General features: G+C 63.8%; 51 protein-coding genes, 3 tRNA genes and 1 pseudogene. 32 read left to right on the top strand and 23 right to left on the bottom strand.

Features of this window, described 5'->3' with window-relative positions:
• From IF803_RS35155 to IF803_RS35200, 10 genes are all read left to right on the top strand, one after another.
• Window positions 1–425, top strand: a 425-nt coding sequence (locus tag IF803_RS35155; protein ID WP_461195374.1) for a hypothetical protein, incomplete at its 5' end; no start/stop codon positions are given.
• A gap of 77 nt (window positions 426–502) precedes the next feature.
• On the top strand, window positions 503–820 hold the full coding sequence (locus IF803_RS35160) for a hypothetical protein (protein WP_461195375.1): 318 nt from the start codon (window positions 503–505) through the stop codon (window positions 818–820).
• Between the two features lie 9 nt (window positions 821–829).
• Window positions 830–2,254 (top strand): TolC family protein, encoded by a 1,425-nt coding sequence (locus IF803_RS35165; protein ID WP_461195376.1) that lies wholly within the window; start codon window positions 830–832, stop codon window positions 2,252–2,254.
• 12 nt (window positions 2,255–2,266) lie between these two features.
• On the top strand, window positions 2,267–3,622 hold the full coding sequence (locus IF803_RS35170) for a multicopper oxidase family protein (protein ID WP_461195377.1): 1,356 nt from the start codon (window positions 2,267–2,269) through the stop codon (window positions 3,620–3,622).
• Window positions 3,623–3,664: 42 nt separating this feature from the next.
• Entirely contained in the window at window positions 3,665–4,138 is a 474-nt protein-coding gene (locus tag IF803_RS35175) for a cupredoxin domain-containing protein (protein WP_461195378.1), read from the top strand.
• 29 nt (window positions 4,139–4,167) lie between these two features.
• A complete protein-coding gene (locus IF803_RS35180; protein ID WP_028342652.1) occupies window positions 4,168–4,482 on the top strand; it encodes a copper-binding protein in 315 nt (104 codons plus the stop codon).
• A gap of 151 nt (window positions 4,483–4,633) precedes the next feature.
• The gene (locus IF803_RS35185; protein WP_461195379.1) at window positions 4,634–5,383 is read left to right on the top strand and encodes a cation transporter; all 750 of its coding nucleotides are present in this window, start codon (window positions 4,634–4,636) and stop codon (window positions 5,381–5,383) included.
• Between the two features lie 128 nt (window positions 5,384–5,511).
• A complete protein-coding gene (locus IF803_RS35190) occupies window positions 5,512–5,790 on the top strand; it encodes a hypothetical protein (RefSeq protein ID WP_137479897.1) in 279 nt (92 codons plus the stop codon).
• 121 nt (window positions 5,791–5,911) lie between these two features.
• A complete protein-coding gene (locus IF803_RS35195) occupies window positions 5,912–6,301 on the top strand; it encodes a hypothetical protein (RefSeq protein WP_461195380.1) in 390 nt (129 codons plus the stop codon).
• 68 nt (window positions 6,302–6,369) lie between these two features.
• Window positions 6,370–7,281, top strand: coding sequence for an NAD(P)-dependent oxidoreductase (locus tag IF803_RS35200; protein ID WP_461195381.1), 912 nt, complete (start codon window positions 6,370–6,372; stop codon window positions 7,279–7,281).
• A gap of 187 nt (window positions 7,282–7,468) precedes the next feature.
• Here IF803_RS35200 and IF803_RS35205 read toward each other — a convergent pair whose 3' ends face one another.
• Window positions 7,469–8,017 carry a tetratricopeptide repeat protein gene (locus IF803_RS35205; RefSeq protein WP_461195382.1) on the bottom strand — a complete coding sequence of 183 codons (549 nt, stop codon included), beginning with the start codon at window positions 8,015–8,017 and terminating at the stop codon, window positions 7,469–7,471.
• A 284-nt stretch (window positions 8,018–8,301) separates the two neighbouring features.
• Between IF803_RS35205 and IF803_RS35210 the strand changes: the two genes are divergently transcribed.
• The 4 genes from IF803_RS35210 (at window position 8,302) to IF803_RS35225 (ending at window position 10,899) form a co-directional block, all read left to right on the top strand.
• On the top strand, window positions 8,302–8,622 hold the full coding sequence (locus tag IF803_RS35210) for a His-rich protein BRANT (RefSeq protein ID WP_038383214.1): 321 nt from the start codon (window positions 8,302–8,304) through the stop codon (window positions 8,620–8,622).
• Between the two features lie 230 nt (window positions 8,623–8,852).
• Window positions 8,853–9,278 carry a hypothetical protein gene (locus tag IF803_RS35215; RefSeq protein WP_461195383.1) on the top strand — a complete coding sequence of 142 codons (426 nt, stop codon included), beginning with the start codon at window positions 8,853–8,855 and terminating at the stop codon, window positions 9,276–9,278.
• A gap of 358 nt (window positions 9,279–9,636) precedes the next feature.
• Window positions 9,637–10,353 (top strand): outer membrane protein, encoded by a 717-nt coding sequence (locus tag IF803_RS35220; protein WP_461195384.1) that lies wholly within the window; start codon window positions 9,637–9,639, stop codon window positions 10,351–10,353.
• 306 nt (window positions 10,354–10,659) lie between these two features.
• Window positions 10,660–10,899 (top strand): hypothetical protein, encoded by a 240-nt coding sequence (locus tag IF803_RS35225; protein ID WP_461195385.1) that lies wholly within the window; start codon window positions 10,660–10,662, stop codon window positions 10,897–10,899.
• A gap of 66 nt (window positions 10,900–10,965) precedes the next feature.
• On the opposite strand, the gene IF803_RS35230 is transcribed toward IF803_RS35225, so the two are convergent.
• Entirely contained in the window at window positions 10,966–11,217 is a 252-nt protein-coding gene (locus IF803_RS35230) for a hypothetical protein (RefSeq protein WP_028342643.1), read from the bottom strand.
• Window positions 11,218–11,711: 494 nt separating this feature from the next.
• Between IF803_RS35230 and IF803_RS35235 the strand changes: the two genes are divergently transcribed.
• From IF803_RS35235 to IF803_RS35245, 3 genes are all read left to right on the top strand, one after another.
• Window positions 11,712–12,080: a hypothetical protein gene (locus IF803_RS35235; RefSeq protein WP_461195386.1), complete on the top strand. Its 369-nt coding sequence runs from the start codon at window positions 11,712–11,714 to the stop codon at window positions 12,078–12,080.
• On the top strand, window positions 12,077–12,925 hold the full coding sequence (locus IF803_RS35240) for an alpha/beta fold hydrolase (RefSeq protein ID WP_461195387.1): 849 nt from the start codon (window positions 12,077–12,079) through the stop codon (window positions 12,923–12,925). The genes IF803_RS35235 and IF803_RS35240 overlap by 4 nt, the downstream gene beginning before the upstream one ends.
• Window positions 12,926–13,026: 101 nt before the next feature.
• Window positions 13,027–14,187, top strand: a complete 1,161-nt coding sequence (locus IF803_RS35245) for a DUF2652 domain-containing protein (protein WP_461195388.1) — start codon at window positions 13,027–13,029, stop codon at window positions 14,185–14,187.
• A gap of 42 nt (window positions 14,188–14,229) precedes the next feature.
• Here the strand turns inward: IF803_RS35245 and IF803_RS35250 are convergent, their stop codons facing one another.
• The 9 genes from IF803_RS35250 to IF803_RS35290 all read right to left on the bottom strand — a co-directional run bounded on the left by IF803_RS35250 (window position 14,230) and on the right by IF803_RS35290 (window position 17,786).
• Window positions 14,230–14,760, bottom strand: a complete 531-nt coding sequence (locus tag IF803_RS35250) for a hypothetical protein (protein WP_461195389.1) — start codon at window positions 14,758–14,760, stop codon at window positions 14,230–14,232.
• 142 nt (window positions 14,761–14,902) lie between these two features.
• Entirely contained in the window at window positions 14,903–15,121 is a 219-nt protein-coding gene (locus tag IF803_RS35255) for a hypothetical protein (RefSeq protein WP_411782144.1), read from the bottom strand.
• A 138-nt stretch (window positions 15,122–15,259) separates the two neighbouring features.
• Window positions 15,260–15,439 (bottom strand): hypothetical protein, encoded by a 180-nt coding sequence (locus IF803_RS35260; protein ID WP_461195390.1) that lies wholly within the window; start codon window positions 15,437–15,439, stop codon window positions 15,260–15,262.
• Between the two features lie 55 nt (window positions 15,440–15,494).
• Window positions 15,495–15,683 carry a hypothetical protein gene (locus tag IF803_RS35265; RefSeq protein WP_461195391.1) on the bottom strand — a complete coding sequence of 63 codons (189 nt, stop codon included), beginning with the start codon at window positions 15,681–15,683 and terminating at the stop codon, window positions 15,495–15,497.
• Window positions 15,684–15,857: 174 nt separating this feature from the next.
• On the bottom strand, window positions 15,858–16,103 hold the full coding sequence (locus IF803_RS35270; RefSeq protein ID WP_461195392.1) for a hypothetical protein: 246 nt from the start codon (window positions 16,101–16,103) through the stop codon (window positions 15,858–15,860).
• A gap of 136 nt (window positions 16,104–16,239) precedes the next feature.
• Window positions 16,240–16,497: a hypothetical protein gene (locus IF803_RS35275; RefSeq protein ID WP_461195393.1), complete on the bottom strand. Its 258-nt coding sequence runs from the start codon at window positions 16,495–16,497 to the stop codon at window positions 16,240–16,242.
• Between the two features lie 186 nt (window positions 16,498–16,683).
• Window positions 16,684–17,076: a hypothetical protein gene (locus tag IF803_RS35280; protein ID WP_461195394.1), complete on the bottom strand. Its 393-nt coding sequence runs from the start codon at window positions 17,074–17,076 to the stop codon at window positions 16,684–16,686.
• A 1-nt stretch (window position 17,077) separates the two neighbouring features.
• Window positions 17,078–17,152, bottom strand: a tRNA-Thr gene (locus IF803_RS35285).
• Between the two features lie 208 nt (window positions 17,153–17,360).
• Window positions 17,361–17,786 carry a hypothetical protein gene (locus IF803_RS35290; RefSeq protein WP_461195395.1) on the bottom strand — a complete coding sequence of 142 codons (426 nt, stop codon included), beginning with the start codon at window positions 17,784–17,786 and terminating at the stop codon, window positions 17,361–17,363.
• A 197-nt stretch (window positions 17,787–17,983) separates the two neighbouring features.
• Here IF803_RS35290 and IF803_RS35295 point away from each other — a divergent pair, with 197 nt between their 5' ends.
• The 3 genes from IF803_RS35295 (at window position 17,984) to IF803_RS35305 (ending at window position 19,923) form a co-directional block, all read left to right on the top strand.
• Window positions 17,984–18,715: a sulfite exporter TauE/SafE family protein gene (locus tag IF803_RS35295; protein WP_461195396.1), complete on the top strand. Its 732-nt coding sequence runs from the start codon at window positions 17,984–17,986 to the stop codon at window positions 18,713–18,715.
• Window positions 18,716–18,934: 219 nt separating this feature from the next.
• Complete coding sequence (locus IF803_RS35300) at window positions 18,935–19,408, top strand: hypothetical protein (RefSeq protein WP_461195397.1); 474 nt, start codon at window positions 18,935–18,937, stop codon at window positions 19,406–19,408.
• Between the two features lie 95 nt (window positions 19,409–19,503).
• Window positions 19,504–19,923, top strand: coding sequence for a hypothetical protein (locus IF803_RS35305; RefSeq protein WP_304557795.1), 420 nt, complete (start codon window positions 19,504–19,506; stop codon window positions 19,921–19,923).
• A 60-nt stretch (window positions 19,924–19,983) separates the two neighbouring features.
• Here the strand turns inward: IF803_RS35305 and rlmB are convergent, their stop codons facing one another.
• Window positions 19,984–20,808, bottom strand: coding sequence for a 23S rRNA (guanosine(2251)-2'-O)-methyltransferase RlmB (rlmB, locus tag IF803_RS35310; protein ID WP_461195398.1), 825 nt, complete (start codon window positions 20,806–20,808; stop codon window positions 19,984–19,986).
• A gap of 309 nt (window positions 20,809–21,117) precedes the next feature.
• Between rlmB and IF803_RS35315 the strand changes: the two genes are divergently transcribed.
• Window positions 21,118–21,203: transfer RNA gene (locus IF803_RS35315), tRNA-Tyr, on the top strand.
• Between the two features lie 873 nt (window positions 21,204–22,076).
• Here the strand turns inward: IF803_RS35315 and IF803_RS35320 are convergent.
• On the bottom strand, window positions 22,077–22,328 hold the full coding sequence (locus IF803_RS35320) for a hypothetical protein (protein ID WP_461195399.1): 252 nt from the start codon (window positions 22,326–22,328) through the stop codon (window positions 22,077–22,079).
• A 103-nt stretch (window positions 22,329–22,431) separates the two neighbouring features.
• Between IF803_RS35320 and IF803_RS35325 the strand changes: the two genes are divergently transcribed.
• On the top strand, window positions 22,432–23,667 hold the full coding sequence (locus IF803_RS35325; protein ID WP_461195400.1) for a glycosyltransferase family 87 protein: 1,236 nt from the start codon (window positions 22,432–22,434) through the stop codon (window positions 23,665–23,667).
• 30 nt (window positions 23,668–23,697) lie between these two features.
• Here the strand turns inward: IF803_RS35325 and IF803_RS35330 are convergent, their stop codons facing one another.
• Window positions 23,698–24,564: a sterol desaturase family protein gene (locus IF803_RS35330; RefSeq protein WP_461195401.1), complete on the bottom strand. Its 867-nt coding sequence runs from the start codon at window positions 24,562–24,564 to the stop codon at window positions 23,698–23,700.
• A 165-nt stretch (window positions 24,565–24,729) separates the two neighbouring features.
• On the bottom strand, window positions 24,730–25,656 hold the full coding sequence (locus tag IF803_RS35335; protein WP_461195402.1) for a LysR family transcriptional regulator: 927 nt from the start codon (window positions 25,654–25,656) through the stop codon (window positions 24,730–24,732).
• Between the two features lie 119 nt (window positions 25,657–25,775).
• On the opposite strand from IF803_RS35335, the gene IF803_RS35340 reads away from it, so the two are divergent.
• Window positions 25,776–27,131 carry an MFS transporter gene (locus tag IF803_RS35340; protein WP_461195403.1) on the top strand — a complete coding sequence of 452 codons (1,356 nt, stop codon included), beginning with the start codon at window positions 25,776–25,778 and terminating at the stop codon, window positions 27,129–27,131.
• A gap of 22 nt (window positions 27,132–27,153) precedes the next feature.
• Window positions 27,154–28,398, top strand: coding sequence for a metal-dependent hydrolase family protein (locus IF803_RS35345; RefSeq protein WP_461195404.1), 1,245 nt, complete (start codon window positions 27,154–27,156; stop codon window positions 28,396–28,398).
• A 133-nt stretch (window positions 28,399–28,531) separates the two neighbouring features.
• Here IF803_RS35345 and IF803_RS35350 read toward each other — a convergent pair whose 3' ends face one another.
• Window positions 28,532–31,693, bottom strand: coding sequence for an autotransporter outer membrane beta-barrel domain-containing protein (locus tag IF803_RS35350; protein WP_461195405.1), 3,162 nt, complete (start codon window positions 31,691–31,693; stop codon window positions 28,532–28,534).
• Window positions 31,694–32,229: 536 nt separating this feature from the next.
• Here IF803_RS35350 and IF803_RS35355 point away from each other — a divergent pair.
• Window positions 32,230–33,420, top strand: a complete 1,191-nt coding sequence (locus IF803_RS35355; RefSeq protein WP_461195406.1) for an adenylate/guanylate cyclase domain-containing protein — start codon at window positions 32,230–32,232, stop codon at window positions 33,418–33,420.
• A gap of 78 nt (window positions 33,421–33,498) precedes the next feature.
• Here the strand turns inward: IF803_RS35355 and IF803_RS35360 are convergent, their stop codons facing one another.
• From IF803_RS35360 to IF803_RS35370, 3 genes are all read right to left on the bottom strand, one after another.
• A complete protein-coding gene (locus IF803_RS35360; RefSeq protein ID WP_461195407.1) occupies window positions 33,499–33,699 on the bottom strand; it encodes a hypothetical protein in 201 nt (66 codons plus the stop codon).
• A gap of 341 nt (window positions 33,700–34,040) precedes the next feature.
• Complete coding sequence (locus IF803_RS35365; protein WP_461195408.1) at window positions 34,041–35,354, bottom strand: chloride channel protein; 1,314 nt, start codon at window positions 35,352–35,354, stop codon at window positions 34,041–34,043.
• A gap of 852 nt (window positions 35,355–36,206) precedes the next feature.
• Window positions 36,207–36,602, bottom strand: a complete 396-nt coding sequence (locus IF803_RS35370) for an NUDIX hydrolase (protein ID WP_028339396.1) — start codon at window positions 36,600–36,602, stop codon at window positions 36,207–36,209.
• 340 nt (window positions 36,603–36,942) lie between these two features.
• Between IF803_RS35370 and IF803_RS35375 the strand changes: the two genes are divergently transcribed.
• From IF803_RS35375 to IF803_RS35390, 4 genes are all read left to right on the top strand, one after another.
• Window positions 36,943–37,239, top strand: coding sequence for a hypothetical protein (locus IF803_RS35375; protein WP_028339395.1), 297 nt, complete (start codon window positions 36,943–36,945; stop codon window positions 37,237–37,239).
• 62 nt (window positions 37,240–37,301) lie between these two features.
• Entirely contained in the window at window positions 37,302–37,529 is a 228-nt protein-coding gene (locus IF803_RS35380) for a hypothetical protein (RefSeq protein ID WP_016843397.1), read from the top strand.
• A gap of 675 nt (window positions 37,530–38,204) precedes the next feature.
• A complete protein-coding gene (locus tag IF803_RS35385) occupies window positions 38,205–39,002 on the top strand; it encodes a lytic murein transglycosylase (RefSeq protein WP_028339393.1) in 798 nt (265 codons plus the stop codon).
• A 72-nt stretch (window positions 39,003–39,074) separates the two neighbouring features.
• The gene (locus IF803_RS35390) at window positions 39,075–39,497 is read left to right on the top strand and encodes a hypothetical protein (RefSeq protein WP_461195409.1); all 423 of its coding nucleotides are present in this window, start codon (window positions 39,075–39,077) and stop codon (window positions 39,495–39,497) included.
• A gap of 68 nt (window positions 39,498–39,565) precedes the next feature.
• Here the strand turns inward: IF803_RS35390 and IF803_RS35395 are convergent, their stop codons facing one another.
• Window positions 39,566–39,952, bottom strand: a complete 387-nt coding sequence (locus IF803_RS35395; RefSeq protein WP_028335390.1) for a YciI family protein — start codon at window positions 39,950–39,952, stop codon at window positions 39,566–39,568.
• A gap of 492 nt (window positions 39,953–40,444) precedes the next feature.
• On the opposite strand from IF803_RS35395, the gene IF803_RS35400 reads away from it, so the two are divergent.
• Together IF803_RS35400 and IF803_RS35405 are read left to right on the top strand one after the other, a co-directional pair.
• Window positions 40,445–40,518 (top strand) — tRNA-Gly (locus IF803_RS35400).
• A gap of 768 nt (window positions 40,519–41,286) precedes the next feature.
• Entirely contained in the window at window positions 41,287–41,457 is a 171-nt protein-coding gene (locus IF803_RS35405; protein ID WP_461195410.1) for a hypothetical protein, read from the top strand.
• Between the two features lie 13 nt (window positions 41,458–41,470).
• Here IF803_RS35405 and IF803_RS35410 read toward each other — a convergent pair whose 3' ends face one another.
• The 3 genes and pseudogenes from IF803_RS35410 to IF803_RS35420 form a co-directional block, all read right to left on the bottom strand.
• Window positions 41,471–42,559, bottom strand: coding sequence for a hypothetical protein (locus tag IF803_RS35410; RefSeq protein WP_461195411.1), 1,089 nt, complete (start codon window positions 42,557–42,559; stop codon window positions 41,471–41,473).
• 28 nt (window positions 42,560–42,587) lie between these two features.
• Window positions 42,588–43,445, bottom strand: a complete 858-nt coding sequence (locus tag IF803_RS35415; protein ID WP_461195412.1) for a DUF3800 domain-containing protein — start codon at window positions 43,443–43,445, stop codon at window positions 42,588–42,590.
• Between the two features lie 246 nt (window positions 43,446–43,691).
• Window positions 43,692–43,835: pseudogene (locus IF803_RS35420) on the bottom strand (dehydratase); the annotation flags it as partial.
• A 995-nt stretch (window positions 43,836–44,830) separates the two neighbouring features.
• On the opposite strand from IF803_RS35420, the gene IF803_RS35425 reads away from it, so the two are divergent.
• Window positions 44,831–45,915: immunoglobulin-like domain-containing protein (locus IF803_RS35425; protein ID WP_461195413.1), on the top strand; the 1,085-nt coding region annotated here is incomplete at its 3' end.

Here is a 45,915-nt window from a genome sequence, read left to right on the forward strand (position 1 = left end):
GACAGGGATGTTCCATCATCCTGGCCTATCTGTTTTGCGTGCTCGCGCCGTCCTTCGCGCTCGCATTCGGGGCGCCGTTTCCGTGCCTGACCGATGAGGTCCAGCCCGCCGCCGCGGCGCATGTGCACGCGGCGTCGATGCCGATGGCGCACGCCGAAGGCGTCGCGCACGATCATGCCGCCCACGATCACGGCGGCATGCAGATGCATCAAGCGGCCGATGATGCTGCGCTGCCTGCGGAGCACAGCCACGACGGCAAGACCGCGCCGGGGCCGTGCTGCGCGTTGATGTGCGTATCGGCGCTGCCGGCCGATCTTCCCTTCGTCGCAACTCCCCTGCACCCGATCGCCACGCGCCTTTGCGAGGCTCATCAGAGCCTGCGGAGCGAGGCGCCGGCGCGCCTCTATCGTCCCCCCATCGCCTGATCTTTCGCTGACATCGTGGCTGCGCCGCGCGCACGCGTGCGCATGCCGATTGCTCATCTGATGATCGGGACAGATCCATGTATTCGCATCTCCGGGCGAGGCTCGCCGCCGTGGCCACCAGGCTTGGCAACCGGCTTGGCCGGCGCGCGCCACCCACATTGCTGCCGCGGATGGCCGCCGCCATCCTCGCATCTGCGCCGCTCGCCGGCTGCATGGCCGACGGCCGGCCGGTTGCGGTCGCAGGCGATCCGGCGAACCCGGCGGCGGGGACGGCCGGCGTCGGCTATCGCCCGACGATCGCGCCCTACAGCAGCTTGCGTCCGGCGACGCCGCAGCCGTGGCGCGAGCGCAATGACGGCGTCACGCCGCCGGCCAGTTCGAAGTCGGATCGGTAGGAGGGCGCCATGCGATATCCGGCCATCGCGCCGATCCTGCTGCTGACATCCGCGCTCGCGGGATGCGCGTCGTTCTCGCCCGACAGCGGCATGGGCGTCGTCTCCGACGTGACCGAGCAGGCGATCGGCAAGGACGTCGCCTTCGTTCGCAGCGGAGAGGGGGCCGCGAGCGTCGACGCCGCGGTGAAACGGCTGCTCGCACGCAATTTGACGGCGGATGCCGCCGTGCAGGTCGCGCTCTTGAACAACAAGGGGCTGCAGGCCGCCTATAACGAGCTGGCGCTGGCGGAGACCGATTACGTCGCCGACAGCCTGCCGCCGAACCCGACCTTCTCGGTCTCCCGCATCACCGGAAACGGCGCCAGCGAGGTCGAGCGGCAGATTGTCGGCGACATCCTTGCGCTCGCGACCCTTCCGGCCCGCTCCGAGATCGCGCGCGAGCGCTTCCGCCAGGCGCAGCTCAAGGCCGCGCTCGCCACCTTGCGGCTCGCCGCCGAGGTGCGGCGTGCCCATGTCGCGGCAGTCGCGGCAAATGAGATGGTCGCGCTGCTGACGGATGCCAAGGCGACCGCGGAGTCGACCGCGCAGCTCGCCAGGAAGCTCGGCGAGACCGGCGGCATGAACAAGCTCGACCAGGCCCGTGAGCAGGTGTTCTACGCCGAGATCACCGCCGACCTCGCCAGCGCGCGGCAGAACGCGGCGAGTTCGCGCGAGCGGCTGGCGCGGCTGCTCGGATTGTGGGACGGCGATCTCGGCTTCCGGATTCCGGACCGGCTGCCGGTGCTGCCGAACCGGCCGCTGCAGCAGCCCTCGATCGAGATCGCCGCGGTCGGTCACCGCGTCGACCTGCAGATTGCACGGATGGAAATCGTCGCGCTCGCCAAGGCGCTCGATCTCACCGAGGCGACGCGCTTCGTCACGCTGCTCGACGTCGCCGGCGTCGACAAGCGGACGCACGATCCCGAAGCCCCGCCGTTCAGGGAGCGCGGCTTCGACGTCCAGTTCCAGATTCCGATCTTCGACGGCGGCGAGGTGCGCCTGCGCCAGGCGGCGGAGACCTACCGCCAGGCGATGAACCGCCTGACCGAGAAGGCGATCAACGTCCGCTCCGAGGCGCGCGACGCCTACCGCGTCTACCGCTCGACCTACGACATCGCGCGCCATTACCAGCGCGAGGTGCTGCCGCTGCGGCAGATCATCACCGAGGAGATGCAGCTGCGCTTCTCCAGCATGCAGGTCGACGTGTTCGCGCTTCTGACCGAAGCGCGGCAGCGGCTCGCCTCGCTGCGCGCGGCGATCGACGCCAAGCGCGACTTCCTGCTGGCGCAATCCGAACTGCAGACCGCGATCAACGGCGGCGGCTCGGCCGGCGCAGCATCGACACCGTCTTCCATCGCCTCGGCCGCGCAGCCCGCGGCCGGCGGCGGTCATTGAATGGAGCAGCACATGTTTTCACGACGAGGATTTCTGGGCAGCGCGGCGCTGGTCACGGCAAGCGCGGTCAGCGGCCGCGTCCAGGCCGCCGCCATTCCCGAAGCGCCGACCATGGACAAGGTGGTGATGCAGCCGCCGCTGCATCCCACCAGCGGGCCGGACTACCGGCCGGTCGTCACGCTCAACAGCTGGTCGCTGCCGTGGCGGATGAACGGCGACTGGAAGGAATTCCATCTCGTCGCCGAGCCCGTGGTGCGCGAATTCGCCGACGGCATGAAGGCCAATCTCTGGGGCTACAACGGCCAGGCGCCGGGGCCGACCATCGAGGCGGTCGAGGGCGACAAGGTCCGCATCTTCGTCACCAACAGACTGCCGGAGCACACCACGGTGCATTGGCACGGCATGATCGTGCCGTCAGGCATGGACGGCGTCGGCGGGCTCAACCAGCCGCACATCAAGCCCGGCAAGACCTTCGTCTACGAGTTCGAGATGAAGAACAGCGGGACCTTCATGTACCACCCGCATTCCGACGAGATGGTGCAGATGGCGATGGGCATGATGGGCATGTTCATCGTGCATCCGCGCGATCCGGCGTTCCGTCCCGTCGACCGCGACTTCGTCTTCATCATGAGCAGCTACCTCATCGACCCCGGCACCTATCTGCCGAAGGTCAATGAGATGACCGACTTCAACATGTGGACCTGGAACAGCCGCGTCTATCCCGGCATCGATCCGATGCCGATCCGGCTCGGCGACAGGATCCGCGTGCGGATCGGCAACCTGACCATGACCAACCATCCGATCCATGTGCACGGGCACAATTTCGCGGTGACCTGCACCGACGGCGGCTGGGTGCCGGTGTCAGCGCAATATCCGGAGACCACGACCGACGTGCCGGTCGGCGCGGTCAGGGCGTTCGACATGCTCGCCGACAATCCGGGCGACTGGGCGTTCCACTGCCACAAGTCGCACCACACCATGAACGCGATGGGCCACGACGTCAGAAACTTCATCGGCGTGTCGCGTCAGGATCTGGCGAAGGCGGTCGGCAAGCTCGCGCCCGACGCGATGGTGATGGGATCGACCGGCATGGCGATGGGCAACATGGAGATGCCCGCGCCCGACAACACGCTGCCGATGATGACCGGCACCGGACAATTCGGGCCGATCGAGATGGGCGGCATGTTCACGGTGATGAAGATCCGCGAGGGGCTCGGCCGCGACGATTACGCCGACCCCGGACCGTACAAATATCCGCCGGGCACGGTTGCCTATGAGGTCGAGGCGCCGGCCGCCGAGCCCGCGCGCCAACCGCCGGCGGCGCCGGGGCGAAAGGCCAAGCCATCGATGAAGGGAATGAAGATGTAGCGGACCCGGCTCACTCACCAACGACAAGCATCAAACACAGAAATGGAGAATCCAGTGAAGCAACTCACCAGCATCGGCGTCGCGCTGATCGCGCTGTCGGTCGCGGCAGTGCCGGCGCGCGGCCACGAAAAACATGGTCACGAATCCTATTCGGCCGGCGAGCCCGGCGATCCGAGCAAGCCGTCGCGCACGGTCGAGGTCGAGATGAAGGAGATGGAGTTCACGCCGTTCCGCATCGAGGTCAAGCGCGGCGAGCAGATTCGCTTCGTGATCCGCAACGCCGGCACCGAGGATCACGAATTCTTGCTCGCGACCACCGAAGAGAATTTGAAGCATGCCGAAGTGATGAAGAAGCATCCGCATATGGAGCATGACGATCCGAACGGCGTTCGCCTCGCACCGAAGAAGAGTGCGGAGATCGTCTGGAAATTCACCAAGGCCGGAACGTTCGAATATTCCTGCCTGATCCCGGATCACCGCGACTACGGGATGACCGGCCGCGTCATCGTGAAATGAACCCATCAACGAAAGAAAGGACAACAACCATGAACAGGATCATTCGGATCGCAGGCGCCGCCTCGCTTGCGTTGGCGTTGACATTGAGTGCGCCTTGGGGCGCTGTTTTCGCGCAGGGCGCTGATATCGATGGCGAGGTCAAGAAGATCGACGAGGGCGCCGGGAAGATCACGCTCAAGCACGGCCCGGCCAGGAGCCTCGGCATGGACGAGCCGATGACGATGGTCTACCGGGTCAAGGATCCGGCGCTGCTGAAGCAAGTCAAGGTCGGCGACAAGGTCCGGTTCGAGGCCAAGGAGGGCGACGGCGGCTACACCGTCACCGCGATCCAGAAGGCGAAGTGAGGCGACGGCCCGCATCAACAGGTTGGGCTGTCGGCTAAACCCAGCCGGCAGCCCTTGAAACCGCGACGTATGCTCCCCAGAGCCGTTCCAGACGGATCGGCTTGAATGGGTTGCGTGGCTGGCCTTATCCTGTCGTCTGGAAGGACGAGCAATGAACGATTGCTGCGAGCAGAAGACGACCGAATGCTGCGCACCACCGCCGCTGACGCTGCCGAGCAAGGCTCGCGTGCGGGCAGGGGACCGCGATCGCGCGGCCGATTCGTGCGGCTGCTCAGGCGGCGTTCCCGTCTTTGACGGTCTCGATCCGCGCTACAAGCGCGTGCTCTGGACGGTCATCGGCATCAATGGCGCGATGTTCCTGACCGAGATGATCGCGGGGCAGCTTGCCGGATCGCAGGCGCTCAAGGCCGATGCGCTCGACTTCCTTGCCGATACGGTCACCTATGGACTGAGCCTTGCGGTGATCGGCGCCAGCCTGCGTGTGCGCGCCTCCGCCGCGCTGCTGAAGGGCGCGTCGCTGAGCTTGATGGCGCTGTGGGTATTCGGCTCGACCGTCTACCAGACGTTCGTGCTCGGCGTGCCGAAAGCCGAGGTGATGGGCGCCATCGGCATGTTGGCACTCGCGGCCAATCTAGGCTCGGTTCTGCTTCTGCTGCCGTACAAGGACGGCGACGCCAATGTCCGCTCGGTCTGGCTCTGCTCGCGCAACGACGCGATCGGAAACCTCATCGTGATGGCGGCTGCTCTCGGCGTGTGGGGATCGGTCTCGGCCTGGCCTGATCTTGCCGTCGCCGCCGTGATGGCGATGATATTCCTCACCTCGTCGGTGCAAATCCTGCGGCAGGCATGGACCGAGTATCGCGAGGCGGCGCTACGCAGCCCGTCAGCGGCGCATGGCTGATGAGGCCGCAAGATAGGCCGCGCCAGGGCAGAAATTTGCCGCGCATTTACCTTAAATGATGGCTCCCGGGGAACGTCCGTGGCAGCGGCGCGTTGCTATGCATCATTCGAGTGCAGAAGGCCCCCTCAATGACAATCAACGCGGCAATACTGATGGCGGCATTGGTGCTGTCGGGAACCGTGTTGGCGCAGAGCTCCGGCCCTTCGGCCGGCTCGGCGGGGGCCGGGCAGGCCGCCAATGTGACCACCACCGGTCAGGCGCTGAACAGCGCCAAGAAGACCGGCGACAGCGGGCCGCCGGTGGAGAAGGCCGCGCGTCCGGCAAAGCCGGATGCCGGCGCTGCGGGCAACACGGTGGGGGCGAGCCGCCCGCCAAAGCCCGATCGTCGCCTCGAGCATTATCCGTAATCACCCTCGTAATCCTGGGGGACGTCACCGGGTCCGGGCCGGTTCGGGCGCCGTCAGTCATGATACCGTCATGCCGCATCGGCTAGCCAAGGCATTTGGCTGAAACGCGGTGGACAGGTTCATGGCGGGGAAGAACCGGGCCCAATTCCCGGGAATGGATCGGCAGACCGCCGGAGTGCTTCTTGTCCTTGCCGTGGCGCAAGTGTTCGGCTGGGGGACCCTCGGCCTGCCGGCCATCGCCGGTAACCGGATTGCGGCTGATCTCCACATCTCGCTCCCGATGGTGTTTGCCGGCACGTCCACCCTGTACGTGACGATGGGCCTGTGCGGGCCGTTGCTGGCGGAACCGTTCCGGCGCGTTGGCGCGCGGCGCGTCATGATGATCGGCAGCGTGATTGCCGCGCTCGGTTTCGTCGTGCTGGCCTGCGCGCATCAGGCAGCGGCGCGACGTCGTGAAACGCAACGCCTTTTCGGTCATGGCGCATGTGCCCGGCACACTTCTTGCCTTTGAATCTCTTGCCACCGAGCGCGATACAGCGATCGCAAGCGCGCGCTCAAAGCATGACGCGAGAGGTTGCCATGACCCAACGGCGTATCGGCTTCGTCGGCTTCGGCGAGGCCGCGCAATGCTTCGCGGCGCATCTCGCAGGCAGGCAGGAATCCGCGCCGCTGGTGTTTTGCGAGGGCAAGACCAATCGTCCGCCATATTCGGAAGCGTTCCGGAGCATCGCGTCTGCCCGCGGCGTTGAGCTTGTGGACAGCCTGTCCGCGTTGATGGCGCGCGCCGACATCGTGTTCTCCGCGGTCGTGGTCGCAACGGCCGTGCCGGTCGGGCAGGCCATCGCCGGCCTGGTTCGGCCCGGGATGCTGGTGATCGACGTCAACGCCTCCACGCCCAGAGCCAAGCGGCTGGTGGGCGATGCGGTGACAGCGAACGGTGGTGGCTTCGTCGATGCCAACCTGATGGGCGCGGTCAGCATCTACGGTGCGGCGGTGCCGCTGTACTGCTCCGGCGACGGCGCCGCACGCTTCGCCGAGCTGTTTGCGCCGTTGGGCTTCACGATCGAGCTCGCCGGCCTGGAGGCCGGCACGGCGGCGGCGGTGAAGATGCTGCGCAGCGTGGTGACCAAGGGCATGGAGGCGCTGATCGTGGAGGCGCTGACCGCCGCCTCGCTCGCGGGGGTGCGCAGCGAAGCGCTGCGCGGCATTTGCGAACCGATGGACGCGACGCGCTACAGCAAATTCGTCGACATGTGCGTGCGCACCGATGTGCTGCACGCCGAGCGCCGCGCCGTCGAGATGGATGGCGTCGCCGAGGGGCTGCGCGAGATCGGCCTGCAACCGATCATGACGGAAGCGACCGCCGCACGGCTCAGGACATCGGCGCGGCTCGGCCTGCGCGATGATTTCGCGGCGCGCCAGGCCTACAGCGCCGACGACGTGCTCGATGCGTATGCTGCGAGAATGGCTGATCTCGCTCGCGATCTGTAAATTCGTAGGATGGGTAGAGCGAAGCGAAACCCATCGACTTCGTGCCACGGTGACAGACGATGGGTTTCGCGGAGTTTATCGTCGGGCCGCGCTTTGCGCGGACCGTTGGCTCTACCCATCCTACAGCACAGCAAAAAGCCGGCGCAGTCGTCGCGACCACGCCGGCTCGATGCAGGAAGCGGTTGCCTCAGTAAACCAGGCCGGTGCCCGGGGGCTTCTCCAGCGCCGCGGCGAGCGAGCGATATTCGTCGCTGTTGGTGCCGGCGAGCTGGGCGATGCGGTTCAGATGGTATTGCGCCTGATCGCGGTTGCCCTGTTCGACCTGCCAGAGGCCGTAATACTGCCAGGTGCGCACATGGGCGGGATCGGCCTTCAGCGCGCGCTCGTACCAGATCTGCGAGACCTTGTAGTCGCCGAGCTTGCGATAGGAGTAGCCGATCAGGTTGGCGACGTCGGCACGATCATCCTGGCCGAGCGCCCTTAGCTGCTCGATCGCGGCGGTGTAGTCGTGCTTGTCGTAGATCGTGGTGTAGGCGGCGCGATAGCCGGCCAGGAACTTCTGATCGTCGATCGCGGAGCTCTTGTCCTTCTTCGCCTTCTTGCCCTTGCTGCTGCCGCTGTCGGAAGCCGGCGGCGAGGGATTGTCGCTGCCCGCGGCGTAGGCCGAGATGACCGGCCCGGAGGCGAGCGTCATCGAGAGCACTGCGAGGCCCAAAAACTTCGTCTTCCTGCTCATTCCTGGTTGCTCCTGATCGTTCCTGATCGTGCTCGGTAATCCTACACCGAAGCCTGATGACTTGAACACCCAGGGGTGCAGAACATTCCCGGCCGATCCCACGATTGCGTGATCCTGCATTTTCAGCGGTAGAGGAGAACATGACAGAGATGTCATTCACATGAATGAAGTCCGTCAGGGTCCTTCAGAACCGGTTCAGTGCGCGGCCCCTAAGGTCACGTGCATTGATCGGTGAGGCCGACCATCCGGCCGGAAACCTCTCGATCCCGACGAGGAGGACCATCATGCTGAAGACGATTTCCGCCGCGCTGCTCGCCATGTCCGTGATCGCAGCGCCCGCGCTCGCCGCCGAAACCGGCAAGGCCGCAACGCCCGCGCCGGCGACCACGACCGCCCCCGCGACCAAGGCCGCCCCCGTCATCAAGAGCGAGCAGCTGCCGTCGAAGGTGCGCAACGCCAACGCCAAGATGCACCACAAGCACTATCGCCATCACCGCCACCACAAGCACATGGGCATGCTGAAGGTGAAGTCGCCGAAGCATGCGACCACGCACGTCCGTGCGAAGGTCGCGACCAAGCACGTCGCGCCGGCCAAACGCGGCTGACCCAAGCGCGGTTGAATCTGATCCGAGGGGCGTAGTTTCGATCCACATTGCCCCGCTGCGCCTTTTGGATGCAGAACCGGCCCGTCCGTCCATTGCTTCCCCAATGGCGACGGGCCGGAGTGCGTCCGGCTCCGGTTGTGAACCCGAGCGAAGAATAACCGAGTTGCGAATTCCCTTCGGCCGCCCGGCAGTTTATGAGACGCCTCCGGGGACTCAGGGAACAGCGTCGTTTGCGGATTTCATCACAACTGGCAGCCATCCTGCTGCTCTCGCTTCCGCTCGCCGGCTGCCTCACCAGCGACGACGGCGGCGGGCCGACCACCTTCACCGATGACCGGGGCGTCGCCAACCAGCCGCTCCCGGACCGCTACCGCGACCAGATCCTCGCCTTCATGCGGACCTACCTGAACAATCCGGTCGGGGTCCGCGAGGCTGTTATCGCCGAGCCGGCGCAGCGCACGATCGGCGGCCGGCTGCGCTACGTCGTGTGCCTGCGCTACAGCGCGAAGGATACCGACGGCAATTACCGGCCGGCCCGGGAGCGCGGTGTCCTGTTTGTCGACGGCCGGCTCGACCGCATCCTCGACAACCCCGCCGAGCCCTGCGCCGGCGCGTCCTACGCGGCATTTCCGGAACTGGAAAAGATGTCGCGCTAAGGCATGATCCGGAAAAGTGTGAAGCGGTTTTTCCGAAAAGATCATGCCCGAACAAGAGGCAGAAGCGCGATCTGATCGCGCTTCTGCACGGCGGCTTGTCGCAAGCCTGATCGAAACGTTAGCGAACTCCGATCACTTTTCGGGGAGCGTTGAACTTCAACTTAGCCGTCTGCGACTTACATGGAGCCGAGATGCGGTTGCTTAACCGGTGAAAAATCTCGCTGTGCCAAGGAACAAACGGGCGTTGTTGCGACCCTGTCACAGCTCGGAAACATCACGGGTCCGGCATTGCCCCAAAGCAACCTAATTGAGGTCACGTTGTTTGGCTTAACAGCGCAGCGTTAGTAGGGGACCAGAAATGAAGAAGTTTTTGTTCGGCACGGTCGCGCTGGCCGCTCTCTCGAGCCCGGCGTTTGCGGCTGACATGCCGGCCCGCACCTATACCAAGGCACCGCCGCCCTATACCGCCCCCGCCGTCGTCTACAACTGGACCGGCTTCTATATCGGCGGCCATGTCGGCGGCGCGTTCACCGATGGCAACAACCTGATGGGCAGCGACGCGCGCTTCATGGGTGGCGTGCAGGGCGGCTTCGACTATCAGTTCGCCCCGAACTGGGTGATGGGCGCCGAGGCGCAGTATTCCTGGCTGCCCAGCTCCTCGAACAATGGCGTGCTGCTCCCGGGCGGAACGCTGGTGACCGGCAACACCGACCAGCTCGGTTCGGTGACCGGCCGCCTCGGCTACACCTGGGGTCCGGCGCTGCTCTACGCCAAGGGCGGTTATGCCTGGCGCGACAACAACAACATCACCGCGTCGGTCGGCGGCGTGCCGGCGTCCTTCACCACCGATGGCGGTCACAAGGACGGCTATACGGTCGGAGCCGGCCTCGAATACATGTTCGCCCCGAACTGGTCGGCGAAGGCCGAATACCAGTACTATAATTTCGGCAAGACCAACTTCACCAGCGGCCCGGCCGACCTCGTCGGCACGAGCTTCCGGAACGACGAACATACCGTCAAGCTCGGGGTCAACTACCGCTTCGGTTGGGGCGGCCCGGTCGGCTCCCGCTACTGATCGCATTGTCGTCAATCGAGATCGAAAGGCCGGCCTTCGGGTCGGCCTTTTTTGTTGACCAGCCGCTCGCCCCGGAATGACGACGCATGCGGTGCACCTGTAGCCCGGATGGAGCGCAGCGTAATCCGGGGCAGCCGATCCGACGAATGAAGTCCCCGGATTTCGCTCCGCTCCATCCGGGCTACGACCCCACATTCACCTGATGTTCAGGCCTGATCGTGCAATGCAAAAAATAATTCCTGCATTGCACGGAACTTTCATCGTGCTGCGCTATTATGCGATCGCCGGGCTGGTGGACAAACGAACATGCGTGGTTTTGCGTTAGGGCTGATCCTCTCTGCGGTCTCCGTGCCGTGCCTTGCCCAGACTATCCTCAAATCCGAACCCCTGGCGCTCGCGCCTTATGAGGTCGTGTTCGTGCAGGACGCGTCCTGCTCGGCTGGCAAGGTGCTCAAGGTGACCGGCGCGATCCGGGGTCTGCATCGGCGGAAGATTTGCGTTTCGCTCGCTGCCGAACAGGCCTCGCTGGCGACGGCAATGCCGTAGGCGCGGGGCGACTGCACCCATTGCATCCCCGGTCCGCCGCTGCGCGCCGGCCAGCCTAACGTCTGGTTAGTTCAATCGCGGCTCCAGTCGCGCTTCGCGATCGGCATCGGCCTTGTTCTTGGCCGGATCCTCGTTCGGGTCGAGCTGGCACGGCCGGATTTCGTAGTCGTTATCCAGCACCGGGCGGGGCGCTGACTTCTCCTCCTCGGAGACGGCATCCACCACCAGGCCTGATTTCCTGGCCAGCGTCCAGACATCCGCCTCGGTCGGGTAGGCCTTGCTCAGCTTGGCGTCCTGATAAAACAGCGCGTACGGCATTCGTCGTTCCCCAAACAACCGACAACGCCAGCACCCGTTTTGGGTTTCAGGCAATGTCGCCGTTCCGGTCACGGAACCGTGAGCGCGCATTCGCGGCAAGCATCTGAAAATATGAGTCATTTCGGCCCTTTCCTGGAGGGGCCCTGAGTCCTTAACGGGTGGTAAACCCCCGAAAAAAGAATCCCCGGGACTCTCCGGGTAGAATCGCCGGATGCTCCGGTCCATGAGAGCTATCCACCAGCCTCCTTACGAATGCGTGCAGCTCGCCCTTGCGGTTGCGCTGCTCGCGGCCTGCGCCGCGAACGTGGCGCTGGTCTGGTCCTGGCTCTAGATTTCCCGGCTCTCGCCAAAATCTGGATGTGGCGGCCACGCGAAAACGCCGGAGCCGCGCGGCGCCGCTGGCGATTGACGGCACCTGCATTCCTCCCATCATTGCCGGCAGAACAAGCGCCCGCTGCGCCCTGCGCGGACGGGCCGCGATCAGGGGAGCCGATATGATCGAAACGCTGAAGGAACGGGTCAACGGCGATGCCGGCCTGGTGCGGCGGGGCCGCTACCTCACCACGACTTTCCTGCTCGAGATCGGCGCGGCCGCCTGGCTGATCGCGATCCATGAGGGCCGGATCGTCGCGGTGACGAAGGGCCCGTTCGTGATGCCCTCGTCGTCGTTCGCGCTGCGCACCTCGCAGGCGGAGTGGGAGCGGTTCTGCGAGAAGCGGCCGCCGCCGGGCTCGAACGACCTGATGGCGCTGATCAAGCGCCGCGTGCTGAAGGCCGAGGGCGAGCTGCAGGTCTTCATGGCGAACCTGCGCTACTTCAAGGAGGCGCTCGGCAAGCTGCGCCGCGAGGGAGTGGCCGCATGAGCGCAAAATTCGAACCGATCATCGGCCGTTACATGCATCTGGAGTTGTTCGGCCGGGCCCACCGCGTTTATGTCGAGGAGGCGGGCGAGGGCACGCCGTTGCTCTGCCTGCACACCGCGGGCGCGGACGGGCGGCAATATCGTGGTCTGATGAACGATGCGCGCGTCACGCGCAACCATCGCGTCATCGCCTTCGACATGCCCTGGCACGGCAAGTCGTCGCCGCCGCAGGGCTGGCACGACGAGGAGTACCAGCTCACCTCCGCGCAATACACGACCATGATCCTGGCGGTGATGGACGCGCTCGACCTCGACAGGCCGATCGTGATCGGCTGCTCGATCGGCGGCCGGATCGCGCTGCATCTCGCGCTCGAGCATCCCGAACGTTTCCGCGCCATCATCGGCCTGCAGGCCGGCGCGCATGTCGATCCCTATTACGACCTGAATTTCCTGCACCGGCCGGACGTGCATGGCGGCGAGGTCGCCGCCGCCATCGTCTCGGGCCTCGTCGGCCCCGACGCGCCCGACAAGGAGAGGTGGGAGACGCTGTGGCACTACATGCAAGGCGGGCCCGGCGTGTTCAAGGGCGATCTCTATTTCTACAAGGTCGACGGCGACATTCGCGCCCGCGTCGCCGAGATCGACACGAGACGTTGCCCGCTGTTCCTGCTGTCGGGCGAGTACGACTATTCCTGTACGCCGGAAGAGACGCTGGTGGTCGCGAACAGCATTGCCGGAGCCGAGGCCACCATCATGAAAGGCCTCGGCCATTTCCCGATGAGCGAGAATCCGAGTGAGTTTCTCAAGCACCTGCTGCCGGTGCTGGAGAAGATCGGCGGCCGCTAGCGCACGCCTGGGGTTGCTTTGGTCCTCGACCTCGGGCGGCGCGGTATGACAGACTGCGCATCCGCACGATTGGGCGTGAACCGGTTGCGCAGGAGGTCCCCATGCTTCCGAAGGCTGAAGCGGCCTATTTCGCGATTGCCGACATCTCCGGCTATACGAATTTCCTTGCGGCGGTCGAGCTCGACCATGCGCAGGACATCATCGCCGATTTCATGGATACGGTGGTGAAAGCGCTGCGCCCGCCATTCCGCCTCGCCAAGTTCGAAGGCGACGCCGCGTTCGTCTACACTACCGCCGAAGCAATCGACGGCTCGCTGCTGCAGGACGCGATCGAGGGCGCCTATTTCAAATTCCGGCGGCGCCTGCGCAACGTGCGCCAGGCCTCGACTTGCGAGTGTCAGGCCTGCATCGCGATGGGCGATCTCGATTTCAAGTTCGTTATCCATCATGGCGAGATGGTGAAGCAGAAGATGGGCGGGAGAGAGGAGCTTGCCGGGCGCGACGTCATTCTGGTCCACCGGCTGCTCAAGAACACGATTGGTGAGAAGATCGGCGGGCGCGCATATGCGCTCTACAGCGACGCGGCCATCCACGCGATGGGCATCGATCCGGTCGCGCAGGGTCTCATCGCGCATCACGAAACCATCGACGTCATCGGCGACGTGACGCTGTGGGTGCGCGATCTTGAAGCGGCGTGGCGGCAGGAAGACGCGCAAACCCGGATGCAGGTGACGCGTGACGATGCCTACGCCATGCTGGAATTCGACATCGCCGCGCCGCGGCAGACGGTGTGGGAGTTTTTCACCGTGCCCGGGCAATGGCAGAAATGGTGGGACGCCGACGCCATCGTCGAGGATTCCGGCAAGGGACGACGCGGTCTCGGCACCAGGAACCACTGTATGCACGGCAACCATACCGTCGTTGAGGAGATGCTCGATTGGCGGCCGACCGATTATTTTACGGTGGGCATCACGCTTCCAATTCCCGGCGCGCCGCGGATCGTGATGACTCGCGCCGTTCTGGACGGTCCAAACGGAATGACGCATCTGGAGCTGCGGGTCGCCAAGCCTAAGCCAAAGGATCGAGAGTTCGTCGACGGCGCCGCAGCCAAATACACCGAACGCATGACCAAGGCGATCGCCGGCTTGCGATCCATGCTGGAGGGGAAGCAGCCTGCCCTCGACGCAGTGGAAGAGCCGGCGCTGGCGCGATCGGGCGGACGCTTTCTGACCGAACCGGTGAAATCGGGCGAGCGCGGCTGAAGCCCAACGGACCCGCACCGATCCGGCGAAAAGGGGCCCCGTTTACTTGCCCGAGCGCGGCAGCTCGTTGATCGCGGCGCGAACCTTGGCCATGGTCGTGGTGCAGTATTCCTCGCGCTCCTTCAGGAAGCGCTGCTGCTGTGCGCGGAAATTGGCAACCCGCTCCCGCACCTCGGATCCGAAGTCGCCACTGATGTCGAGCCTGGCAAATTGCGGCGGCTGCGCCGGTTGAGGCGGGACTTCGACGACCGTCACCGCCAAAGGCGACGGAGCGGGGGGCAGGCCCTCGAGCACGGTCGGCATCGGAAGCTGAGGCGGCACGACCGCAGCCCGCACCTCGGCCGCAGGCTTGACGCTGAACGTGGCGATCGCCTCGGCCAGGGCCTGTTCAGCGGCGGTTGGCAACGCGGCGGCGGGTGCAGGCGTAGCAGCGGGTGGCGCGGCGGTCGGCTTTGCGGCAGGCGGCCCCGCCGTCTGCGGGGCAGGCGCCGGCGGCTCGGCGTCGGGCAGCTTGCCCTTCACCGACTGTACGAAGGCCATTGTCTGAGCGATCAGGAGATCGCGTTCCTTCATCCACTTCATGGCGCACCTTGAGCGCGCGGATTCCAGCAAAGCAACCGTGCGGAATCAAGCGCTCGCCATCATGATGGTTGACGAAGACGCCTGTTTGGTAGGCGCGGTGACATAATTGTGACACGTGCTGGGCGCGGACGGGTCAGCGCTGACGGGGATTGGTGTTCGGGACGAACGGGGTACCGACGATCCGGACCGGGGGCTGACCGCCCGCCGATGCTTGATTCGCGGCCGGCCGAGGCGCGGGGTTCGCCGGCGCCGGTGCCGGATCGAGCAGGGCGACCAGGCCGGCCGCGGCCACGCTGAGCAGCGTGAACGTGCCCAGAAGCAGCAAATTGCGGTCGGATTCGCGGACCCTCATGCGAGGAAAATCGCGTGAGCGGGCATAACGTTCCGAACAAATCCTCAGGGCGTTGTCGAGCGGATTTGGCCTCACCTTAAGGACAGGCATCAGGAGAGGACGAACCGGTGTGCCGGCGGGGGCGGGGTAGGATTCAGCCTAATGGGCCGCCGCCGCGGCGGGCACCTGCTCGGCGCTGCGCGCCTCGATCAGGTCGGCGTAGCGGCCATATTCCTCGGCCATTTCGAGCAGCTTCTCGCGCACCGCGGCGTCGGTCACCTGCCGGGCCAGCCGTCGCGCCTGATCGGATTGGAAGCGGTAATGTGCTGTGTCGGACATGGTGGCGGCTCCTCACATATCTGTAAGGGCCACCCGGCAAAGGTTCATCAAGGCGTCATTGCAGCGTCGCTGGGCGATCCGCCGGCGGGGCCGCTGCGGCCGGCCCCGTCTTGTCCTCGCGGACCTCGACTTCGAACCAGCCCATCTCCTTCAGCTCGCGTGCCTTCTTCTCGGCCGCGTCTTCGCTGTCGCGCTTCAGCACGATTTGGCTGGTGCCATCTCGGGCAAGGATCAAATAGGTCATTGGCAGAGTCCCACCCCACATTCTGCATACCCCGTTTGCGGCCGCAAGAACAGAAGCAAGGCGAGGGATGGGTGATCCTACGGGAAGGATCCCACGATTCCTGCCAGGGAGGTGTCGCAGCGGCTTTCCGGACCGGCCCTGCGGTGCAGCGCCGGTTCGGTAGGGCGAACTGCCTCAGCGCGTCACCACCACGTCGATGTGGCGGTTCCTGTCGTCCCATCGGCCGCTCTGCAGGCAGCTCTCGCGGTAGCTGTCGCAGACGGCGAGGTCACCGCCATGGGTGCGATTCCAGGTCTTGCAGGTCGACGCGATGTAGGAGCAGGTGCATTTGCCCGACGCGCATTGGCGCTCGACAGCGGTTTCGGCAGTGGCCGCCGAAATGGTGGCGGCGAAGGTCGCGAGCAGGACCAGCAATCTCATGGCGATTCCTCAAAATGGTGAAGCCTGGTCGGCGACAATTTCCGGCCGATCAGGATTGGCGATGTGCCTTAGCGTTGGGTACAGACGAAGCGAGTGCCGTTCTTCGTCGTGCCGGTGGCCATGTCACCCTCAAGGCTCATCGATAGCCCGCGCTGAAATTATGGTTGCGAATGCCGATCGCCTTGGCCTGTGCTGCGGACACCCGATCCCGACACTGGATGTACCTCAGGACCTGCGCGTCGGTGCCCGCGGAGTGAGCGCGCCACATATCGAGAGTAAAGCCGTTCTTGGCCATGCAGGCCTGGGAGTGAGGGCTGTCGTTGCGCTCCCTGGCGCTCGCCGGAGCGACGGCCAGCGTGGACAAGGCAATCGCGGTGCAGAAAACAATCTTCATTTTTGAAATTCTCAAAGATGAAAGTGCGGGAACAATAGCCAGCGGGAACAAAATCACAAGTAGTCGTTGCGTGGGTACTCAACGTTCTCGCTAGGGCTTCATGCAAGACATTGCGAAGCGCAGAGGTCGTTGCATTGGCTAGCGCTGAGCGCTATCGACGATGCGGCACTCCCGACAACCGGAATACTACGGCTCGCTTTGTACATTGTGGGCAATCAAGCGAAGCGCTTTGATTGAATCGCGACGACGTGTTCGAATCGCAGCCGGGAACGACGCGCGGCGCAAAGCCGCGCATATCTGGATGGAGGACGCGATGCCCAGGCACTTCGGTTTGAAGGCAGCATCGGCCGCAGGACGGTCGGCGTTCACGGGATCATCGAGGGATTTGCAGCAGCGGACTGCTTCGGCGTCGGCATCGAAGAAGCATGCTCCGGACAGCTCCGCAGCATCGAAGCACGATTCCCCATGCGCGGAACTGCCGTATTCGCCTGCGAGCTGGCGGGGCTGCCGTGGCCGGCGGTCGATCTCGGCAGACTGAAGCCGTGTCGCGGCGGCCAGGATGGCCGAAATCCAAGCCAATTGGTGCCGGCTGAGGGGATTGAACCCCCGACCTTCAGTTTACAAAACTGCTGCTCTACCGCTGAGCTAAGCCGGCGAATTGGGAATGATTTGCGCGCTCGCATAGCAGACTTGGCGCGCCAGAGCCAGAACCAAGGGCAGAACCGCCAAGGCCAGGACCCCCGGGGTCAGAGCTCGAAGGCCGGAACGTGTGCGGCCCGGATTCCATCACTCGGCGCGCATCGGCCTGGCAGCAAAAAGGCGGCCCGCAGGCCGCCCTTTGCGCCATCGGCCTGTCACCTGAGCTACTGGCAGGGATGCTGGCGGCCGTCGCTGCCGCGGAACCAGGTGCCGGGGGTGCAGACAAAGCCGTTCTGCCGGGCATATTCGGCGCCGCCGATTGGGGCGCGGGCATAGTCGGGGCCGCCAAACGGGGCGGTGGCGACCGCAGCCGCCGTGCCGACCGCGCCGCCGGCCACGCGGGCTGCGGCGTCGACAGGCGCGAACGGGCCGGGGTCATAGCGGTTGTAGCTGCTCTGCCAGTCGCGGTCCCGCCGATCGATGCGCTGGTGATAGGCGGTGCGGGTGCCTGGTGCCATCGCCTGGCATCGGGCGTCCGGCCAGGCATTCGAGCAGCGCGCGGCGGTGCCGATCGTCTGTTGCGCCATCGCCGGGCTCGCCAGTGCCGAGGCGAGCAGGGCTGCTGCGCCGAGGATTCTGAAGTGTGTCATGCAAGGCCTCCTCTCGTCGTGCTGAACGGCTAATTTCGCTGTGCAGCGCTCGTTCCGTCGTGGCCTTGCCCTGCGTTCAAACCAGTGTGAAGTTCCGCAGGCCCGTGCGCATGATGCGTTCCGGAGCATGCTGCCTTTGACCAGAATTGCGTGTAGAGCGGTGAACGAACTGGTGTCGGTGCCGACGCGGGGGATTGATGTTCGGAATCTTGAGTCTTGGCTTTCTGCTCGGCATGCAGCATGCGCTGGAGCCGGATCATATCGCGGCGGTATCGAGCATCGCGGCTCGCCGCACCCATGTCGGTGACATCGTCAAGCACGGGCTGACCTGGGGACTTGGCCACACGCTCACTTTGTTCATCTTTGCCGGCGCCGCGATCCTGCTCGGGCGCGCGATCCCGGAAACGGTCGCACAGCCGATCGAGACCGCGGTCGGCATCATGCTGGTCGGCCTCGGCGCGCATGTGTGGTGGCGGCTGTGGCGCGACCGCGTGCACTTCCACACCCATTCGCATGGCGACGGCACCACGCACTTCCACGCCCACAGCCATGCCGGTGAAGCCGTGGCGGCCACGTCCACCGTGGCGCTTGCGTCCACCGTGCCGCACGTCCGCGCCGCGCACAGCCATGCGCACGGTTTCCGCTGGCGCACGCTCCTGGTCGGCCTGATGCACGGCATGGCCGGCTCGGCGGCGCTGTTGGTGCTGACGGTGTCGCAGGCCCCAAGTCCGGTGATCGGGCTCGGCTATGTCGCGCTGTTCGGCATCGGATCGATGATCGGCATGGGCGTGCTGTCCAGCGTGATCGCGGTGCCGCTCGCAGCCTCGGCGCGCTGGCTGACCTGGGCCAATCGCGGCCTGCAAATGGCGGTCGGCGCGGTCACGATCGCGATCGGCGTCCACTCGATCGTCGAGAACGCCTTCACCTGACGGGTAGGCGCCTCCTTGTTTGAGCATGAAAACCGCTTCGCAGTTTTCCGGATCATGCTCCCGGCCGCCCGTTAACGATTTCTGATTCCGCACGGCCGCATTGACCGGATGCCGATGCTTACGCGTTAGGCTTACCGTCAGTTTGGCCGGCGTCCTTAACCCTTCCGCCAAGCCGTTGGATTAGGTTGCGGGTGAAACAATTCGGGACGCTGGGTGAACATGCGCACAAGTCTTGCGCTGGCGATATTGGCTGCGATGAGCTCGACGGCGCTGGCCGGCGGCGGCTTCGACATTGTCGTGCCGGTGCGGCCCGGCGTGCCGATCATCATTAACGGCGTCGACGCCTCCTACGCCGTGATCGAAAGCGCGATGGGGCTCGCTCGCAACGAGTCGATGGTGCCGACCGTCTATGGCGGCCGCCCGATCGATCCCCAGCCGAATGTCGGCCACTATTATCCGAGCCTCGGCCGCATGCCGGGTTACGGCCGCCTCGAGATCGAGCCGCCGGCCAACCGCCGCCTGCCCAAGCCGGCCGAGAGCTATCATCAATCGTGGGGCGCGGAATCGGCTCCGCTGCCGGCACAGTCCAACGTGCCGGTCGATCCGCCGCCGGTGATCTACGCGCCGGAGTTCAACGGGCCGCGGCCGCTGCCGCGCCCGTTCCCGCGGCCACCGCGACCCCGAGGATTCTGAAATCGACTGCCCGAAATCAAGAGCCCCGCGAAACGGGGGTCCTGAATAGCCATCAAGAGCTACGCGACGAACAGAGAGACCTACAGGAGAGAGTAATGCGTCAAATGATCAAAGGACTGATTGCGGCGGTGGCCGTCATGCTGACCGCGCCCGCAATGGCGTGCGGTTTCAACCCTTGCGGCTATTCCGCGCCCATCGTGAATTACGGCTGCGGTGGTTGCGGTGGCTACGGCTACGGCTACGGTTACGGCGCCGTCGAACGTCTGCCCGACCCGGATGCCGCTTATCCCAGCGCGGCGCAGCAGTACTATTACGTCAACCAGGGACCGACCTACACCGGTCCGGGCAACTGGGCACCGCGCCCGTACTACCGCGAAGGCTACGGCCGCCCGTATTACGGCTATCGCCGCTATGGCTACCGTCACTACGGCTACCGCCATCACTACGGCTACCGTTCGCACTACGGCTATCGCTACGGCCGCTACGGCCATCCGGTGCTGCGCCGCTACTACTGATCCGGCGATCGATCGAAGACATCAACGCCCGTTCGCGTCACGCGAGCGGGCGTTTGTCGTTCACATCAGCCCGAGCCGGCTGGCGCCGATATAGAGCGCGAGCACACAGGCGTTCGACACGTTGAGGCTCTTGATCTCGCCGGGCATGTCGAGGCGGGCGACGAGGCGGCAGGTCTCGCGAGTCAATTGCCGCAAGCCCTTGCCTTCGGCGCCGAGCACCAGCGCGAGCGGCGCTTGCAGCGCGGCCTTGCCGAGATCCTCGGTGCCCTCGCTGTCGAGGCCGACGGTCTGAAAGCCGCGCTCGTTCAGCTCGTTCAGCGCGCGCGCCAGGTTCTGCACGGTGACAACAGGCACGAGCTCGAGCGCGCCGGAGGCGGACTTCGCCAGCACGCCGGTCGCCTCCGGGCTGTGACGGGCGGTGGTGACGATCGCCTTCACCGCGAACGCCGCGGCCGAGCGCAGGATGGCGCCGACATTGTGCGGATCGGTGATCTGGTCGAGCACCAGCACGATGCCCTCCAGCGCCAGCGTGTCGATGCCGGGCGAGGGCAGGGGATCGGCCTCCGCCAGGAGGCCCTGATGCACCGCATCGGGGGTGAGGCGCCGGTCGATGTCGCCGGGCCGGACGATCTCGGGGGCGACGCGGGTCGCGATGTTTTCGTCGGCGAGGCGCTTGGCCGCGTTCTCGGTGAGGTAAAGCTTGCGGATATGGCGGTCGGGGTTGGCAAGCGCGGCCGACACCGTGTGCCAGCCATAGAGAATCACCGGCCCGTCGGAACCGGATTCGCGATCCCGCCAGGCCGGCGGGCGGCCGAATTTCGGCCCTTTTTGGAAGGGTTTACCGCCCTTGCCTCGGAAATTGGGTTTGCGGTCGCGATCGCTCATGTGAGGCTTGTGTCACGGCTCCCGAATATTGGCAATTTTGCACAGCGTTTTCGAGCGAAGTGGGGTCCGGTTCGCGCGAAGAAAACGCGACAAAACAAGAATCTAGCCGCAAGACTCACTCCTTTGGAACAGAGATCGCCCGAGCCTGCAAAAGTATCCCAAATAGACCGCTGGCTTGGTTGACTCTGGGGACCGCCTTCCCCCATAAACGCGCCCGACCGCGCACCCGCTTCGGGTCGGCCGGTTATCAGCGTCATTTCGATGACCCGGTCCACCGCCACTCGCGCGGCCGGTCTGATGCTGTTGGACGGGGGAGTGTCCCGAGTGGCAAAGGGAGCTGACTGTAAATCAGCCGCCTCATGGCTTCGCAGGTTCGAGTCCTGCCTCCCCCACCAATCAAATCAGTCACTTACATCGCTTGCCTTCCACGTCATCCTGATCGCCTCGAATGGTGGAAAGATTGGGAGCCTGTAGGGGCCCGTCAGGGAGCCGCTGAGCGGCCATCGCTCCTCGGCGTGATCCGGACGATCGCACAGGGGAGCCCGGTAGCCGGGGACGAGGCGGCGTTCGTGATGCTCCGGGTCTGGCCGGAACGTTTCCCGCTGTTCACGGCTTATGGAATAGTCAGCGCGGCGCGCGGTCCCTGATGGTTCATCCGCCAGCCCCGGAGATCAGGGACCGCGTTACTGCGCTGAGGCGAGGGCACATGACGGGTTTGTCCAATGACCGAAGCGACATTGTTCATGTTGGGCGTGGCGGGTTTGGCTCTGTGGTCCGCTATCGTTGCCGTGTTTGAGATCAAAGCGGCATGGGGGCGAAGCCAGCTACGACGGCGAGCCCGTGATCAAGGCCGCACCGAGATAACCCTCTAAAGCTTGCGGGGAGACGGCGACGTTGCCATCGGCTGAATATCATCTGCGACAAGCCGAGATTGCATCTCGGATGGCCCTTGTCGAACCGGATTTTCGCAGGGTAGTGCATCTGCACCTTCTCGCCTTGGAGCACTACGACAAGGCTGAAGAGACCAGAGCCAAAGAACCAGTTCTCAAACCGGCGACCTCCCAGTAGCGACAGTACGAGCTTGTCAGAATTGGTGTGCAGCCATCCATGCTGCGCCGACTACGCCGGGTTGAGGCGTGGCGCAGAGCGCGCTTCCAACGCCTCCTGGATGGGCCGGATCGAGAGCTAAAAGCACCAGGATAATACGGGAAGCCGCGATATTTCTTTTCGAGTAGCGGTAGTGCGCCGAATAGCAGCCGATCGCAATCTCATCTCAAGCTGGGCGGCCTTTGGGTTCTTGCCAGTTTGGACAAGGCCAAGGGTATGCCGGGCTTCTCGCGGGCGGCTTCGAGATCGAGGACAGCGATCCGGCCGATGGTTTCCCGGCCCTGCCGGGTGCCGATCTGCCACCGTGCAACATAGGAGCTGGCACCGCTTGCCCGCAGGCGGACGCCGAAGCCCGGCATCAGATCGTCCCAGATGAAAACCTCGGTCTTACCCTCGGGCGCCTGCGTCTTCACCCTATCCGCGCAAACATCTCCGGCCGCCGCCGGCGTTCCATTGCTCGGCCCGCGAGTGAAATGATAGATTGCGCCATTTCATGATTGAGCCGTTTCAGACGATATGAAGAAGATTTTGCACTGGGACGTTTCTGCAGGAGATGACCCGGCGCTGATGGTTGCCTGCGTCATCTTGCTTGGCGTCTCGATCCTGGTTTCGATACCGGCATTTTTCGGTGGTGGCGGCCAGGCCGGAATTGATTTTTCATGTTTCTGGGGCGCGGGCGCGATGGCGCTCGAGGGCCATGCGGCGGCGGCCTACGATTGGGAGCAGCTGCATCAGCAACTTGTTCTCCGGGTGCAATCCCTCAATCACGCTCCGTATCCTTACGATCAGGTGCCGGTTCCGTTCTTTTATCCGCCGGTGTTTTTCCTGGTTCTGGCGCCGCTGGCGCTGCTGCCGTTTCCGGTTGCGTTCTGGGTCTGGAGCGCGGCAAAGCTGTCCTGCTGGCTGCTTGTCGCTTATGCCATCCGGCCACGCTTCGGCGCGCTGCTGCTGGCACTCGTTGCTCCGCCTGTATTCTATGACTTCATTTCCGGCCAAAGCGCACTGCTCGCCGCATCGTTGCTCAGCGGCATCCTGCTGACATTGGACAGGCGTCCGCTTCTCAGTGGAATCCTGATCGCGCTGCTCATCTTCAAACCTCAATATGGCGTGCTGCTTCCCTTCGTGCTGATCGCCACCGGGCGTTGGCGCGTCGTCATCACCGCCGCCCTGGTGATTCCGGTCCTCCTGCTGCTCGCCGGGCTGATCTTCGGTTGGGATACCTTCGATGGCTTCCGCGCCGCCGCCACCTTCGCCACGACGCAATTTCACCTCAGTGGCGCGCTGCCATGGTACAAACTTCAGAGCATCTATGGGCTCTTGCGAGACGCCGGCCTTGGCTACGGTTTGGCGATGGCGTTCCACGTCGCGATCGCATCGGTGGTTGCGATCGGGGTGCTGATCCTGTGGCGCGGCCGTGTCAGCTTCGCCGTAAAGGCCGCAAGCCTGCTGGCGGCAACGCCGCTGATTTCTCCTTACTTCGCGATCTACGATATGCCGATCCTGGTGGTCGCGCTGCTCTTTCTCATGAACGACACCGCGGGCCGCCTCGCGTCGCGTTCGGGTCGAAGCGCCTTCCGGATCGCGGTCAGCGTCATCTTCGTATTGGGATACGCTTTCCCGTTCGTGCGCACGCCTCTCGGCCCCATGATGTGCGCAACCGTGATCGCGCTGATCTGGACGAGATACCGGCAAGAGGCCGGCGAGACAGTTCCGGGCGAGGAGTTGCGAAAATCTGCGACGGTCGGAGGCTAGTGTCCCGATCGCGAACAGTCGCGAAGATCATCAGGATCGGCCGTCTTGGTGCGCCGGCGGTGTGGCCGTGCCGGGCACAGCCTCCGCGCCAACCGGGTGCCGGGTGCTCGACGAATCGTCGCGCTTGAGCATCGAGGCCCAGGCGATGAATGGATAGGCCAAAAGCGTCAGGTAGCTCGTGGGCATCGGGTGATCGACGCCGAATGCCGTCGGCTTCTGTCCTTCCGGAAGATAGAGGCTGCCGAACAGCACATCGTAGAACGAGAACAGCCCGGCGTAATTCTTGTCCCTGGCTTCCCGCTCGCTGCTGTGGTGCCAGTGATGAAACTCCGGCGATACCAGGATGCGGCGCAGCGGGCCGTAGCCCAGGCGCACGTTGGCGTGCGCGAGCCAGGACTGCCAGTAGTAGATCGCAAGATAGGTCCCGATCGCCTCCGCGGAGAAACCGAGCGCGAACAGCGGAAACAGCGAACCAACCTTCATGAAGGTCACGTCAAGCGGGTGCTGGTGGATCGCGGCGAGCCAGTCCAGTTCTTCGACGGCGTGATGAACGGCGTGGATGCGCCACATGGCGGGCACGACATGCAGGATGCGGTGGGTCCAGTAGATGCCGAGGTCTCCGATCACGATCGCGATGAGCGCCTGAGCCCAATACGGGAGATCGCTGACCGCCTGCTTGACTGGCGAGGGCAGGATCGATTGATTGACCAGCGTCGCCACTGCGATGATCGCGGTCACGCCGACGAACACCAGCCAGCCGTTGAGAAACAGGAAGGCCATATCGGTCGAAAGACCACGCCTGAAGATCTTCTGCCGCCTCGCTGCAAAGAGTTGCTCGAACGGCACGAAGATCAGGGGCGCCAGCAAAAGCTGGTATTGTTCCAATAACGCGCGCATTCAAATGGCCACGTGAAATAACGACAGCCTACCACCTCGGTCCCCGATGGCGTCAATCGGAAACGAAACCCGAGTTGTGGGAGCGTTAATCAGCATCCCCGTGCCGCTACGGGGATCACGGGTCGCTGGGAGCCGGGTTAGTCCGCATGCGCCAATCCCACCCCCTCACTCCATTCTTGCGAACATCTCCACCAGCGTCTCACGCAGCCAGCGCTGCGCGGGGACGGTGTCGTTGCGCTGGTGCCAGAACAGGCTGACGATGCGCGGCGGTGCCGGCAGGGGCACCGGCACCGCATGCAGATGGGGCGCGTGGCGGGACTGCGCGCTGAGATCGCGCGGCAGCACCGCGATCAGGTCGGACTGGCGCACGATCTCGTAGGCGGCGTTGTAGTGGTTGACGGTCGCGACCAGATTGCGCGACAGCCCGCGCGAGGCGAGAAACTGGTCGTAGGTCGGCAGCGTCTTGCCGGCGAGGCTGACATCGACATGCTTGGCGGCAAGGAAGCTCCGGGTGTTGAGCCGCTTCTGCCTGGCCAGCGGATGGTCGCGCCGCATCATGCAGGCATATTCGACGGTCCACAGCGAGCGTGAGCGGATCACGGCCGGCGGCTGCTGCGCCTCGTTGACATAGACGCTGAGCACGCAATCGACGCGGTTGTCCTCGAGCCGGTCGCCGATCTCCAGGATGGTGTTGGGCACGGTGTGGATGCGCGCGGACGGCGCCACTTCGCTGAAGCGGTTGAGCAGCCGCGGCATTACCAGCGAGGCAACGTAGTCGGACATCGACAGGATGAATTCGGCCTGGGTCTGTCGCGGATCGAAGGCGTCCCCGTCGAGCGCGTGGCGGACATGTTCCAGGGCATCGCCGATCGGCTGCCACAGCGCCACGGCGCGCTGCGTCGGGCGGATCCCGCTCGCGGTGCGCACGAACAGGGGATCGCCGAGCGCGTCGCGCAGCCGCGCCAGCGCGTTGCTGACCGCGGGCTGCGTCATGGTCAACGCGCTGGCGGCGCGCGTGACGCTGCCCTCGGTCATCAGCGCCTCGAAGACTTTCAGCAGGTTGAGGTCGAGCGTGCGGAAGGACACGAGCAATATTCACAATGGTGATGTGCCAGATAACGATTATAAATTATTCGGATAATATTGGTTTGTCTATCATTCCCCGGCTGCCCCTGTGGCGCGTGCCGACCGCGGGGCGAGGGGGGACTTTCATGTCGATGATCTCGGCGCGCATCGAGCGCCTGCCGTTCGCGCAGTTCCATGTGCACCTGCTGCTGATGGGCGGCCTCGGCTATCTCTTTGACGCGATGGATGCCGCGGTGCTGGCGTTCATCCTGCCGGTGCTGCGCACCGCGTGGGGGCTGACCAATGTCGAGACCGGCGTGCTCGGCTCTAGCACCTTCGTCGGCTATCTGTTCGGCGCGCTGCTCGCGGGGATGCTGGGCGACCTGATCGGCCGCCGCGCGGTGATGATGTCGGCGCTCGCGCTCTACAGCGCGGCCTCGCTGGTGAGCGCCGCGGTGGATAGCTGGCCGGCGTTCTTTGCCGCGCGCGTCGTCGCCGGCATGGGCACTGGCGCGGAGAGCGCGATCATCGCGCCGTACCTCGCGGAGTTCGTGGCGCGGCGTTACCGCGGCGCCTTCACCGGCGCGCTGGCGGGCTTCTTCTCGTTCGGCTTCGTCGCCGCCGCCTTGCTCGGCTATTTCATCGTGCCCGCCTACGAGAACGGCTGGCGCATCGTGTTGGTCATCACGGCCGTGCCTGTCGTGATGCTGCTGTGGTGGCGGAGATCGCTGCCGGAATCGCCGCGCTGGCTGGAAAGCCGGAGCAGGGCGAAGGAGGCCGAAGCGGTGCTCGACAGGATCGAGGCCGGCTTCGCGCGCGAGGGCCGCGCGCTGCCGCCTGCGGTCGCCGAGCCGGCCGCCCCCGCCGCATCGTCGGGAACGCTGTTGAGCAATTTTGCCGCGCTGCTGGCGGGACGGCAGGCGCGCATCACCACCATGACCTGGATCATGTGGCTGTCGATCACCTTCAGCTACTATTCCTTCTTCGTCTGGATTCCCGGCCTTTTGGTGCAGAACGGCATGAGCATCACCAAGAGTTTTGGCTATTCGCTCGCGATGTATTGTGCGCAGGTGCCGGGCTATTTCACCGCCGCCTTCTTCAATGAACGGATCGGACGGCAGGCGACGATTGCGACCTATATGCTGCTCGGCGGCGTCAGCGCGCTCGGGCTCGCCTTTGCCAAGAGCGATGCGGAGATCATGACGGCCGGCCTGCTGCTGTCGTTCTTCATGAACGGCACCTATGCCGGCGTCTATGCCTACACGGCCGAAGTGTTTCCGACATCGATCCGGACCACGGGGGCCGGGCTCGCATCCGCGATCGGCCGCATCGGCGCGATCGTGGCGCCGATCCTGGTCGGCTACCTCTATCCGAATTTCGGCTTTGCCGGCGTGTTCGGCGTCACCACGTCCGTCCTCCTGATCGGCGCGCTGACAGTGGTGCTGATGGGCGTGCCGACGCGTGGCCGGTCGCTGGAAGACATTGCAAGCAAGGCTGCGTGATCACGCAGGCCAGGAGACGACCATGTCCACCATCCTCTTCAAGAATGCCGCGCTGCTCGATCCGCTGCGGTCCGATCTGCTCGAGGGCCACCACGTGCTGGTGGAGGGTCGCCTGATCAAGGAAGTGTCGGACAGGCCGATCGAGGCTTCCGCCGATCGCGTCGTCGACCTCAAGGGCAAGACCCTGATGCCCGGCCTGATCGACCTGCATGTGCATGCTGTCGCCGTCGAGCTCGATTTGTCGCAGCAGGCGCGGATGGCCAACGTGCTGGTGACGCTGCGGTCGACCATGCTGCTGCGTGGCATGCTTAAGCGCGGCTTCACCACCGTTCGCGATGCCGGCGGCGCCGGCTACGCGCTGAAGCAGGCGATCGACACCGGCCTCACCGACGGTCCGCGGCTGTTCGTCTCCGGCCGCGCGCTCAGCCAGACCGGCGGTCACGGCGACGGGCGGGCCCGCTCGGACTATCTGGCCGATCCGACCTGCTCCTGCTGCGTGCGGGTCGGCGCGATCGCGCGCGTCGTCGACGGCGTCGATGCGGTGCGCAAGGCGGTGCGCGAGGAGCTGCAGATGGGCGCCGACCAGATCAAGATCATGGCGTCCGGCGGCGTCGCATCGCCGACCGATCCGATCGGCGCTTACGGCTATTCCGAGGACGAGATCCGCGCCATCGTCGCGGAGGCGAGGGCGCGGCACACCTATGTGCTGGCGCATGCCTACACCGCGGAGGCGATCGAGCGGGCAATACGCTGCGGCGTGCGCACCATCGAGCACGGCAATCTGATCGATCTGCCGACCGCGCGTCTGATGGCCGAGCAGGGCGCCTATGTGGTGCCGACGCTGGTCACCTACGAAGCATTGGCAAACGAGGGCGCGAAATACGGCCTGCCTGCGGCGAGCGTTGCCAAGATCGCCGACGTGCGCGACGCCGGGCTGCGCTCGCTCGCGATCTACCGCGAGGCCGGCGTGAAAATGGGGTTCGGCACCGACCTGCTCGGGCCGTCGCAGAGGCTGCAGAGCGACGAGTTCCGGATCCGCGCCGAGCTGCTCGGCCCTCAAGCGGTGATCGCCAGCGCGACCATCATCGGCGCCGAGGTACTCGGCATGGAAGGCAAGCTCGGCCGCATCGCGCCGGAGGCCTTCGCCGATCTCTTGGTGGTTGAGGGCAACCCGCTGCGCGACGTGACGTGCCTGCTCGGCCAGGGCGAGCAGATCCCGCTGGTGATGAAGGCCGGCAAGGCCGAGGTCGATCGGCTGGGCGGGTAGGGCGGGAAGGCTGAAGCGATACGATTTCTGAATAATGGAAGCGTACCGCTGATTTGCCCGACGAGTCAAGTTGCCGTGTCCGCCGGCTACTTTGCATGGGGTTGTTTTCGATATTTTGGCAGTGCGTCCGACCTCACCACACCACGCGCAAACCGGCGGTGCCCTTGTAGCTGTGGTTGTCGCCGGCATCCTGCAGGCTGGCGCGGTAGGTGGCTTCGCCGAACAAGGTGTAGCGGCCGCCCGCCCAGCTGTAGCTGCCGCCGCCGCCGATCGAGCCCCAGAGCCGGTCGTTGGCGCTGGCGACGCCGGTGCCCGCGACGTCGACGTTGGTGCCGTCGAGGAATTCGTAGTGCAGATTGCCGATCGCGTAGAGGTCGGAGCGGGCGCCGTCGCTCCAGCTCTTCCGGTGATTGAGCGACAACCCAACGCGGCCGAGCAGGCTGTCGGCATTGCCGAGCGAGACCAGCGCGCCGAAGCGGTCGGTGAAGCCGTCGAAGTCGACCTTCGAATAGGCGAACTGCGCCTGCGGCGTCAGCGAGAAGCCGTTGCCGATTGTGAACCGCTTGCCGCCCTCGACGCTGAAGGCATAGCCGAGGCCTTCATTGCCATGGGTCATGCTGCCGACGAGGTCGGAGGTGAGGTCGCCGCGATAGAACATGGTCTGCATCTGGCCGTCGATGTAGACGCCGTTGTCGCCGTACCAGGTGGCAGTGGCGCCGACGCCGGTGCCCTCGGCGCGGATGCGGCCGTTGCCGAAGAACGAGTTCACGTAAGCCGTGGTCAGGCCGTATTGCAGCGTGAGGCCGACGATCAGGCGGCCGTAATTGTTCTCGAGCGCGAGGCCGTCGAGCCCGGCCTGCGCCTTGAAGTCATCGCTGTTCAGGGTCGAGCCGGTGGTGTTCGACGGCCGCAGGCTGGTTTGACCGCCCTCGATGCGGCCCCAGAACGCCGACTGCGTCCATGAACTGTCTGCCTGCGCCGCCGGCGTGACGCCCATCCGCGCCATCGCCTCGCTCGGGCCGCCGTTGCCGCCCCAGTAGCGGTTGCCGACGCGCTCCTGCAGCGAGGGCAGCGCGTTCATGCCGAGCAGCACCTGGGCGTAGTTCTCGTAGAGCGGTACGCCGGGCTGGTACAGCGGGCCCGCGGGCTTGGCCGGTGCGGCCGGATCGCTCGGCGGATTGACCAGGCTGGAGCGCAGATACCAGTCGCCGTCCGCCGGCGTCGAGATGCCGTTCTTCTGCAGCGTATAGGCATAGGCGCCGGCGACGATCGCCTGCTGGCCTTGCAGCGAGTAGCTGCCTGCCAGCGTGAATGTGCCGTTGGAGGCGCCGGTGACGTCGATCAGCTTGATGCCGTCTGCGGTCTGCGCGCCGCCGCCGCCGCCGGCATTGTTGATCCTCACGGTCGAGGTGCCCGACGTGCTTGCCGCGACGAGGCGGTCGGTCGCCGAGCCGTCGCCACCGAGCACGGTGTTGAACAGCAGCGTGCCGCCGTTGCCGGCATAATTGCCGGCGACCGTCAGCGTCGTGCCGGGCGTGGTGCCGAATTGCAGCGTGCCGGCATTGCTGAAGCCGCCGATGGTCTGGTTGAAGCCGTTGAGGTCGATCGTGGTGCCGGCGCCGGCGGTGACGGCAGACGCCGCGCTGAAGGCATTGACCGCGCCGGCGCGCAGCGTGCCGCCGTTCACCGTTGTGGCGCCGCTGTAGCTGTTGGTGCCGGACAGCGTCTGCGTGCCGCCGGTGAGGGCGAGTCCGCCGGTGCCGCCGATCGCGCCCGCGAAAGTGTCGCTGCCATTGGTGATGGTCAGCGTCTTGGCGCCGAGCGCGACATTGCCGCTGCCGGCGAGGCTTTGAATGCTGGTCGAGGTGCCGGCGAGGCCGGAGATGTCGAACGCCGAATTTGCCACCACATGGCTGGAATTGCTGATCGATCCGGCCCCCGTCAGCGCCAGCGTGCCCGCAGAGATCGTAGTCACGCCGCTATAGCCATTGGCGCCGGACAGCGTTTCGGTGCCGCCTGACAGCGTCAACCCGCCGCTGCCGCCGATCACGCCTGCGAAGGTGTCGTTCGCGGCCGTGATGGTCAGCGTCTTGGCGCCGAGATCGACGCCGCCGGTGCCCGACAGCCGCTGGATGCTGGTGCCGGCGCCGGAGAGGCCGGCGATGCTGAACGTGCCGTTCGCAATCACCTGGCTGGAAGCGGCAATGTCGCCGGCGCCGGTGAGCGCCAGCGTGCCGCCGGTGATCATGGTCGCGCCGCTATAGGCCTGGACGCCGGACAGCGCCAGCGTGCCGCCGGTGAGCTGCAATCCGCCGGTGCCGCTGATCGTTCCGGCAAAGCTGTCATGCGCGTTGGTGATGATCAGGTCCTTGGCGCTCAGCGTGACGGTGCCGGCGCTGCTGCCGGCAAGACTCTGGATGTGCGCGTTGGCGTCCGACATGAGCGACAGATCGAGGATTGCGTCATCGACAACGCGGTTTGAGGTGGCGAGGGCATTGCCGGAGCCGGCGGTACCAGACAGCCGAAACGTGCCTTGTTGGATCACCGTGTCGCCGGTGTAGCTGTTGCCCACGCCAGTGAAGCTGAAGAGCCCAGCGCCGGTCTTGGTCAATCCGCCGACGCCGCTGAAGCCATTCGCCTGGAGGACGGTGAACCCATTGCTGTCGATGGTCAGTCCGCCCGCGGCGATGTTGTTCTGGGCGGCCGTTCCGCTGGAGACGGTGGGGGTATTGATGGCCGCACGGAACGTGGCGTTGTCAAAATTGACCCGGCCGCCCGCGTTGCCAACGGTAATGCCGAAGCCGTGATTCTCCAGCGTGGCGTTGCTGATGTTGAGGGTGGCCGTGCCGGTGCCGGCCGGGCTGCCGACGATGACCCTGCTTGTGACGGAGACGGTCGCGCCGTCCAAGATGTTGAGCACGCTTGTGGCGCCAGCGAACAGGGAGATCGTGCTGCCGTTCCACCGGGAGCCGGCCCCTGTCACGGTGACGGTCGCAGTACCACCTACGACATCGCCAATAAAAACGCTGCTGCCTGTCAGCGTGGCGCCGTTTTGAATGGTGAGGTTGGTCGTTCCTCCCGCCAGGTCGCGAACATTGACCGTGAAGGCCGTACCGGTCGCCCCGGGGTTCACGCCGAGGACGACGTTGGAACCGGGCACGATGTTCACCGCGCCGCCCGCAACCGGCGCGGCGCCGCCGGACCAGTTCGAGCCGACCGTCCAGTCGTTGCTGGTGGCGCCGGTCCAGGTCTGTGCCGCGGCCGAGCCGGGCATCAGCGCCGAGAGCGCGGCCACCGAGGCGCTCATCAACAGCAGGCGATGGAGGTGCGCGCGCGTGCGGAATTGCGATGCAGTCCGCCGTGGATTGAGTGGATTGTCACCAACGTGTCGTGGTTTCGTCGCAGCCCCGATGCATTGGCGCATGGTGCTCAGCCCCTTGTTCTTGCCGCTGCCCGGCAGGTTGCATTCCGGCAAACCTTCGCCGGCAGCGGATGGGCATCACGCTATGTGACTCACTGTGAGCTGACAAACGAACCTTGTTGTTCCCCAGCGAAACAAGGCGCAGTGTGCCCGCGATGCAACGTCCGCGCGATCCGATTAATCGATCGCTAACCAGTTGAGTTGCGCCGGGCGCGATATCGTGCGTCAGCGGATTTGAAGACCGCGGGACGGCGCGGCGCGTCGGCGGCATGGAAGGGCGCGGGCAGGCCGGCATGGCACGCCCTGGCCGCACCGCGCGCCCGATCACGTTATCGCTGGCGGCGTTGACGTTGCCGGGCGGAAGCACGACATATCGCGTGCCGATCCCACCCGCCGCTCCGGAGCAAGCCATGAACGCCCCCAACATCGAGTCCGTCACGCCGCAATCGGGCGGCGACGTGGTGGCCTGGCTGACCAACGAGACCCGCGACGAGCGCTTCATCGACAATATCTTCGCCGAGCTGTGCGTCCGGCTGCAGCAAACGGGTATTCCCCTCAAGCGGGCGACGATGAATCTCCTGATCCAGCATCCGCAATGGCTCGGCGCCCGGATCATCTGGGGCGACGGCAAGCGCGAGGCCGAGATCACGCGGGTCGACTACGAGGTTAGGGAGCGCTCGGAATATATCGGCAGCCCGGTCTACGAAATCCACCAGGGCGCCGGCGAAGTGCGCGAACGGCTCGAACGTGCGCCTGGCCGCACGCACGCGCTCTATGACGAGATGCGCGCGCAAGGCCTGACCGACTATGTGGCGTGGCCGCTGCTGCATACGCTCGGCAAGCGGCATGTCGTGACGTTCGCGACCGACCGGTCCGGCGGTTTCGATGACGCTGACATCGCCGAGCTGCGCAAGGTGCTACCGGTGCTGGCGCTGGTCAGCGAAATCCGGATGAAGAACCGCCTGGCGCGGACGCTGCTCGAGACCTATGTCGGCACCCATGCCGGCGAGATGATCCTCGCGGGTGCGACGCGGCGGGGCAGCGCGACCACGGTCCGCGCCGCGATCATGATCTGCGATTTACGCGATTTCACCCGGATATCGGACTCCTGGCCGCGCGACGACGTCATCGATCTCCTCAACGACTATTTCGACGCGATGTCGGAGCCGATCGCGCGGCACGGCGGTGAAATCCTGAAATTCATCGGCGACGGCCTGCTTGCGATTTTCCCGCTCAGCGATCCCAGAGCCTGCGCCAACCTGCTGCACGCGGTGTCCGAGGCGCGGCAGGCGATGGCGGCGCTGAGCGAAAAGAACAGCATGATGGGCCGGGCGCCGATGAATTACGGCATCGGCGTCCATGTCGGCGACGTCATGTACGGCAATATCGGATCGCGCAGCCGGCTCGACTTCACGGTGATCGGCCCCGCGGTGAACATGGCCTCGCGGCTCGAGGCTCTGACCAAGCAATTGGGACGAAACGTGCTGCTGTCGCGCGCCTTCGCCGATCTGGTCGAGCACGATTTCGCGCTCGAGCATGTCGGCGAGCATTCGGTGCGCGGTTTCAGCGAGCCGATCGAGCTGTTTGCGTATCGCGGCTGAGGCTCGATGGCCGAAAGCAGCGTGCCGTGGGGCGCACGCACCGGCTGAGACGGCCCAATGCCCATAGGGCTCCTGCCGTTATGGAGATTGGCCGGACAGTTTCATCGTCGGTGCGCGCAACAATTGCTGCTCGGCATAGTTTGCCAGACGATCGTACTCTTCGGCGATCTTCAGAAGGTTCGCGCGGGAGTCTTGGTATCTGAACGAATCCGCCTTGGCGCGTGTCTTGGCGGCTCGATCCCGCCAATAGGCGGGGTTGTTCATGACGTTCTCGATCATAGCGCTTCCCCCTTTTTCCCGGGGACTGCCCGTAGACCAACGTCGCCGCGATGAGTCCGCTCCCCGAGGAACCCGGAACTTCGTTCACGCATGAAGAGTCACTGAAACATTCCGTTTGTTTCAGGCGAAGTTTATTTAAGCTGGATTCACACGCGTTATTTTCCGGAACGCCGGATCGCGCGCATCATTGCGGCGCTGGGCAGGCTTTTTCATCAAGGAAAATTTTTGAAGGCCCAGAGGGTCCGCCTGATTATCGGAGCCGGCGGTTCGGCGTGAGCATGGGAATAGGACGGCCCCGGCAACGCGAGAGGCTGGGGCCGGTTTCCCTTGGTGCCGGGAATTCAGATCGAGGTGATCTTCTGCGCCGGCGCGGCCTGCTCGACGAAGCCCTTGGCGAAGGCGTGATAGACGCCTTCCTTGCAGATCAGGCGCGAGCTCGCATGCGCAATCAGCGCCGCGGCCATCAAGGGCACGACCATCGCGTGATTGTCGGTCATCTCGGTGACGATCACGAAGGCGGTGATCGGTGCCTGAACCACGCCGGCGAAATAGGAGACCATGCCGAGCAGCATGATGGCCGGCAGCGGCGCGCCGTGTAACAGCGGCGCGATGTTTGAGCCGAGCCCGGCACCGACCGCGAGCGAGGGCGCGAAGATGCCGCCCGGCATGCCGCTGATCGAGGCGAACGTGGTCGCCAGGAATTTCCAGACGCTGAAGCTCGCCGGCAATAGTGCTCCGGCTTCGAGCGCGGATTTGACCTGCTGATATCCCGTGCCATAGATCGCGCCGTCGGACGCAATCCCGCAAATCGCAGCCGCAAATCCGCACATTGCGGCAAAGCCGACTGGATAACGCTTGATCGCGCGTCCGACCGGATTGGCAAATCCGCGTGCCATTGCGATCAGGATGCGACTGAACAGGCCGCCCGCAAGACCTCCGGCAATGCCGCAGAGCGGGACCGCGAGCCAGTCGGTGCCGTTGCGCAGGGCCGTCGCGCTGGTGCCGAAATACGTATAGTTGCCCATCAGCGCGAGCGAGGTCAGGCCGGCAGCGATCACCGCGCCGATGATCAGGCTGCTGGTTCTCGTCTCGAAGGCACGGCTCATTTCCTCGATGCCGAACACGATCCCGGCCAGCGGGGTGTTGAAGGCGGCCGCGACACCTGCGGCCGCGCCGGCAAGGATCAGGCCGGGTTGGCGCCGCGGCGAGAAGCGGCCGAGCGCAAACATGATCGAGGCGCCGATCTGCACCGTCGGTCCCTCGCGCCCGACCGACGCGCCACACAACAGGCCGAACAGGGTCAGCAGAATCTTGCCGGCCGCAACGCGCAGCGAAACCAGGCTTTCGCGTGCGGTCTGGTCGGTCAGATGGCGTGCAGCGATCGCCTGCGGAATCCCGCTGCCTTGCGCGTTCTGAAAGAAGCGGTTGGTCAGAAACACCGACAGCGCAAACCCGGCCGGCGTCAGCACCAGCGAGGCATAACGGAAATGGGATACCACTGCGCCAAAGGCGATCTGCGCCAGATCCGCGAGTTGTGCGAGCGCGACGGCCGCCGCACCGACCGCAATGCCGCCCAGCAAGAACAGGGCCCGGCGCTGCCAGCGCGCGGAGACCAGTCTGAACAGCCGCCTCTGGCGGTTGGAGGGGAAGGTCATCCTGACGAATTCTTAGCTCATGTCGTGGTCCGATACGAAGCGGATCGCGTCATTCCTAGCACGCGTCGGTGGTGTACGAAGCTCAAGAAATCAGCACGGTGTGCGGGCGCAGTCGCCAAACTCCAAGGCCGAAATGCGCGATACCGGCTGTGGGCCAGCTCTTAGGTGATCTTCAGGAGGTTCGCGCGTCAGTTTTGGTGTCTGAACGACTCCGCTTTGGCGCGTCCTTTCCCGCGGTGACGTATGATCGAGGGACGCGGAAAACTGGCACAAACTGCACTTTGCGCGGCTTTCGCCGCGGCGTATTTTGGCCGTCCCATTGAAGGGCGCGTGTCATGTCCGAAGTGATTGTTCGAGCGGGCATCGTCGTATTGGGACTTTGCCCAATCGCAATGGTTGCCGTTGCTCTGTTCATTTGATGGATGCTCACCTGGCCCGACCGCGCTACCCGGGCCGGTAGATGGCCCCAGCGCCTGCCCTCCCAGGCCCCCATAGGTTGCTGGGGCCGCTCAACAAGGAGGCCGCCGGTTGGCGGCCTCATTCTGCCTGATACTGAGTTGGGGTGGACAAATTCACCGGGATTGATGCCGCCCGAATGACACGGCCACTGAATCGAAAAGGGCCGTCGCATCGGCGGCCCTTTTCTGCCGGTCATAATAGGTCTGTAAAAACTCAGTCGTGAAAAAATGCTCTGCAAAGAACGGTAACGCCGGCAGGGTTGGTATTACGTCCGTCCTATCTTTCCAGAAATCCGGATCAGTACGGTGTTCCTGCGGCGGAACCGGTGGTCTGCGCGCGAGCCGAAAGAAAGCCCTGCGTGCACTGCGATGCGAGGCTCGGTCGATCGTGCGTTTATCTCCGGCGCCGCTGCTTTCTCGGAAACAGCCGGTCGCGGATGTAGCGGGAGGTCGGCGTCAGGCGAAGGCCCCGCGGCTTCTGCCAGGCGGCGCGGTCGATCTCCTTCTTGTCGCCGATCGCCAGTCGGCCCTTGGCGTTCTTGGCGATGAAGATCGCGTCGCTCATCCTGCGGCCGGAACGCTTGTTCCTGGCCGTCACTTCCTTCCACAGGCTGAGCCTGCCGAGCTTGAGCTTCGGCAACTCCTCCTTGATTTCGCGCTTGATGCAATCCTTCCCGGTCTCGCGCGCGCGCCTGCGCCCGCCGGGGAACATCCACAGCCCGTCAGATCGGCGTCTAACCAGAAGAACCTTGCCGCGCTTCGCGGCTACCAGCTTGGAGGACTTGGGCATTGGAGTACTTGGGCATTTGCTGCGCAATGATCGAAATAGAATCGCCCCATTTTAACTTGTCTATTTGTGTAGACAAGTTCGATGCCACATTGTTCCACAGTCGTGTGTCGGCTGTTTGTCTCTGACAGCTGCGCTCCTCGTTGCGTGCGGTCGCCCGTGGCTTCCTTGATCTCGCTTGATGTCCGGTACCTCACGTTGAATTCGCGAAAGCTGTTACGGCCGGCGACCGGAACTCACCCGGTTATGTCGTGATAACGATACCCATGACGGACGACTTCACCGCTTGACTCGATGTTCTTGTTTTGTTCTAATTGCCCTCCACCGGGAATTGGAGGACGCCATGGACAACCGCATCAGCGAAATTCGCAGGCAGATCAGGGCGCTGCGCGTCAGCATGCTCGAGGCCGAAGCCATCATGCGCCAGCAGATCAACCGCGATGAGGACTGCGCCTTCGTCGCCGGGGACCTCTTGAAGATGCGGCTGGTCATGAGCCGCCTGGTCGAGGAGCGGGAGGTCCTGGGCGACCGCGATCCGATCATCGTTCATGCGAGCGTTGCACCGCGCCGTCGCGCCGCGACGCCAGCCTTCATTCGCCCGGCGAAGCGAGAGCTGGCCGCCGGCGAAGCGCGTGCATGACGTCGCGCTCGGAATGCGGCGGCTGCACGCCGAGTTGCAAGACGTGAAGTGCCGGAGGAAAGATGAGAGAGCCGCTTCGGTATTTCCACGACAGCGATGATCACGCGCCCTGGATCAAGGCGCTGGCCGAGGTCCGGCACATGGCGACGCGGGAAGGCTGGTGCTTTCACCACGTGCAGGCGATCATCGTGGCGATCGACCAGTATGCCGAGGCCGCGCTCGGCAATCGCGAGTTCTTCCTCAACCGGCCGCAGACCGTCGGCCCGGTGAGGCGAGGCGACGTGCCTTAACACGCTGATCGGCAGGCATACGCGTTCGACGTCGCGGCAGCTCAACGCGCTGTCCGCGGCGGCGAAAGGCCTTGCTCAGGAAATGCCGGCTATTTCGTGTAGCCTTGACTGCTGCAGTACCACCAGGATTCGGCCGGCGATGCGCCATGCTCGATCACGTACTTCCGGCAGGCTTCGTAGCTGACCGCATACCGCTTCCCGCACGGTACCGCAGAGATGCCGAAATTGCTCGAGGAGCATGTGGATGCGGCGTGGCCCGTCGATATCGACAGGAAGCCGATAAAGGGTAGGGCCGCTAGAAGTGACAGGGTCTTCATCATAGCCATCGCCTCCCAAGTTGGAGGACAGCGGGGCCGCCGTCCCCGCGGAGAACCTACTACATCAAACGCTGTTCACCACCGGATTTCGCTGATCTCACGCGAGATCTGCATCGTCATGGATCGTCACGCACGCCGTGTTCGTCGTCATGTCCGGCGCATGACGCCTTCCGGGCGCAGGGGCCAAATGTCCCGGCCTGCCTGAGGCGGCCGGGATGGCCAATCCGCTGCCGGCGACATATCGTGACGGTCCGCGGCCGAATCTGAGGCGGATCGTTCATCGCCGGGTCATGTCCATCCGGCCATCGTCAGCGCCGCGCCCGCGAGGGGCGGTGGCACATTTGCGGAGGAATTTCGGATGATCAGGGGCTGGCAGGTTGCGACGTCGGCGCTCGCCATCGTCGTGATGGTTGCAACGCTGGGGGCTGAGGCGAACGCGGCGCAGTGCGGCAACGGGCCGGGCGGGTTCGAAGCCTGGAAGCAGCAGTTCTCGGGCGAGGCGAGCGCCAAGGGCATCGGCGCCACCGCGATCGCCGCGCTGATGCAGACCCATTATGCCAGTGCGACGATTGCCGCGGATCGCGGCCAGCGCAGCTTCGGCCTGTCGCTCGAGCAGTTCATGGCTAAGCGCGGATCGGCGACCATCGTGGCGCGCGGCCGATCGCTGAAGCAGTCGCAGGCGGCGTTGTTCGCCTCGATCCAGCAGCGCTATGGCGTGCCGCCGGGACCGTTGATCGCGATCTGGGGCATGGAGAGCGGTTTTGGCAGCCAGCGCGGCAACCAGAACATGCTGTCCTCGATCGCAACGCTTGCCTATGACTGCCGCCGTCCGGAGTTCTTCACCGACCAGCTCTATGCGGCGCTGAAGCTCGTCGACCGCGGCACTTTGTCCGGGAGCACGCGCGGCTCGATGCATGGCGAGATCGGCCAGACCCAGTTCATGCCGAAGAACGTCCTCGCCTACGGCTCCGGCAATCTCGACGTCGCGGCCAACGCGCTGAGCTCGACGGCGAACTTCCTGCGCGCCCATGGTTGGCGCGCCGGCGCCGGCTATCAGCCCGGGGAACCCAACTTCGCTGCGATCGAGGCGTGGAACGCGGCAGGCGTCTACCAGAAGGCGATCGCCATCATGGGACGGCAGATCGACGGCCAATGAGCGCAGGCGCGAGTTCCTTCATCGCCTGTTAACGCAACGATGCCCAGATCGTGCGCTGTGAAACGGGAGCAGATGGAGACCGGCTCCATGCTCAAGAACGGCACCTACGCGGCGTGGTTTCGAACGTCGCTTGCGGACGGCACCGGCATCGTGCACGTCGCCGATGGCAGGCTGTGGGGCAGCGACGCGGTCATGCTCTACAGCGGCACCTATGAGGTCGACGGCGAGCGCTTCTCCGCCGTGCTCACCACGCAGCGGCACTCCAGGAACGGCACGACCGTGTTCGGCACCGACGATCTCGTGGTGCGGCTCGAGGGCATCTGGACCGGCGCGATCGCGACCTGTACGGGCAGGGCGGACGCCGTGCCCGATCTTGCCTTCGAGGTGACGCTGATTCCGAGCCAGGAGGTGGCGCCCGAGCCGCCGCCGGATCTGCCGCTGCCGAAGTTCGACCCGAGCAAGCTTCCGAAGCTGCCGAAACGCTCCAGCCGCTAAGGCATGATCCGGAAAAGTGCGAAGCGGCTTTCCCGCGCGACAAAAGACGTTTGCGCGGGGATCATGCGCTACGCGTCGCGCGGCCCCGCGGTCTCCGGAAACGGCGCGCCCGGGATGTAGAGCTTCAGCGCGCGGATCTCGTAGACCGCCGACGGGTTGACACTGCGCAGGTCGCGCGCCGCGGCGATCGCCTCCGCCTCATCGGCGCAATCGATCACGTAGAAGCCGAGCAATTGCTCCTTTGTCTCGGAGAACGGCCCGTCGATCACCATGCCGTGGCCGGGCCCACGCAGCGTGCTGGCGTTGCGGGTATCGCCGAGCCGCGCAGCCGGGCCGAGCTTGCCCTTCAGCCGTTGATGGACCTCGCGCAGACCCGTCATCACGGCAGCGTCCTCCTCGGCGTTCCACGACTTGACCTCGGCTTCGACGTGATAGGCCAGGATGGCATAAAGCATCTGATGTGCTCCTTATTTCTGATGCGACAGGCCCAAGGACGTCTCGCGGCGATCCGAGCCGACATTTCATCTGTAGCGGATCGGACGGTTTCTGTGCTGCGACAAGGTATCCCGGCGGCCGGCATGGCGGCGGCGAATCGCGCAGGCCAAAACGGCAAAAAGGCGCGGCGGATGAGCTTCCGCCGCGCCCCCGATTTTGATGTCTCGCTGGTCCAGGGCTGAGAGCGCCCCGATGCCAGGCTGATTACTCAGGTCCTAGCGGGCGATCCCAGCGAGGTGACAGCGCTTGAGACAAGACACTAGATCACCTCCTTTCTTTGTTGATGGGACTTCGAATATAGGTGCCGAATCCGCCGCTGTTAAGGCCGCCTCCGGCCCGTCCGCGCCGGGAAACCGGCGGGATTGCGCCGAAATGGTTTCTTTTACGGAGAATCAGAACGCACGCCGGGGCAGTTGAGGCCGCCGCCCGGCCGTGTTAGGTGAACGCGAGATGCGGGTGTAGCTCAATGGTAGAGCAGCAGCCTTCCAAGCTGAATACGAGGGTTCGATTCCCTTCACCCGCTCCAATGATTCTCCCTGATGCCAGGGCCCTTTGAAAGTGTCTGGGCGGCCGTAGCTTCATCCGGATGCATCGGCTGCGGGTCTGCCGCGAAGCGTTTGATGTCTGCTGCGGATCTGAACCGCAGCCGTCTTGTCATGCCAACCGCAAGGATGTTCAGGAGCCCGAACGTGCCGGTTCGTGGTGCGACTGTGCAGTAGCCAGCTTATATCCCGCTACCAAATGGCTTGCCAGATCCCTTGACTCGGCATGAAGCAATATCGGCCGCGCGCAAACTTTCAGCGATGTCTTGATCTCCCCCGGTCAGCGCTGCATCTGCAAATTCATCATCTCGCCGTGCGCCATCATATTCTCGTTCAAGTTGGCGTTGCGCTGGTCGTCAAACAACTGGGCGCCGGTCGGACCGCCCGCGGTCGCCCTTGCAAGACGCCATTCGAATGAACTGGATCGCCTCAGGCCCAGCGAACAAGCGTTGTTTTTCGAACGTCAGGTCAATTCAGCAGGTAATCCCGTCAAAGAAAGAGAAAGCCAACTTGCAGCGTAACATTCGGCCCGATTCAACTGCTGTTGTTTCTGTGCGAGTTCGAGAGTCAACCTATCGCAACGCGCTTGCAACTCATTTGCGCGCTCCTCAGCCGCTTGCGCGGACTTCTTCGATGCTTGGGGTTCCATTCCTTTCCTTGGTTGGTTGCTGGATGGTTGTACTGTAGATCAAATTTGATGATTGCATGTGGATGCGTGCATCATGCGGTTGTGGTGACACCACAATCCCCGCATGCTGATCCTATTCCTAAAAGCCACCGAAGCGTCTCAGGATGATTCTGATCAAGAGCCGCTACCGGACAAGATGCGTCGCATCCTGCGGTCGCACGTCGATGAGGCGAAGACGGACGAAGAGCGGGAGCGGGCCGAGGGGGAGTTGCGAAAGTTCACTCGCGCCGATTAGCCTCGGCCAGCGGTTAAGGCTTGCGCTCGTCTTGAAATGCGCGAAGGCGTAGAAGGTAGTAAAGGCCGCTGCGCTTCAGAGCCTCGCGCTGATCGCCTTTCGCGGTTATCTCCGTGAACATCTGTCCGGCGTAGGTCGTCAAGACCTTGGCTATCGCTGTCGTCGGCTCCATCATGAAGGCGCCAGCCGCAAGCTCTGGAACGACCTTCACGAAGTCGAGTCCGCGCCTCCACCACGCACGTGCCGGTGCATTAACGGCGGCCTGCAGTTCGTCCAGCACCGGGACAATCTCGGTGTCGATGAAGAATCTGGTGTGCTTCTCAAGCTCTTCCGGCTTGATGCTGGAAAGGCGCTTATTGAGGTCATCGGCGTAGCGCAACATTGAGCGCCGGAAGGCGCGCAGCGTCGTAGTGTTCTCGGCCCTGAACTCCATCAGATCCTCCGGGCGGAGCATAGGCAGTTCTGGGAGAACCAGCTTCGTGCATTCAATGGCGATGATCGCCGCGAGCGTTTTGGCATCACCCGCAGGAACCGAGCAGTTGAGCCCCGGAATGGGGAGGCCCGGAAGATCGTTTAAGAGCGGGATGGAATTCTGTGCAGAATAGCGGATGGCGCCCGCAAGGTAGTGATAGCTGCCCGGGTATGTGATCGCCTCGTTGCTGCCCGGCATCCCCTTATGATGGTTTGTCGAGAAGTGCGGAAAGAAATCGGGTGGGGGCGGCCCATGGATGGCGTCGTACATCTCCTGAACCATCTCGCCAGAGATCTTCTGCGGATTGCCGAAGGGCTCCTCCGGGTCGCCGGTAAAGACGCAGAAGCCTTGTAGCGTCTTGGCGTGTCGGATGAACTTCAGCATCGGCATAAGGATGTCGTCCGACCTGTGCGTATTATCCAGCCCCTCAATGCGCGCGATCTCCTTATCCAGCTCCTTCTGATCGAAATTATCGACGGGCATGACAACGCCCGGAAAGTAAACCTTGTCGAAGACGGCGCCTAAGATTGTGAGGACGGCCATATTCTGTGGAATCGGCGCCGAGTAGTAAGTCGCCTCAAGCGACAGCGCATCGTCCAGGCCGGTCTTGTGCTTCGGTTCATTTGTCATGGGCGTGCAAGAACTCTCCACCTCTACGCTAGAACTCGTAGTGACGGCGCCATTGCTGGCGATGGTGTGCTCGCACTTGACCGAGAAGCTCATGACACCTTTGCTCGGGTTTTCCTGAATGAGGGATGATGTCTTTCCATGCGATCAGCGACTGAATTTTGTCGTAGCACTGTGCATAGAACTTTTTTGCTTCTGCGGGCCAAGTGTCTCTGAAGCCGCATTCCACTTCTAGAAACTTTCTAACGAGAAAGATTACCAGATCACTTATCTGGATCATCGGGTGTCGCTTTGAATCGATCGCGTAGCTAAATTCGACAACCCATTTCAGCGCTGCAGATTGAGGAGCTTCATATCTCCTGTAATGGACGATCTGCTGGACGTTCTGATCAAACTCCTCCTTTGGGTCGACAATGATCATTCCGCGTGCAGACCTTCCCAAACGTTGTTTGCAAAAGCGCTCGATGTACGAGACAATATAATTGTAAGCGAGTAGATATGGCACCCTTGCGTCGAACGCCTTGTGTTCGTCGCCTGCTACATTGGCGTGCATCTTGGTCTTATCAAGAGCGATGAAGTGGGCGGCATGTTTGTGGTCGGACAGCAATTCGATCACGGAGAGTGCAAGCTTGTTTCGTTCTTCGCGGCCGATCCCGGCAAACGGGCCTTCTCCATTGGGTGATAAAAGCTCAGAGGCATGCAGCTCGAAGCCGGGCGGCAGATTGCCGCCGAAGAACTGGGTGACCAGCTTTTGAAATTCGGAGTAGGTTTTCCTCCATCCCTTGTCGCGAACAGATATCCCTCCTAGGACGAAGATTGGCTGCTCTTGCACGTTATTGATGAGGTCGGTTCCGTTGCAGCCGCTTTCGTCCAAATAGAAAAAATGCATTGCGCGCTCCCTCAGCCCTAGGTTGAGTATGAGCGATTCGGGGCCATTCGAGGGGGCCTATTTCTCGGGCGTTACTCGGACGCAAACTTCCCAGATCGGGTGTGTTCTTGAGTGAAGTTGAGGGAAGCCGGTTTGAGGTATAAACTGTTGAAATCGTGAGCATAAATGAGGCGCAGTGAAGTTCGTTGATAGTGTTGAATTTAGACTTCCAAGCTGAATACGAGGGTTCGATTCCCTTCACCCGCTCCCTGATGCTGCAAGGCCCTTTGAAAGTGTCCGGGCGGCCGTAGCTTCATCCGGATGCATCGGTTGCGGGTCGAACTCTGCCGCGAAGCGTTTGATGTCTGCTGCGGATCTGAACCGCACCCCCGCGCGCAAACTTTCAGCGATGTCTTGATCTCCCCCGGTCAGCGCTGCATCTGCAAATCCATCATCGCGTCGTGCGCCATCATATTCCCGTTCAAGTTGGCGTTGCGCTGGTCGTCAAACAACTCCCGCGGTCGCCCTTGCAAGACGCCATTCGAATGAACTGGATCGCCTCAAGCCCGGCGAACAAGCGTTGTTTCCGAATGTCAGGTCAATTCAGCATGTAATCCCGTCAGAAAGGACGACCGTAGTTTCCCGGGATACGGAACTATTCTCGCGACCAGGTAACCCATTGGCGCTGTGCCATTAATGGTTAAGAACGCGCATCCTCCCCGGCTCTAGACGGATGCGCAAATTTTCGGCATGTTTGAGCTAATTTTTAGCTCGGGAGCTTCTGCCGGACCTAGGGGTAGTGCTGGCAGAGACTTCGACAAAGCCAATGACTTTAAGAACAAGAGATTTTTCAACGCGTGCGGAATGCAGGGCCGCACCGGAACTGGACAGGTTAGTGCGTTCGGAGTCTTTCACAGCAAGGCAGACCGGCACATCGCGGAAATTGCAATTTCTTGCCGGTCAGATGCTCGCCTCATTTCCTTGAACGAGCGTTCATAGCACGGTGAATTGATTTTCGACTGCAATCACACCTGCTCTGTGTCCGCAGAGTTTGAGGAGTGTGTATTGGGTCGCGTCAGCTTCATTCGGAAGGCCGAGTTTGAATCGCGCCCTCCGGGATTCCTGAATTCTTGTTTCTTTAGCGGCGAGCAGGAGGGCTGCCGATCGCTTCTGATCGGCCGGCCAGTTTCGAGCCCGTCCTGGACAAATGTTGCGCCGAGGGCGGAAGCGCTGCGAGCAATTGCACGGCACGCTTTATTTGATGTGCCCTGCGACGGCGCCAGCTCATTGCCACCCTGTCAATCGACGCCTGCAAAGTTCGAAACCGTTACGGCATCTGGTTCATAGAATATCTGGATTCATACTCACGCGCGAATTTTGGACCACGACATTTTGGAGCATCATCAATGGCAAGCGCCAGTGGCACCACCATCCTCACAGGCTCTTCCGGCAGCGACAATTTAGTCGGCGGCTCCGGCGATGACGTGCTGTCCGGCGGCGCCGGCAATGATCGTCTCAATGGTGGCTCCGGAGATGACATCCTTAACGGCGGCAGCGGCTTTGACACCGTTCTTGGCGGATCGGGGACAGATACCCTGATCTACAAGGGTTTTGAGAACCAGTACGTCTTGGGTGGGACCTACGCCGTCACGAGTGCCGGCTTTTCATTGAGCGGCGGGACTGTTTGGTCGGGAACGGATCAGACGGTCCTCGGTACGGTTTCCAATCAGACCGTGGTCGCAGGCAACGCATTTCAAGGCTACGACTCCTATGACGGGGGTAATGGCGCGGTGCAGCTCGGCAAAGCCGGGTCTACGCCGGATGTCGACACTCTGCAGATTTGGCTGAGTCCAACCCAGTTGAACGACGCCGCCATCTCGGCAGAGATTGCGTATGTCAGGAACGTTTGGCTTCCGCAGCACATCAGCGCGCAAACCGGACAGGCCGACAGCTCAATTTATACCTTCAAGACGCTCGATCTCAAGATTACAGGCATCGAACAGATTGTCGTGCTTAATGCCGAAGGCACGACAAGGGTCGATCTGAGTGCGTCCACCCAGCTTGAAGGGCCGACGGCGAGCTATGTGTTCACAGCGACCCTGGATCATGCGTCCCAGGGGGTGACCACGATCATCACCGACAAGGGCGTGATCACGATTGCCGACGGCCAGACCACGGGCACGCTGACGATCGCTGCGGGGAATGGCGAGGACGTCTACAAGGATGCTTCGTCGCTGACCGCGACAATTACCGGGACGTCGGGCGGCAGTTTAGAGAACCTGGTGGTCGGCACGACGACAGCGACGGCCCATGTCAACGACACCATCACCGATACCACGGTCAATCTGAGCGCGTCGACGCAGCTGGAGGGTGCTGCCGCCAACTACGTGTTCACTGCGACGCTGTCGAATGCCTCGCAGGGCGTGACCACGATCACGACCGACAAGGGCGTGATCACGATTGCCGACGGCCAGACCACGGGCACGCTGAC

This window comes from Bradyrhizobium sp. UFLA06-06 (genome assembly GCF_054820065.1).

What these genes read in the sequence shown, in the direction of transcription:
- IF803_RS35375 (WP_028339395.1), top strand. Translation starts at nt 36,943, where the DNA reads ATGGACAACCGCATCAGCGAAATTCGCAGGCAGATCAGGGCGCTGCGC.
- IF803_RS35160 (WP_461195375.1), top strand. Translation starts at nt 503, where the DNA reads ATGTATTCGCATCTCCGGGCGAGGCTCGCCGCCGTGGCCACCAGGCTT.
- IF803_RS35240 (WP_461195387.1), top strand. Translation starts at nt 12,077, where the DNA reads ATGAGCGCAAAATTCGAACCGATCATCGGCCGTTACATGCATCTGGAG.
- IF803_RS35405 (WP_461195410.1), top strand. Translation starts at nt 41,287, where the DNA reads ATGCTGATCCTATTCCTAAAAGCCACCGAAGCGTCTCAGGATGATTCT.
- IF803_RS35180 (WP_028342652.1), top strand. Translation starts at nt 4,168, where the DNA reads ATGAACAGGATCATTCGGATCGCAGGCGCCGCCTCGCTTGCGTTGGCG.
- IF803_RS35190 (WP_137479897.1), top strand. Translation starts at nt 5,512, where the DNA reads ATGACAATCAACGCGGCAATACTGATGGCGGCATTGGTGCTGTCGGGA.
- IF803_RS35200 (WP_461195381.1), top strand. Translation starts at nt 6,370, where the DNA reads ATGACCCAACGGCGTATCGGCTTCGTCGGCTTCGGCGAGGCCGCGCAA.
- IF803_RS35395 (WP_028335390.1), bottom strand. Translation starts at nt 39,952, where the DNA reads ATGCTTTATGCCATCCTGGCCTATCACGTCGAAGCCGAGGTCAAGTCG.
- IF803_RS35295 (WP_461195396.1), top strand. Translation starts at nt 17,984, where the DNA reads ATGTTCGGAATCTTGAGTCTTGGCTTTCTGCTCGGCATGCAGCATGCG.
- IF803_RS35330 (WP_461195401.1), bottom strand. Translation starts at nt 24,564, where the DNA reads ATGCGCGCGTTATTGGAACAATACCAGCTTTTGCTGGCGCCCCTGATC.
- IF803_RS35390 (WP_461195409.1), top strand. Translation starts at nt 39,075, where the DNA reads ATGGAGACCGGCTCCATGCTCAAGAACGGCACCTACGCGGCGTGGTTT.
- IF803_RS35230 (WP_028342643.1), bottom strand. Translation starts at nt 11,217, where the DNA reads ATGCCGTACGCGCTGTTTTATCAGGACGCCAAGCTGAGCAAGGCCTAC.
- IF803_RS35370 (WP_028339396.1), bottom strand. Translation starts at nt 36,602, where the DNA reads ATGCCCAAGTCCTCCAAGCTGGTAGCCGCGAAGCGCGGCAAGGTTCTT.
- IF803_RS35415 (WP_461195412.1), bottom strand. Translation starts at nt 43,445, where the DNA reads ATGCATTTTTTCTATTTGGACGAAAGCGGCTGCAACGGAACCGACCTC.
- IF803_RS35250 (WP_461195389.1), bottom strand. Translation starts at nt 14,760, where the DNA reads ATGAAGGAACGCGATCTCCTGATCGCTCAGACAATGGCCTTCGTACAG.
- IF803_RS35255 (WP_411782144.1), bottom strand. Translation starts at nt 15,121, where the DNA reads ATGAGGGTCCGCGAATCCGACCGCAATTTGCTGCTTCTGGGCACGTTC.
- IF803_RS35185 (WP_461195379.1), top strand. Translation starts at nt 4,634, where the DNA reads ATGAACGATTGCTGCGAGCAGAAGACGACCGAATGCTGCGCACCACCG.
- IF803_RS35175 (WP_461195378.1), top strand. Translation starts at nt 3,665, where the DNA reads ATGGAGAATCCAGTGAAGCAACTCACCAGCATCGGCGTCGCGCTGATC.
- IF803_RS35275 (WP_461195393.1), bottom strand. Translation starts at nt 16,497, where the DNA reads ATGAAGATTGTTTTCTGCACCGCGATTGCCTTGTCCACGCTGGCCGTC.
- IF803_RS35170 (WP_461195377.1), top strand. Translation starts at nt 2,267, where the DNA reads ATGTTTTCACGACGAGGATTTCTGGGCAGCGCGGCGCTGGTCACGGCA.
- IF803_RS35245 (WP_461195388.1), top strand. Translation starts at nt 13,027, where the DNA reads ATGCTTCCGAAGGCTGAAGCGGCCTATTTCGCGATTGCCGACATCTCC.
- IF803_RS35300 (WP_461195397.1), top strand. Translation starts at nt 18,935, where the DNA reads ATGCGCACAAGTCTTGCGCTGGCGATATTGGCTGCGATGAGCTCGACG.
- IF803_RS35290 (WP_461195395.1), bottom strand. Translation starts at nt 17,786, where the DNA reads ATGACACACTTCAGAATCCTCGGCGCAGCAGCCCTGCTCGCCTCGGCA.
- IF803_RS35235 (WP_461195386.1), top strand. Translation starts at nt 11,712, where the DNA reads ATGATCGAAACGCTGAAGGAACGGGTCAACGGCGATGCCGGCCTGGTG.
- IF803_RS35360 (WP_461195407.1), bottom strand. Translation starts at nt 33,699, where the DNA reads ATGATCGAGAACGTCATGAACAACCCCGCCTATTGGCGGGATCGAGCC.
- IF803_RS35225 (WP_461195385.1), top strand. Translation starts at nt 10,660, where the DNA reads ATGCGTGGTTTTGCGTTAGGGCTGATCCTCTCTGCGGTCTCCGTGCCG.
- IF803_RS35355 (WP_461195406.1), top strand. Translation starts at nt 32,230, where the DNA reads ATGAACGCCCCCAACATCGAGTCCGTCACGCCGCAATCGGGCGGCGAC.
- IF803_RS35305 (WP_304557795.1), top strand. Translation starts at nt 19,504, where the DNA reads ATGCGTCAAATGATCAAAGGACTGATTGCGGCGGTGGCCGTCATGCTG.
- rlmB (WP_461195398.1), bottom strand. Translation starts at nt 20,808, where the DNA reads ATGAGCGATCGCGACCGCAAACCCAATTTCCGAGGCAAGGGCGGTAAA.
- IF803_RS35205 (WP_461195382.1), bottom strand. Translation starts at nt 8,017, where the DNA reads ATGAGCAGGAAGACGAAGTTTTTGGGCCTCGCAGTGCTCTCGATGACG.
- IF803_RS35220 (WP_461195384.1), top strand. Translation starts at nt 9,637, where the DNA reads ATGAAGAAGTTTTTGTTCGGCACGGTCGCGCTGGCCGCTCTCTCGAGC.
- IF803_RS35265 (WP_461195391.1), bottom strand. Translation starts at nt 15,683, where the DNA reads ATGACCTATTTGATCCTTGCCCGAGATGGCACCAGCCAAATCGTGCTG.
- IF803_RS35270 (WP_461195392.1), bottom strand. Translation starts at nt 16,103, where the DNA reads ATGAGATTGCTGGTCCTGCTCGCGACCTTCGCCGCCACCATTTCGGCG.
- IF803_RS35410 (WP_461195411.1), bottom strand. Translation starts at nt 42,559, where the DNA reads ATGACAAATGAACCGAAGCACAAGACCGGCCTGGACGATGCGCTGTCG.
- IF803_RS35260 (WP_461195390.1), bottom strand. Translation starts at nt 15,439, where the DNA reads ATGTCCGACACAGCACATTACCGCTTCCAATCCGATCAGGCGCGACGG.
- IF803_RS35210 (WP_038383214.1), top strand. Translation starts at nt 8,302, where the DNA reads ATGCTGAAGACGATTTCCGCCGCGCTGCTCGCCATGTCCGTGATCGCA.
- IF803_RS35380 (WP_016843397.1), top strand. Translation starts at nt 37,302, where the DNA reads ATGAGAGAGCCGCTTCGGTATTTCCACGACAGCGATGATCACGCGCCC.
- IF803_RS35165 (WP_461195376.1), top strand. Translation starts at nt 830, where the DNA reads ATGCGATATCCGGCCATCGCGCCGATCCTGCTGCTGACATCCGCGCTC.
- IF803_RS35365 (WP_461195408.1), bottom strand. Translation starts at nt 35,354, where the DNA reads ATGACCTTCCCCTCCAACCGCCAGAGGCGGCTGTTCAGACTGGTCTCC.
- IF803_RS35345 (WP_461195404.1), top strand. Translation starts at nt 27,154, where the DNA reads ATGTCCACCATCCTCTTCAAGAATGCCGCGCTGCTCGATCCGCTGCGG.
- IF803_RS35340 (WP_461195403.1), top strand. Translation starts at nt 25,776, where the DNA reads ATGTCGATGATCTCGGCGCGCATCGAGCGCCTGCCGTTCGCGCAGTTC.
- IF803_RS35325 (WP_461195400.1), top strand. Translation starts at nt 22,432, where the DNA reads ATGAAGAAGATTTTGCACTGGGACGTTTCTGCAGGAGATGACCCGGCG.
- IF803_RS35385 (WP_028339393.1), top strand. Translation starts at nt 38,205, where the DNA reads ATGATCAGGGGCTGGCAGGTTGCGACGTCGGCGCTCGCCATCGTCGTG.
- IF803_RS35195 (WP_461195380.1), top strand. Translation starts at nt 5,912, where the DNA reads ATGGCGGGGAAGAACCGGGCCCAATTCCCGGGAATGGATCGGCAGACC.